Origin of the sequence: Nostoc sp. (assembly GCF_036919495.1) — a bacterium.
Lineage (GTDB): Bacteria > Cyanobacteriota > Cyanobacteriia > Cyanobacteriales > Nostocaceae > Nostoc.
Window position 1 is genome coordinate 57,672 of the sequence record NZ_JBALBZ010000029.1, and the last position, 44,702, is coordinate 102,373.

Below are 44,702 nucleotides of genomic sequence, written 5' to 3' on the forward strand. Positions count from 1 at the left end.
GAGTCAAAGCTCAACCAAGGTATATCAGTATTACACAAGCATAAAATACTCGATTTTGCTTTTTTTGTGTCTCTCGTTTCTTGGCTTTGCTAGAGGATATATTGGGTGGGACATTGCTTCACATTCAGCAGGCAGGCAGATTCTTTCAATAAGGTTATTATTAAGCAGCTACTAGTAGTCTGTATCAATTTCTATCAGCTTTTGCCGAGAGGATAAACCTGATTTTATTCTGATATCAGATTTGGCTACATCAAATTTCTTTGCTAATAGTTTAATTAATTCTTCATTAGCCTTACCATCGACTGGGGGCGATTTTAAATACACAGTCAAACTGCCATCAGGTTGTTCTTCAATTTTTTGCTGTTTTGAATTAGGTTTAACCTTGACTTTTTTTTGCATAACCTATTTTCTGTAATTGTTGCAGCCACAACCAACCTAAAACAGAACCCAATAGATAATGAGGAAAATCCCACCAAACAAAGGTAGTACCAAGTAACAATTTGCCTATCAAGGTGGCGCGAATCTCCTCTAATAGCGGCGGATGCCAAAGTTGCAAGAATTCTAGTATACAGGTGATGACAAAAACCCATATAGGAATTTGGATTATCGCCGTCCGACTTCTGAAAAACCAAAATGCAAACAGGCACCAAAATATTTCGTAAAATATCGCTGCTCCGTAGTCATTAAACCACTGATGGGTAGGGCCAGTGTAGTACTTAAACAAAAAGCCCATCGGTACAACGATGAGCAGAGAAAGAATAATAAATATTGTTTGTTTACGATGTTGGAGCATTTTCTCAAGGCTAAAGACTAACGAAAATTTTAGCCTCTGCATTACTCTTTCTTAATAATTCGTAATTTCGGATTTTAATTACGAATTACTTTATTATGGATATCTTCTGCTACCAGCGCCTACTACACCGATTTTGTGGCGATAGGAGAGTTCAGCACCGAACCAGCCAGAAGCGCTAGTCAGTGTACCAACAACGAGCGAGATTAACAGCCCCCAAGGTACTATTCGGGACTCAGCGTCGCCCCAACGCAGGAGAAAGTTGACGAGTGATAAAACCAGGATAGAAACGTTAAGTATCAAATGCACCCAACCGGCGGTGCGCTTGCGAACCCGTTCAATTTTCATAAAGTCGCTCAGACCGATGGCAGCAGCGAGTAAGCCTAGACCTAATCCGAGTCCGATTAACCATAATGAAGCCCTAGCCCAAAAGAAATCATGAGTTAACCAGTAGCCAACGTCACTTCCCAAGGCAGCGGCTAAAAAGGCGATGGGAAAGATTACACTTAGGGGGTGTAGGGGATGTCCTGCGATCGCAACTGTGCTAGGTACGCCGCTATCAACATACTCACTGTCGTTACTTTCAATAACTGGTGGAATATTTGGGAAAGGTGTTGAACTTGTTTGCGTTGTGTCTGTAGTTTCCATTTTTAGTATCCTGAATTTATTAACTTCCTATTTATTTTTAAGCTGAAGGAATTTTTTCAACATAAGCTTCAGCTTGTAGAGTTAGTTTGCCTACTTCTACTTTTAATTGGTTAACTTGCAGACTAATTCCATCTAAATCGAAGTTACTCAAATTTAGAATTTCGCTAGTTTGATCTATCAACGCTTTTGTCAACTCTGGCGAGATTTCCTCACTTTCGCCATACTCGACATTCTCCAGAGCCACAGTTTTCCCATTGCCACTGATCTTGGGGACTGCGGAAAAAGCAATTTGCTGATTTTCACCAGTTTCTACTAATTTCATGCTGGCATTTAAAGCCACTTTACCATCGCCAGGTAGTCGAAAGTCTACATTTTGAGGTTCAATAGTGGTGAGTTGCCCGTTAACGTGGATTTTTTGGTTTTGTAGTTGCGATCGCACATATTCTGAGTTGAAGGCGCGATTGATATCAGCTTCGGTTAATACAACCTGTGCCTTAGCTTCAGTAGGTTTAGTAAGTTCAATTTTGCCAAAAGCCACACTCAGGGGATTAATGGCAACATTATTCATTTGCATTTCCAATTCTTCCATGCGGAGGTCTTTCTGCATAACCAAACCTTCGCCTTCAATTGTGACTGCATCCACCTCACCCTGAACTAGTTTCAGAGGGTCTGTTTTGATGTCTACATCTAAATTTTCTACTTCATCTAATTGGCTAGATAATCCTATTTCTGCCGCTTTATTTAGCGCCTGCTCTCCCAATCCAGGACTGTCTGGCATTATTAAACTAACTCCTATAAATAGTATATACTTGAGTTAATCTAAATAAATCATCATCAAAATATTATCTATCTGGCGATGTAATTTAGAATTAAATATTGTCTATCTAAAAGTATAATTACATAATTTTATCTACTAAAAATTTTTGCTTTTCTACTCAGAACTTTTCAGGCGTAGACGTAGAGCAGCTTATCGTCAAATATCGCTCAAAAGAAAGATGATATATTAATAATTTAGTCGTTATAATTGTTTTGATTAATGCTACACCAAAATCTGTTTAAGGATAAAGCTTGTAGCGTAGTTTTAAACAAATTTTTGGGTTGGCGTATCCTTGTATCGAATTGATATAGAATCTAGTCAATATTATAATAATTTTCTTAAAGGCAAGGTAAAACCAGGCACAACATCTTCACCGCTTAATATTGCTGTAGCTGGATATTGAGTAATTGAACCATCCCGGCGATAAACTAAAGCTTGCTGATTTTTACTATCAATTAACCATCCTAATTGAACACCATTACTAATATATTCTTCCATCTTGGCTTTGAGTTTTGTCAAGCTATCGTTTTTAGAACGAATTTCAATCACAAAGTTGGGTGCTAAATTAATAAATTTGTCTTCTTCTTGATCCCAACCTTCTGGCAAACGTCCTTTAGCTACAAAAGCAACATCAGGCGATCTAACAGCTGTATTTGCTAATCTAAAACCTGTACTTGAACTAAAAACTTCACCTAAATCCTGACTTTCTACCCAATTCAACAAATAGGCTCCTGCTTTTATTTCTCGATTACCAGAAATTCCACCAGTTGGGGGCATAGTTTCTAAGGTTCCATTAGCATTGCGTTCAAACCGCAGTTCTCGGTTTTGCGAACTCATCAGCATTAATTCTTCATCAGTGACAGTATACAAAGACTGCACCGTTATTTTTTCGCTGGTCATGATAATGCCATAGCAAGCTTGATAGATATCTCAATTTTAAGTTGATATTCAATTATTTCTGTACCCCTTTCCCGCTCTACGTTCTCTGTGTTTGGAGTAGTTTGTTATAAAATTGACATTAACACCAGTGCAATATCTGACTACAAGCTGTTTTATTCTTTCAAAACAATGCTCTCAGAACGCTTTACCACAGCTCTTACCTACGCCACCCAACTGCACGCCAGCCAAGTTCGTAAAGGTTCAGGTGTTCCCTACGTTGCCCATTTATTAGGTGTCGCCAGCATTGCCTTAGAATATGGGGCAAATGAAGATGAAGCGATCGCAGCCCTTTTACACGATGCGATCGAAGATCAAGGTGGCGCTGCAACACGCGAAGAAATTCGCGATCGCTTTGGTGATAATGTAACAGCAATTGTAGATGGTTGTACTGACGCTGATACAACTCCAAAACCGCCTTGGCGAGAGCGCAAGGAGGCATATATTGCTCATATTCCTATCGCTTCCCCATCAGTACTGCTCGTGTCATTAGCAGATAAACTTTACAACGCTCAATCTATTCTCAAAGATTATCGCGTTTTGGGCGAATCACTTTGGGAACGTTTTCACGGGGGTAAAGAAGGAACTCTTTGGTATTATCGGGCGCTTGTAGATGCCTTCAGAAAGACTGGAACCATTGTAATCATTGACGAATTAGAACGAGTTGTTGCACAAATTGAGGTATTAACATCTAAATAAAAGATAAAGATATTTTTTCTAAAACGGATGCTCTCATTGAATCTAGCAGGTTCTACTTCGTAGTTCTAGTTTGATTATTTCAGAAATGGATAAAAGTTTCATAGAAACTAGACAAATAGCCTTTTTACAGACACGATATAATCATGTGTCTCACGAAAAAGTTTTGGCTTTTAGGTTCTTTCTCTAGATAAAAAATCTTTCTCTCGGTAGACAGGTGTACCTACATTATTATGACTGCTATGTTACTAACATGACAATAGTAAGACGAAACGCCCTAAATACAACCGTAAGTCCTTCAGTAAATTCTCCAGAAACCTTGACAGAAAAAGTTATTGAAGCAGAGCGTATGCACGATGTTCTGCTTTTACTACAAAACTTGATTAACAGTGAAGAAGCCACTGTTAAACTAATTCTGGATTGTCTATATGATGTTGGCTCAGTCAATCTGATCAACCAAAAGCTTCGCGTGAAACCCGTAAACAGGGTAATGAAATTAATTGCGCGAATGTCCAAACCAGTTTTTAGAACTTTGGCTTTAAGTTGGTTTAAGAAAAACTGTCCTCAACTAATTACTAATTGGCTACATACGCAGGTAACTTTTGAAAGTACTCAAAACAAACCCCAACAAGTAGCTGTTGAAGTTGCAGAACTTCAACCATATCCCATCCCACAGAGAGAAAATCTAAGCCAAGAGATTAAAAATCTCCGCTATCAGGTGAGATGGCTAGTTGGGATTTCAATAATAGCGATCGCTGCTTTAGGAATAACAGCCACTAGGTGAAAGTGAAAGTAGTAATGTTATTAAATTTAATAGACCCAGCAAGCTGTTTTTGGCGTAAGATTTAGTTGGGTTATCAAAATCCTACCACTATAAAATGTGAATAATTTTTTCTCCATCAGGTGTATTGGGAAACATTGGTTCGGCTAACTCCAAGCAGCTTAACTCGTTGTGTTGCCAGCACATTTAAAGAACTGAAACTGGCTCAACATATATGTTAATTCGTACTATGAATTTGCCCAAGCCAACCTTGGAGGATATAGAAATACATCTGCTTTTGGAAGGTGTATATCAATACTATGGTTATGACTTTCGCAATTATGCTCTTTCCTCACTCAAGCGCCGAATTCAGGGCTTTATGGAATTAGAGGGGTTAGCAAATGTTTCTGCATTGCAAGAAAGGTTACTCCACAACCGTGCCTATTTAGAAAGATTTTTGCTTGCTCTGACGGTGAATGTCACATCAATGTTTCGCGATCCTAGCTTTTATCACGCCTTCAGAAATCAAGTTATCCCCTTTTTGCAAACCTACCCGTTTATTCGCATCTGGCACGCCGGATGCTCCACTGGTGAAGAAGTCTACTCAATGGCAATATTACTACAAGAAGAAGGGCTTTACCATCGTTGCCGCATATATGCAACTGATACGAACGAGAAGGTATTACAAAATGCCAAAAGTGGGATTTTTTCCTTGAAACTGATGCAAGAATATACCCAACTTTATTTGAAAGCAGGCGGTAAAAAGTCTTTCTCTGAATATTATACAGCAGCTTATGATAACGCTATATTTAGAGCATCTTTAAGAGAAAACGTTGTTTTCGCCCAACATAATTTAGCAACTGATAGCTCTTTTAATGAGTTTAATGTTATTCTTTGTCGTAATGTCCTGATATATTTCAATCAGGTACTTCAAAAGCGGGTACACGAACTGTTTTATAATAGCCTTTGCACCTTTGGTATTTTGGGTTTAGGAAGGCAAGAATCTATCAGGTTCACCCCTTATGAACGGTACTATGAAGAAATAGTCAAAGGGGAAAAACTATATAAGAAAATAGCTGGTGGTTAAAATCTAGACCATTTGAACTACCAGATGAACGTGATTTAGGTGGATTTAACCGTAAAGATAGAGAGAATATAACTAAAAGTGTATTCTAATTAGCACTAAGTATTGACCAGAAAAAATATTATAAGTAAAGTTACGGTCGCTGTCAAAAGACAGTCTGTCAAACATTTTTAATTGTGTTCAGAAGATAGATACAGCGATCGCTTAAGGTAAATTACACATTAAAGTCTTAAAGGAGATTGTCGATGCAGCTTCTCGAATGTCCTCCTGTTGCAGTCATTGCTGGAGAAAATGCGGTTCACGTTTCTCAACTGCCTTCTATATGGCAAGACATTGCTAGAGGAACCACGAGTGTCGGACTTTCCCATCCCCAGAGCTATATTGAGATGGCACAGTTGTTCTTATATAAATTAGAGCATGGTGATGTTGACTTATTTAGCGATCGCCCCCAACTAGCTCACTTGATACCCTCATTCTCCCAGCTATTTACACAACTAGCATGGGAAACCCTAGAATTTTTTGGGCAAGACTTTCTCAAAGACAGCTATCCAAACTTTGCAGAAATTCTCCGTGATGTACAGTCAAAGGGGACAGAGTATGCTAATGAAGTAAAAGTCGCTCGCATTGGTATAGATTTATTCAACGAGTTTGGTTATAAACTACCAGCCAGCTTCTATCATGTGCATCTAGCACCAATTTACCGCGATCATGTTTTTGAAGAACGCGCCTTAAGATTTGATCAGCGCGATATTGAACACAAACGGGCTTGGGATGCCATACTCCATGCAGGTAAGGTGTTTGCGATTCAAATGAAGGTGCAAAGCATTGCTTCCAAATACGGTTTTACTTATCAACACGGTTGTGGTTGTAACTCTCACCTATCTTCCATTGATGTATCTAGTGGCGCGTTTGAATATGAATTGAGTCCCGAAAAGCGCCAGCGATGGATTCGCAGTTTCATTTGGACTGCTTGGTATGAGTATGCCTTATTTGCGATCGTGCCAAATACGAGTTATTTAGTTTAATACCAATTTGACAAAACAATGCGACAAATAGACCATTTTTTGTAGAGACGCGATTCATCGCGTCTTTACCCAAGGATGTGTTGCAATCATTAATTGAATTGGTATAAAGAGAAATAAGTAGAGGGAGTAATTTCTCCCTCATTCTCATTTACTGCCAAACGTAGATTAGGATAAACAAAATAATCCAGATAACATCGACGAAGTGCCAGAACAACGAAGTCGCGTTCACGCCGAAGTGGCCTGTGTCGTAGTTGCCAGGGATAAAAGAACGTACCAAAATAATCGACTGCAATAGAATGCCAGTAAAAACGTGCAAACCGTGGAAGCCTGTTAGCAGGTAAAACGTCCCGCCAAATACCCCTGTGGTGAAGCCAAAATCGAGGCCGTTCCATTCAATCGCTTGCCCAACCAAAAAGTAAGTTCCCATCGCCATTGTTGTCAAGAGAAATAGGCGAAATTTTACTAAGTCATGGCGTTGAAGGGCGCGTTCTGCTAAGTAAATTACAAAGCTACTGGCGACAAGAATTATTGTGTTGATTGTCGGTTCTTTTACTTCTAACCCAGAAACACCAGCTGGTAGCCAGTTAGGGGTTGTTGTTTTGTAGATGGCATATCCGGCGAAAAAACTCAAGAAAATAACGCTTTCAGACAGTAGGAAGACAATGAAGCCAAACATCTTGTTGCCTTCTTCGTCGTGGGTATGTTCTGTGGCTGTGTGATGTAATTCGTGGGGATTGATATAAGTGTCCATTTTGCTGTTAGTTTGAGGGGAATTTGAAACGCAGAGGAACACAAAGGGAAGCGCAGAGGGACGCGGAGGGTTTTTGCGTCTTCCCGATAGTTTGTGTTTATTCTGGGAGGTTGGATGTTAAGGGTTCAGATTTGCCGTAGCCATAGGGTTCGGAGATGATGATGGGGATTTCTTCAAAGTTTTCTACTGGGGGAGGTGAAGAAACTAACCACTCTAGTCCGATTGCCCGCCAAGGGTTAGCGGGTGCTTTCTCGCCTTGCATCCAAGAAATCACCATGTTGAATATGAAGGGCAAGGTGGACATTCCTAAGAGGAATCCGCCCAAGCTAGCGATGATATTCCAGAATTGATACTCTGGGGCGTAGGAAGCGACTCGGCGTAGCATTCCTTGCAATCCTAAGGGGTGCATGGGCAAAAAGTTGAGGTTGGTGCCGATGAAGGCTAACCAGAAGTGGATTTTACCCCAGCTTTCGGAGTACATCCGCCCAGTCATTTTGGGGAACCAGTGATAGATGGCTGCAAATAAGCCCATCGTCACGGTGCCGTAGAGGACGTAGTGGAAGTGTCCCACCACAAAGTAGGTATTGTTAACGTGGACATCAACCGGCACGGAGGAAAGCATGATGCCTGTGATGCCGGCGAAGACAAACATAATTAATCCACCCAAGGCAAACAGCATGGGGGTATTGAGCCGCAGTTTACCGCCCCAAATAGTCGCTACCCAGGCAAATACTTTAATTCCTGTGGGTACAGACACGCACATTGTCGTCAGCATGAAAATCAACCGCATCAAGCCTGATGTACCACTAACGTACATGTGGTGTACCCAAACAATGCCGCTCACACCTGCAATCAAGATGGATGAAATAGCGACTACTTTGTAACCAAATATGGGTTTACGTGAATAAACTGGAAAGATTTCTGAGAAAATCGCAAAGACAGGCAGAATGATCACGTAAACGGCGGGGTGGGAGTAGAACCAGAAGTAATGCTGGAACATGACTGGATTCCCACCCTTGGCTGGGTCAAAAAAGCTTGTGCCAACTGTGAGGTCGAGTAGCAACATTACCGCGCCTGCTGTTAGTGCAGGTAATCCGAATAGTTGGATAATCTGGGCGCTAAACACTCCCCAGACAAACAAGGGCATCCGAAAAAAGCCCATTCCTGGGGCCCGCATCTTCACGATTGTGGTGACAAAGTTGACCGCCCCCATAATTGAGGATACGCCGGATATTGCCACCGCTAAGAGCCAGAGAACTTGACCATTAATCAAGTTACCTGTGGGATTCTGGAGACTAACTGGCGGGTAAGACCACCAACCGGCTTGGGCTGGGCCACCAGGTACAAAGAAGCTACCCATCATGAGAATTCCGACTACTGGCACCATCCAAAAGGCGACGGCGTTGAGGCGGGGAAATGCCATATCTCGCGCCCCAATCATCAGTGGCACTAAATAGTTAGCAAAACCAACCAGTGAGGGAAATGTCCACAAAAACAGCATTATAGTGCCGTGCATGGTGAACATCCCGTTGTAGACGGTGCGATCTACTAAATCTGATTCGGGTGTCATCAGTTCTCCCCGCATCACCATCGCAAAGATACCGCCGACGAGAAAGAAGAAAAATGAGGTAACGAGATACTGGATACCAATTACCTTGTGGTCGGTACTAAAGCTGAAGTATTCTTTCCAACTACTTGGAGATTCGTGGTTATGCTTCTCATCAGGGAGAAGGATACCTTCAATAGGAACATTAGTCATGATTACTTTCCTTTCAACCAGGTGAATTGACTAGAGGAGGTGCAGCAGGTGGAACTGTAACCCAACCAGTTTGGACTGATTGATTGGATGTTTGGGCATACTCAGAAGCTGCCTGATTTTTTGCTACGGATGGCTTTTGGGTTGCAGCTTGTGCTAGCCACTGCTGATAATCTTCAGGAGATTCGACGACTACATTTGCCTGCATCGTCGCAAAGTATGTACCACTGTATTGAGAATCGGTCAATCGGTACTTGCCGGCGCGGATGGGAGTAAATTCAAAGTCGATCGCATGGTTGGGAATAATATCCTGCTTCAGGCGAAATGCAGGTATATAAAAGCCGTGGAGTACGTCTTGTGATTTCAGCGCTAAACGTATCCGGCGATCGCTAGGTAAATGCAATTCGGTACTGGTAATATCTTTTTCAGGATAATGAAAAACCCACGCCCACTGTTTAGCTAGTACGTCAATTTTTTCTACAGGTTCGGCTATTGCGTTTGCTGGTACATCATTTGGTTCTGCATGAGCCGATTGCATTACTAGCGGATTATGCAGGTGAACTAATTCCGATGGGCCTTGAATCCCCATTTGTTCGTAAACTTGGTAGCTGTAACCCGCAATCCAAAACACCAAAAGAATTGGGATTGCTGTCCAGACAACTTCTAAGGTGACATTGCCATGAATTGGGGGGCCATCAGTGAAGTCATCTTTGACTGCCCGATGGAAAATAACAGAATACATCAGAGTACTTGTTACTCCCAAGAAGATGAAAGCACCGAGGGTTACTAAGAAGCTAATCAAATCATCAATTAGTACGGATTCGGCTGCTGCTTGGGGGGGAAGCCAGGAGTAAGCCTGCTTCCCGATCCAGAGACTCGTAACAGTCACTGCGATCGCGCCTGTCAGCAGCGTCAAAATATTTAAAATCTTCTGGATTTTCATGGTCATTGGTCATTAATCATTGGTCATTGGTCATTAGTCATTGGTCATTGGTCATTAGTCGTTGGTCATTAGTAACTTTAAACAAATGACAAAGGACAATTGACAAATGACTATTTGAGTATTGTGTTGAGGTCTTGGTGCGATCGCAGCAAATTATCTGCTGTATTGTGTACGCCAAATTCAGCAGCCATTTGCGCCCCTAGTGTTCCGTGGACGTACAGAATGAACATGATTCCTATGCCTGCCAACAGATAGATCCATTGCACTTCTCTATCTGTCTGTTTATATTCTTGTTTGGCCCAAACGAAGCGCTGCCATGCTCTCCAGATGGTCAGGACAACAATCAGCGCTAATAAGAACACACCACCCACACCATGCCAAAGCATAGTTTCCATTGCCTGCAATCCCCAGGCACTTTTCATATCAGCTGGTGGTGTTGCCAACAGCATTTCATAAAAGCCTGCTGCTACTGTGAAAAATGTGATGATGCTGGCAGCTAGCATGTTGTACCAGCCAACATTAAATAAGTTGTCACGTTCCACAGTAATTGCTAAAAATTTGAAAACCCATTTTTCAAAGGGGAACAGAACACCAACAATATCAAAGGTCATCCCAATGATGAACAAACCTATTGTCAGATGGACTAAGTTGGGATGAATGGGAATTGTGTAAGGTAATCCGTTTGCGCCTAAAGAGCCGCTCAATTGGTCAATTAATTCTGAGTTCATCGCAACAGACCATCCTTTACTGCTTCCACAACTGGCACTGTATGCAATCCATACACCCAAACAAGTTCATCTCCGAGATATACCTGCAAGCCAACTATCAAAGTTAAAACTAGTCCGGCTCCCAAATAATAAATTGGTAATTTTTGCGGGTTGCGGGCACGAATTACATAGCGCCAAGCTGTAATTGCGGTGATGATTCCCGAAAGTGACCAACCAATCAGCGTATGCAAGTTCAGCACCGATTTAGCTAGGCTGTAAGGCTGTGCTAAACCCGCTTCAAACTGACCAAAAATAATCGCAACGAAGATAGCGATCGTGGCAACTAACATGTTCCACCAACTCACCTCAAAAAGACTGGATTTACCAGTAAAATAGCCAACTACGTCACAGAAAAAAGAAAACAACACCATCGCAATTACGAAGTGGACAACGATGGGATGAATCGTATCTGGATAGGGCAAATTGTGGTCATTCAATGATGTAAAATACTCAAGCATTGTATTCTCCTGGACATATCTACGGCACTTTGGTCAATCAATTTTGGATTGCCAATTTTGGATTTTAGATTTATTCCGTCCCTGACGAGATATAAACCAGAAGACCTGAATCCAAAATCGCTAGTTAAACTTCAATGATTGATGGATACTCACTAACACCACTACAAGTATCTATCCATAATTGACCGCAATCTGTTCAATATGTGCGCGGTGCAATACGCTTAATCATGTCTTAGCTTTTTGTAGACAAATTTAGTAAACTTGCCTTTATGGAACGACTTTTGTTCTGCTTAATTTTCTCATGCCAATAATCTGCAACAGCAATTTTTGATGTAGCTAAACCAAATCGCTGCCATTTGTTGAATTTGCTTAACCTATCTTTTAGCTTAAGTAAATTTTTATGAATTGTCAAAACAATAGTAATTAAACTTTTAAAAGTTAGTAATTTAGCAAAAATATATTTCTATAATGTATCGATTCTGGCATTAAATAAAATTCAAAAAAACCATAAAACCCATATTTTTTATGTAAAGTATTTCACAATGATAACATCCTTAATTGTAATGTAAATGACAAAAATATATAATTTTGGTTAGTGGGTATAAAACCAAGTCAAGGTAAGTTAGTAGCTGTGGTGGAACTGGAGAATGCTGAAAGGATTTGATGAGCCATCAAGTCACACTAACAGGTGTGAGGACAAAACAAGTGGCATTTGAAATTGTGGTCATTGGTACTTCTTTGGGTGGATTATCAGCCTTAAAAATTCTCCTGGGTAACTTACCAGCAGACTTTCTAGTGCCGATCGCGATCGTGCAACACCGTCACAAGGAATCTAATAATACACTCCAAGAGTTATTACAAGAATATACTTCGTTGCCGATTCGAGAAGTGGAAGACAAAGACGAAATACTACCAGGACATATCTACATAGCTCCAGCAGATTATCACTTATTGGTTGAATTAGGGCATTTTGCTCTTTCGACTGATGAGCCTGTTTCTTATGCCAGACCATCTATCGATGTGTTATTTGAGTCAGCAGCCGATGTCTATAATGAGCAAGTTATTGGTGTAATATTGACAGGAGCAAACCAAGATGGTATGCAAGGTCTTAAGAAAATAAAAGCGCGTGGAGGACTTACTATCGTACAAGAACCTGCCACAGCCCAGAGCGATGTTATGCCAGAAGCAGCAATTTCTGCTGTTGCAGTAGACTGGATTTTAACACTTTCAAACATTGCTTCCCAAATGGTTAAGCTTTGTCATTAATTACGGAAAAAAAACCCATGCAGATGGAACCCAAAGTAAACATCCTCCTAGTGGATGATAAACTAGAAAATTTGCTAGCACTAGAAGCAATCCTGGAAAAACTGGGAGAGAATTTGGTGAGAGCTACTTCTGGGGAAGAAGCTTTGAGGTGTCTGCTACATCAAGACTTTGCAGTGATTTTGCTAGATGTGCAAATGCCAGGGATGGATGGCTTTGAAACTGCAACCTTGATTCGCAATCGGGGGCGATCGCGTCACACTCCAATTATCTTTCTCACCGCCTTTAGCACCAGCGACCAAATGCTGTTTAAAGGCTATGCCTTGGGTGCGGTTGATTATTTGCTCAAACCATTAGATCCCAATATTTTGACTTCCAAAGTCACAGTATTCGTAGAACTATTTAAGAAAACAGAAGCCGTCAAGCAACAAGCAGCGCAGCTAGTAGCTGTCAATGCCGAACTCAGGCAAAGTGAAGAACGATTGCGATCGCTGAGTACTTGTTCACCCGTTGGCATTTTTGAAATTGATACTGAAGGAGGATGTAGATATACTAATCCTCGCTATCAAATAATTTGTGGCTTGAAAGCCGCAGAGAGTTTACAAAAAAAATGGCTAGAATCTGTTCACCCAGAAGATAGAGAAAGAGCAGTTGCCACTTGGTCTAACTACATTCGTGAAGGTCGTGATTACTCTGAAGAGTTTCGCTTTCAAACTGCTCATGGCATCGTCCGTTGGGTTCAAGTTCGCTCATCGCCTATGCTTTCTGGTCAAGGAGAATTGCTGGGATATGTAGGCACTCTCGAAGATATTACTGAACGCAAACAAGCAGAAGAAGTCCGCGCTCAAGTGATTCGAGAACAGACAGCAAGAGCCGAAGCAGAAGCAGCAAATCGGATGAAAGATGAGTTTCTCGCTGTTCTCTCCCACGAACTCCGCACACCCTTAACCTCAATGCTGGGCTGGTCAAAAATCCTCCGCTCTAAGAAACTTGACGAAAAAGCCACTTCCCGCGCCCTAGAGGCGATTGAACGCAACGCAATATCTCAGATGCAACTAATTGAGGATATTTTAGATGTATCCCGGATTATCCGTGGTCAGTTGCGGTTAAATGTATCTGCGGTGAATCTGCTCACGGTAACGGAGGCAGCCTTAGAGGCAGTGCGTCCCCTAGCAGAACCAAAAGAGATTAAGTTAAATACTGTTTTGGATACTTCGGTCGGGTCAGTTTATGGCGATCCAGCCCGGTTACAGCAAGTTGTTTGGAACTTACTAACTAATGCCATTAAGTTTACTCCTAAAGGTGGCAGGGTAGATGTGAATTTGTCAGTAGTCTATGGTGAAGAACAAGAAACAACTTACAAATACGCCCAAATTCAAGTTATTGATACGGGCATTGGTATCAGTTCCGAGTTTTTGCCCAAAGTATTTGAGCGTTTCCGGCAAGCAGACAGCACCACAACGCGATCGCACAATGGATTAGGACTAGGACTAGCGATCGTCCGTCATCTAGTAGAACTGCACAAAGGTAAAATCTTTGCCGAAAGTCCAGGCACAGGAGAAGGAGCAACCTTTACTGTGAAATTACCACTGCTACAAGACAATAGGGCTAGCAGGGTCAGTAGAGAAGCCACAGGAGAAATTTTTTCCTCTGTGGCATCAACGCCTCTTGCTGGATTAAGAGTTTTAGTTGTAGATGATGAAGCAGATACCCGTAACTTTCTCAGTTTTATGTTTGAGGAATATGGGGCATTTGCCACTGCGGTAGCATCAGTTGATGAAGCGTTGGCAGTACTTGAACAAGCAAAACCAGATATCCTGATTAGCGACATCGGCATGTCAGGGCAAGATGGTTACACGCTGATTCGCAAACTGCGCTCTTTGGAACCAGAAAAAGGCGGACGTATCCCAGCGATCGCTTTAACAGCATATACGCGAGAGGAAGACCGTCTAGAAGCGCTTTCAGCAGGGTTTCAGCAGCATTTATCTAAGCCAATAGACCCCACTAAATTGATTGCTATGGTTGCCGATGTATTAAAGCTATCTGTGGAAGTTCCAGTGGGTTGATTTGGAAGTGGGGAGCAGGGGAGAAGAATTTTCCCCTCTGCCCTCCGCCCCTCTGCCTCTTTTCAATGCCCAATTTCAAATCAAGACGAAGTTCGGGCATGTTTTTTCAATTCGTCTAAGGAAACCATTTCCAAAGCTCTAGCATGGGTTGCAGACAAGATAACGGGTGGAGCAACGCCAGCATCAAGAGCTTCTTGCCAGCGAGAAGCGCACAAACACCAGCGATCGCCAGGCTTCAGCCCAGGAAAATTAGAATCAGGAATAGGTGTACTTAAATCGTTCCCGTGGGATTTGGTGAACTCCAGGAATTCTGATGTCACTTCAGCGCATACGACATGCGATCCGAAATCCTGACCACCTGTGCGACAAAAACCGTCGCGGTAAAACCCAGTCATCGGAGAAGTGCAGCAGGCTTCTAGGTTTCCACCGATTACGTTTTTAGCTTCTGTCATTGTTAATTAGTTGCACTTGATTTTTTCACTTTGATATAAACCTATCTTGACACTTCCCTAGTTGAATTAAAATCACTATCTCTTATTAATTTGGAAAAGCAGTGAATTCTAGAATCACTACTCATATCAAATTGTTAACTTTACAGTTATTCAGAATGGTGCAATATCTCAGTAGAACTTCTAATAAAAACCCCTGGTAGTTAGCCAGGGGTAATGCAAGTCAGTACTTTTCGCATGGAATGTATCCTACTTAAACACCATAGCAATCGTCTAATTTAGAGATATGCCATTTTGCCAAACAAAAAAAGCCCCCAGTGGTAAGCCGAGGGTTAATTTTTTTGGAATAGCGGTAATCTACAAAGCTATTATTCCCAGTCCAGTAGGCAATATAACCAAAATAGAATAACAATTTTTACAGATGTATATACAGTTGTGATGTCATATAAAAGGTAGCTCCGGCGTATCCTAACCTCGTTGCTTACCTTTAAATAAGTAAAGCTAATAACGTATATCAGGTTTACTGAAGTAATAAAACTTGATTAAATTTTGTAAAGCATTGTAAAGTAGTTCCACAGGCAAAGACAAAACCGCCTGATTATAAAACAACTAACCGCACTTATAAAACCATGACAGCAACCTTACAACAGCGCTCAAGCGCCAACGTATGGGATAGATTCTGTGAGTGGATCACCAGCACCAACAACCGTATTTACATCGGTTGGTTCGGCGTAGTAATGATCCCCACCCTGCTAGCCGCAACCGCTTGCTTCGTAATCGCCTTCATCGCCGCACCTCCAGTAGACATCGATGGCATCCGTGAACCAGTCGCAGGTTCCTTAATCTACGGAAACAACATCATCTCTGGTGCAGTAGTACCTTCCTCCAACGCCATCGGCTTGCACTTCTACCCAATTTGGGAAGCAGCATCTCTTGATGAGTGGCTCTACAACGGTGGCCCTTACCAATTGGTAATATTCCACTTCTTGATCGGCGTATTCTGCTACCTGGGTCGGGAATGGGAACTATCTTACCGCTTAGGTATGCGTCCTTGGATTGCTATTGCGTACTCAGCTCCCGTTGCAGCAGCAACCGCAGTATTCTTGGTATACCCAATCGGACAAGGTTCATTCTCTGACGGTATGCCTTTAGGTATCTCTGGAACCTTCAACTTCATGATCGTGTTCCAAGCAGAACACAACATCTTGATGCACCCCTTCCACCAATTAGGTGTAGCAGGTGTATTCGGCGGAAGTTTGTTCTCTGCAATGCACGGTTCTCTTGTAACCAGTTCACTAGTTCGTGAAACCACCGAAACCGAGTCCCTTAACTACGGTTACAAATTCGGTCAAGAAGAAGAAACCTACAACATCGTTGCAGCCCACGGCTACTTCGGTCGTCTAATCTTCCAATACGCTTCTTTCAACAACAGCCGTTCACTGCACTTCTTCTTAGCAGCATGGCCTGTAATCGGCATCTGGTTCACCGCCTTGGGTGTAAGCACAATGGCGTTCAACTTGAACGGTTTCAACTTCAACCAATCAATCATTGATTCAAGCGGTCGCGTCATCAGCACTTGGGCGGATGTAATCAACCGGGCTAACCTGGGTATGGAAGTAATGCACGAGCGTAACGCTCACAACTTCCCCTTAGATTTGGCTGCTGGTGATGTTGCTCCTGTGGCAATGAGCGCTCCTGCTATCAACGGTTAATCTAATCTGAGATACGCTATTCAGGCTTATCTACTCTATAAGTAAAAGACGCTCTCCCGAAAGGGGGGGCGTTTTTGCATTGGGTTAATTGGTACATTTTTTTGAAATGCTATAGTTCAAAACTTAGGAAATAATTATCAAAAAGTAAATTTTACGGGTAATAATTGCTATCAGCGCAGATAATTGCCTCAAAGCTCAACTATAAGGAGAAGCCAGGAAATGATTTTACACCGTGGACGTAGGGTAGTAGCTGCTTTGTTGCTGTCAGTTTTATTACTGACAACAGCCTGTACTCCAAAAGCACCTGGACGTTTTGACCAGGCGCAAAAAGAAAGCACTCAACAAAAAAAGGGTCTTGCGGTTGCTAAAAACGCAACTCAGGGTAGCCAATTTAATAAACTTTTCCCTAATTCAGGCGATGGCTACCAGCGCGTCTATACCCAAGAGAAAAAAGGCTTTGCAGAAGCGAAGTTGAAAAAAGGCGGTAAAGATATAGCATTGCTGTCTATTTCTGATACCACCAGCACACCTAGCGCAGCAGCAAAATTCTCGAAAAGCACCAAAAAAATTGGCGGTTATCCCGCAATAGAAGTTGGTAAGACGCAAACTGCAATTTTGGTAGATAAATACCAAGTAAAAGCACTTTCTCGCGATCCGTCATTTACAGCTAGCGATCGCGCAGATTGGCTAGAGAAGTTTAATCTTAATGATCTGGCTAAACTGAAATGATTTGCACTACAAACATTCAGATAATAAAACCTAAATAAGGAGATTTTTGTGAGCAAATCGATTGTTGATTTAGTTGATCAATTGCCAACCGGTGGCTTGACCATTTCTATGTTGAATTCCCTCGATTTTGTGACTCCTGGCGAGTGGCACAATACCGTCGGCTTTGTCAATACCATTAAGACTGTTACTGGCGAAGACGACGATGATTTAATTCAACAAATTGGTGAGCGAGCAATTTATTTATTCAATGATAAATCCCAAGGATACCAAACAGCCTTGTGGTTATATCAAACCGTTGATGGTACAGATAAAGCACTTGGTGCAGCAGCTTTAGCTAACAAAGTTGGCGAGAAAATTCCATTATTGGGTTTTTTAAACTCTGTCACTCCCAAACCAGATAAAGCTCAAACCATCGATTTGACATTGAAATTAGTCGCTGAGTTAGTAGCCTTCTGTCAAATTAACGGCATTCCCGGAGATAGTATTGGGGATTTTGTCGCCTCTTTGGGTGAGTATAGTGGTGAGTCGCTTATCCGTATGGTGGCATTAGTTTGCGTTGATGGCTTGATACCTCTGGGCCCAGACTTTATCAGCAAAGCTATATCGGGGCTTAATCAAACAAATCCACAAGAATTAGAAAAAAACTCGACATTTCAAAACATCAAAGATGTGATTCCAGGCAACAATGCTGGTAGTAAACTCAACTTTATCGGCGAAAGCTTTGACTCAGTTAAAGGTTGGATGAGTGGTATTGTCAGCGCAAATAATTTAACACCACAAAAGGTTGTCCACAACTTGCAAAGTTTTACCGATATTGCCGATGACAAGTTAGACTACCTCGCGGCATTCCTAGATGTAGCAACTAATTATTATGAACACACCGGCACGCAAACTTTAGCACGTCGCTTGATTGAACGGGCGGTAGCTGAGATTTAGGTTGATTGAGAGTAGGCAGCGAGGGAGTGAGGGGACAAGGGAACAAGGAGAATAACCCATCCCCTATGCCCCATGCCCCATGCCCAATACCAATTAGGGTAAACGTAAATCTGCTGCGATCGCATACAAGTAAGGTTGAAAAATAGCCAAGTTTTCCAGTTTGTCAAACTTACCTGTTTGCGAACCTGGGTCAAAGGCAGTGGTAATTACGTAAAGTTTATTGCCATCAAAGGCAACATGACCAATATGTTGCTCTTGTACTCCACCTTTTTGCTTGAGTCCGGCGAAACCATAGCGGATTCCCTGAAGCTTACCAACGGGTACTGGTTGGGGTGGGTAGGTTAAGAAAGTAATCTCTTTTCCATATTCACCCTGACGGTCTTTGGCAAAAGCAGCGTAGTGGTCTACAACCCAAGCCTTGAGTGCTGATAATACCTGGGTTTGGTATTTGGAACTTTGGTAGTCCACTTGGGAACCAGGTGGAATACCAACAGCTACGAGTTTCTTTTGGAAATCCTCGTTGTTTGCTAATGGGTAAATGTTAATCTCAACTGTACCCAAAAGTTCCTCTTTGGATGAGACACACAATAAAGGCGCATTTCCCTTACAAGGAGCAACTTGCCAGTTAGTTGGAACAGCAGTATTTCCCAGGATTTTCTGCCAAATATTTCCCTCATTAGGGTTAGGAAGTTTCGCAACGGCGGGGGATTTTACTACTTTGGGTGCAGAAAATTGGGGGAGAACAAATTTTGCTCCCAGTGGTATTAACACTAGCAAAATACAACCTAGTAATAAATGATAAAGTCGTAACATTTTCTTGAAAATCCAGAGCCAAGGATTGCAAACTAACGATATCTACAATACTTTATGGATATACAGGAAGATACATTTATATTGCTGCAAGTTCCGCAAATAGAACTCAACAAACTATCGCTCTTTATTCCTCTGAAAAATAAAATACTTATAGGTTGGATTTAATATTGGTGTTACCCAACTAAAGCAATGATTCTTAGTATTAGGTTATCCTGCGGCAAGCCGCTTCTCTACGTGACCAGAAAGAAAAAGGTACAGAGCAAATAAATTTATTTATATAAAAATAAAAATGTATTTCTAGCACCGCGCATATTTACGGCGTCCTTATTACAGACCAATTAAATTTATTTATGGGCTTGGTAAATTATTGACTTTTGAATGGGTAACTTTTGACTTCCCCAAAGGGGCTGACACTCTTGCGTTTGCGTCTACTGTCAACTAGCGAGGGTAATACGGCATAGCTATAAAATATTCCAGCAGAGTGCAGCCTTTTGCTTTATCTGCTGGAGATTCTAAATGTGAAATTTTTAGGAATCGACTTAGTAGCGATTATTGTTGCGGCGAGGATTAGCGCCACCCCAGCTACCACGAGAAGAGTTACTTCTTTCCTCACGAGGTTTAGCTTTGTTCACTTTCAAATCACGTCCCATCCACTCAGCACCATCAAGTGCATCAATGGCAGCTTGTTCTTGCGTGTCTGATTCCATTTCCACAAAAGCGAACCCACGCGGCCGGCCTGTTTCCCGATCTGTGGGTAGTTGAACACGATTTACTGTTCCGTATTCTGCAAAAGCCTGCTTTAGGTCCTCTTCTGCAACCTGATAGGACAGGTTCCCGACATAAATTGACATAGAAATCTCCGAATTCAGAGAGTGTAGATAGTTAAATTCGGAGAGACACTTTTTAGAAATCAAAACGAGTTACTCAACCGAAAATAATCTTTATACCCATGAGTCTAGCACAGCCTTCAACCTTTGAATATCGTCTTATTGTGAATTTTATTCACAAATCAAACCTTAAGTTTAGGTTTGTAGACTTCTCCATTGATTGGCTTTTGTTGCTTGTATTATACAAGTTACACTTTTAACAGAAAATCGCAATCAACTAGCGATCGCCCTGGTATTTAGTGTTTTGAAAATTACGCTGTGGACTAAGGAGTAAAGATTATTATCAGTATTGGGCTTAATCATATCATCCGAAAAATGGGTAGAAACCCCGCCCTTGTAGGGCGGCTTTACATGGTAAAATGTGATGAGTTGTTACCCCATTCAAATGCAAACTATATCTGTAAAATGCAGGCTTCAAGTACCTGTAGAGTCGCGGACTGAGATAGACCGCACCTTGCAAGGATTTGCTGACGCTTGTAATCAGATATATGAGATTGCAAAACGCGAGAATTGTTGGAATACGACTAAGCTTCACCATAAGGTTTACAAGCCAATTCGTGAGGTTACTGGTTTGAAGGCAAACCATGTCTGCCAAGCAATTCGTCGTGTAGTTGGTAACGCTAAAGCAGTTAAGCAAGTCCACAAATTTAGACCGACATCCTTGAATTTGGATATTCGGACTTTTCAGTATATTGAGGATTTGCAAACCGTTGGCGTTACGTTGATGTGTGGTCGAGTTAAGTTCAAGTTGAGTATTGGTAACTATCAGTTGGCATTGCTCAAAGGACAATCCCCAACGGCTGCTACCCTCAATAAAACTAAGCACGGTGACTACTACATCAATATCTGTGTTGACCTGCCTACCAGCCCCACAGGTAAAACACCCAAGGTTATTGGGGTCGATTTGGGTAGGCGCGACATAGCTACCACCTCTAACGGCGACTCTTGGAGTGGCAAACAGATTCAATCCACTCGTGACCGATATAGTAAGGTCAGGTCTAATGTTCAATCCAAACGCACTCGCAGTTCTAGACGACTGTTGAGAAGGCTTTCTGGGAGAGAACAGAGGTTTCAAAAATGGTTGAATCACAATATTTCTAAGCAACTTGTTCAGAGCGCAAAACGAGCAAATGCTGTCTTGGCTTTTGAAGATTTGACCAATATTAGGCAGTCGCTCAATCAAAAACCAAGAAGCAAGACTGAACGCCGAAGAACTAATAATTGGGCGTTTTATCAGTTGCGTTCGTTTGTTGGGTACAAAGCAAATATCCCTGGTGTTCCAGTAATATTTGTGCCGCCTGCCTACACGAGTCAAACCTGTTCCCGTTGCGGACGTATTCACCCCATCAAGGGTAAATCGTATCGCAACGGAAAAGTTTTCAAGTGTGGGCATTGTGGATTTGAACATGATGCTGATATAAACGCGGCCAATAATATTACTGCTTTGGGGAAGTCTGTAAGCCTTCCTGAAAGTCCGGGGATGAGTTGTCAATTAGAGGGACAATTGTCTCTCTTTCCGATAATTCAAATCTGTGGCTAAAGCCTCGCACCAATAGGCGCGAGGTAAGCTTACGATTAACTGTTTTAAAAGCAAATTAAAAAATGTTCATCCTGAAATGCCCCATTTAGCTATGCTCAAACTGCGCTAAAATCCTTTCTGCTTCTTTACACAGCACTTCGTGATATTCGCCATTACTAGCCAGCAAACCTCCCCATTGATTGATATCACCGGTGTTATACTGCAACGGCGTGCCGTTAAAGTGAGTAAATTTCCCACCAGCTTCTGTTAGAATCAATTCTGGTGCTGCCATATCCCAATCTTTGGGCGCAGACTTGCCGGAAAGGGAAATGTAGATATCTGCCTGTTGCTCGACTATGGTGGCGATTTTGCAACCTACACTGCCTACAGCTTTCTGATTTTGACAGGGTAAGTTTTGTAGTAAACGATCTAAACGTTGGTTGCGGTGAGAGCGACTAACGACTAAAGTTAAATCCTCAATTCGTTTGCCTGACGACACTTGTAAAGGAACAGAACCATCACGAGTTTCTACAAATGTACCCCCGCCTTTGATAGCGTAATATAACTTTTTAGCCTCTGGGATTGCCACTACTGCCAAAACTGGGCGTGTTTCCTTAACTAAAGCAATATGAACTGCATAGTCTCCAGTTTTTTCGATAAAGTCTCGTGTGCCATCCAAAGGGTCAATTATCCATACCCAAGGTGGGGAGGGCTGTGCTACACCACTTGGAGATTGATAGGTTTCTTCGCTAATATAAGCAAAATCTTCATTACCCAAAGTTGCTTGTAGTGTCTGCAAAATGTATTGACTTACAGCTACATCGGCAACGGTAACAGGTTCATTTTCTTTATATTGTATATCTAAATTAGGATCTTTTGCAGTCCCATGATAATACGATCGCAGTATATCTGCTGCGCCCCAACCAACCTCACGAGCGATCGCTAATATTTCTTTTAAGTCTTTCATTTAATTTGGCCTTATTAACTTGACTACTCAGCACTTTAAATCCATCCAGCGCCGAGTGCCAAAAAATTTACAGGAATCAGCAGCAATATTAGCTGCCAGTGCCAGTGCATCAGTAAAACTTTCCTTTAAAATGTAATGACAAAAAGCACCGTGGAAAATATCTCCAGCCCCTAATGTATCAACTGCTTGAATCGGTGGCACATCTACGATACCAGTTTTGGTGCAACTCAAGTATTCAATTGGTTTTTGTCCGTGGGTAATGGCGATGTGAGGAATGTCAAATCTGCCCAGATAGGTAAAAACGTCTTCTCCAGTCTGGCAGTTAGGGGGATAAAAATTAGCCGAACAGATGGCGTAATTTACAAACGGCAGAATTTGCTCAAATCCAGGCTTCCAACTTCCACCATCAATTACTACTGGAATATTCTTGACTTTAGCCATTTGGGCAATGGCATAACTAACCGCCATTTGATGTCCATCAATCAGTACTATATCGACATTTTGCAAAATATCTGATGGGATAGATGCGCTGTTGGCTTGAGTTTTGACAGCATTGATGGAAACTACAGCTCGTTCACCCGTAGTTTGGGTGACAATGATTGAGGAGACAGGCGGTGCTAAATCAGTGGTAGGCTCAAGGTCTGCGATCGCAACTTTGTAATTTGCCAAATCACCTCGAATTAGGTGCGTTATGGGGTGAGAACCCACTACACCCAAGACTGTAGCCTGATTTCCTAAATGGCTGAAAGTCACAGCCGCGTTTGTAGCTGGCCCCCCTGCTGCCAAAGTATAGTCAGTAGCGACAATCTTCTGATTATTCTTAGGGGCAGAGTTAGCAAGGTAAATCAAATCTAAGGTTACTAAACCTACAAATAACCCACGATCCGATTTTGGATTTTGGATTTTGGATTTTAGATTATCCATTTCTCATATATGTTCGTATAGGTGCATAAATTATTATTTTTAACTCTTGTACAGACGCGATGAATCGCGTCTCTCCTGCACAGATGTGATGAATCGCGTCTCTACAAACTCCTAACTCTTACTTATGCAAACCGATCCAAAACCAAGAACACTTTACGTTGTCGGCACACCAATTGGCAATCTAGAAGATATAACCTTTCGGGCGGTGCGAATTTTACAGACTGTAGATATCATTGCTGCAGAAGATACCCGTCACACAGGGAAACTATTACAGCATTTTCAAGTTAAGACTCCCCAGGTGAGTTACCACGAACACAATCGTACCAGCCGCATCCCAGAATTATTAGAGCATTTAGTTAACGATAAAGCGATCGCTCTGGTGAGTGATGCTGGAATGCCAGGAATTTCCGATCCTGGATATGAACTGGTGAAAGCCTGTATTGAGGCGGGAATTACAGTAGTTTCCATTCCTGGCGCTAGTGCAGCAATTACGGCATTGAGTGCATCTGGATTACCAACGGATCGGTTTGTCTTTGAAGGCTTCCTTCCAGCTAAAAGTCAACAAAGACAAGAACATTTAGAATCTCTGCAAACAGAATCCCGCACATTGATTTTCTATGAATCGCCCCACCGTTTGCGAGATACTTTACAAGACTTAGCTCTTGTTTGGGGAAGCGATCGCCAAATTGTGCTAGGACGGGAGTTAACTAAATTGTATGAAGAATTTTGGCGGGGGACAATTGCCGAGGCGATCGCTCACTATAACCAACGAGAACCCCAAGGTGAATATACATTAGTAGTGGCAGGAATTCGGGCCAGTCAGCCCCAACTCACAGAAGAAGAATTGAAAGCCGAATTGAAACAGTTAATTAGTCAGGGGATATCGCGATCGCAAGCTAGCCGTCAGTTAGCAAAATTTACCTCCCTTCCCCGTCGCCAACTTTATCAACTAGCTCTTTCTATAGTCCTCACTCCTGAGTTGTGAGCAAGTAGTACTGCTTGTTACTAAATTGATATATTCATCCTCAAAGACAAAGGAGTGAATATTCAAATAATATCTAAAGATTTTTGATATTAGTTCTCTAGATAGATCAGTAATTTTGGAGGAAAACTTTAATATGAAATAGTCAAAAGCAAACAAATAAGATTCTCAAGGAAGGAGAAATTCAATGGGTAACATTATTGCTTGGCTAGTTTTGGGTTTAATTGCAGGTGCGTTAGCTAAGTTATTTTATCCAGGAACCCAAGGTGGCGGTATTGTCTCCACCATCATATTAGGAATACTTGGAGCAGTAGTCGGCGGTTATTTGGGTCAAACCTTGCTGGGAAGTGGTTCGGCAGCAGCCGCATCTGCTGGAGCGTTCTCCCTTGGAAGCATTTTATTTGCTGTTCTTGGTGCTATGCTACTAATTTTCCTTTGGGGTTTACTGACTCGCCGAGCTGTGTAATTACCTCATATCAGCTAACACTCTTGGGAATTGCTTAAAGCTGCAATAAACCGATAAAATGACATTAGAAAAAGAGCGAACAACTATAGGAGTTTTCGCTAGGTGTTCCGATATACAATTGGTAGTTCAGGAACTAACAGCTTCTAATTTTCCCATGCACAAAGTTTCGATAATTGCACGGAATGTAGAAGAAGAAAGCGATATTGCTAGTGTTGAAGTTAAAGATCGCACTGGCAATAATACATCCTCAGAAAATGCTAAAGCCTTTACAGGTGGTGCTTTAGGTGGTGTTACTGGCTTATTAGTGGGTTTAGTCCTTTGGGTAATTCCTGGTATAGGACGAGTCTTTCTAGCCGGAGCAGAAGCAACTGCGATCGCTGCCACTTTGACAGGTGGTGCGATCAATGCAACCACAGGTGATTTGCATGGTGTGCTGCTAGGTTTAGGGATTCCTAAAGAGCAAGGACAGGGTTACAGCGATCTAGTTTGCAAAGGTTACTATTTGGTAATAGTAAACGGCATAGATATAGAAATTCGTCTTGCTAAAAGGATTTTTAATCGCCGCGATATTCAACAGTGGAGCATTTATGATCCATACTTGACCCCAAATAGTCGCTATAAAAATGCAGTTGGTGTTTTTTCTACGCGCCAAGATACAGAAAAAGCACTTACTGAACTCAAAATAGCTGGTTTTCCTATGGCTCAGGTGTCGGTGATTGCTAAGGATACAAACACACTGAATGGTATTACTGAGGTAGATATCAGCAGTTCCAAAGATAATTATACTAATTTAGGAATTTCTGAGGATCTAGCCAGATATTATGAACATCAAGTGACCCTTGGCAATTATTTATTAATGATAAATAGTACTGATATCTATATGGCAGGTGCTAGAGCCATTTTAGAAAATCACAAAATTGAAAAATTTTGCATCTATAGCCCATTTGTAGTTAATGCGAATAGAAGCGATCGCCAGGTTATGAGTCAATAGGCTTGGCTTCATATCTGATAAATAAAAAAAGTTAAGTTTTAAGAGATTTTACACCATACCGCGTGCGATTGTAATTGTATATATTCCTAATAGTTTTAGGAAGGTATACTTTTTTTCTATAAATTACAAAATCATCTAAACACAATTTACCTTCTTAGATTTTAGGCTTTCACAATATACAAAATAAATACTGTTTTAAAGAAATAAAATTAAGTAGTTAGATGTAATTAAAAATGACATAATTAAAATTTGATTCCTTTCCTTAGTAAGTGACAAGTTAGATATAGATATAGGTTAAGTTTTATCTTTAATTAAACCATTAAACTATTATATATATATGCCACTGTTTTATGTGAACCGGAAGGGATTATTAATTAGAGATTTTGGATAGATTACAAGTGGATAAATTACAAGAATTTTTAATTTTTATCACCAATGAAAGCTGTTTAATAATTAAAAAAATAATTCAACGATTGTTAAATTACTTAATATCATCCAATCAGTTTTTTTCTCAAAGAGCATCTTAAGCTGAACTTTAAGCTGCAACAGGCTTGTCTTATACCGTTTCTTTGTGAAGCTGCGCCAAATCTTTTAATTTCTTATTTCTTCTTGGCGTACTTGGCGCTCTTTGCGGTTCGTTCTTTATTTCTTGCACCATAAGCGCATCTTCATACAGAATTGGGTATTAGGGTAATATAATATCTCTTTCAAATAGTAAAATTGAAGTTTCCCAATCCTACCCATTTCTGGCTCTGAACCCATTTCCATTTCTATGAGATATGACCAGTATCCAGAGTTAGAACAGTATTGTATTACGGTTCCCTATCCACCGGTAAATTCTCCCTTTTGTCCTTTGCAAAATTTTGATCTTGTTAGGTCAACTACTACGTTCATAAAAACCACCATTTTTTAGTGGAACTCTGTTATTTAATTTATAATATAATCTAAATAACAGTATTTAATGATCTATCACAGGATTCAATTAAAAAACGGGTGGCTGTTCCTTGGGAAATAAGTTATAGTATCTCAAAAGATAATATTAAGCTAAATATCAAAATATTATAAATTGATGATAATCTTATTATGATAACTTTTTACAAAATAACTTAACATCATATTTATATAATATTAAAATGTAGTATTACTTGCATTATAAAAATTAAATATATACAAAGTAAATTTCTTAAATTTGTATAGCTAAAACATAATCAGAATAGTCCCAAAAATATAAATCATTAGAATAGCTGCCTGGAATAATGTTGAAAAGTTTGAAGATTGGAGCCAAAATTGGAATTAGTTTTGCCCTGAGTTTAGCAACTCTGACCACTATTGGTTTAATCTCCTATCAAAGCACTAATGAGCTAATTGAAACTTCGGCAAAAGAAAGCCATACCTACCAGGTGTTAAGTCAGCTTGAAGACCTCAATTTGCAACTAACAAATGCTGAAACTGGGCAACGTGGTTACCTTATTACTGGAGAAGATCGCTATTTAGAACCTTATAACGCTGCTATTGAAGTACTGAATCAAAAAGTCGAGGAAATTCAAAGGTTAACGGCAGATAACCCCAAACAACAGAGTCGGCTTGATATTTTACAGCCACTAATTACTCAAAAGCTGGCTGAACTTAAAGAAACCATTGACTTGCGTCAGAACCAAAGTTTTGAAGCAGCCCAGAAGGTTGTTCTAACAGACCAAGGCAAGCAGCTGATGGCTGAGATCAGCAAAGTTATCCAGGCGATGAAAACTGAGGAGAATACACTGCTGAAACAGCGCTCTGAGAAGGCAAAAGTAGCTGCTCGGCAAACGATCGCCACTATTGTATATAGTATTCCCTTATTTTCTTTAATCTTAGCTTTGATCGGATTTATCCTGACTAGACATATCTCAGCACCGCTAAAGCAAGTTTCTGATTTAGCAGAAAAAATGGCGGATGGGGATTTATTGGTGAGTTTACCAGATAGCGATCGCCACGATGAAATTGGTGTATTGACACGCACCTTCAACCAGATGATCGTTAATCTGCGAAACACAAATCAAAAAAATGACGAGCAAAATTGGCTAAAGTCTAACTTAGCTGAATTTACCAAGATGCTCCAAGGGCATCGAAATCTAGAAACTGCCTCTCGCCTGATTTTGTCAAATTTAGCACCACTAGTTGGCGCATCGCAGGGCGTTTTTTATTTCATGGATTCAATAGACAACGAGCCTGTACTGAAACTATTAAGTAGTTATGCTTACAAAGAGCGAAAAAATCTGGCAAATCAGTTTCGTTTGGGTGAAGGATTAGTGGGACAATGCGCCTTAGAAAAACAAAGAATCTTGCTAACAGAAGTTCCTAGTGACTATATCCGGATCAATTCCGGCTTGGGAGAAGCTCCACCGCTAAATATTATTGTCTTGCCTATACTGTTTGAGACACAGGTCAATGCTGTAATTGAATTAGCATCATTTGGGCCTTTCAGCCATCTGCATCTGACATTTTTAGAGCAATTGAGTGAAATTCTGGGTGTATTTTTAAATAACATCGCCTCACAATTGCAAACTCAGCGACTACTTGAAAAGTCTGTTGCTTTAACAGAAGAACTGCAAAACCAGCAAGAAGAACTACAGCAGAGCAATCAACGCTTAGAAGAACAAGCGCAGGAGTTGGAGGAATCGCAATTTCTTGTCAAGCAGTCTAACGAGGAATTACAGCAACTAAATGAGGAGCTAGAAGAAAAGGCAGAATTGTTAGAAGTTCAAAATCGGGAAGTTGCCCGCAAGAACCAGGAAGTTGAGCAGGCGAGGCTGTCTTTGGAACAAAAAGCTGAACAACTGGAATTGTCTTCTAAATACAAGTCGGAATTTCTGGCGAATATGTCCCACGAGTTACGGACACCGCTAAATAGCCTGCTAATTTTAGCAAGGCTGCTAGCAGATAACTCCCTTAACAACTTGACCGACAAACAGGTAGAGTACAGCCGGACTATCTATTCGGCTGGGACTGATTTGCTGGAATTAATCAATGACATTCTAGATTTGGCAAAAATTGAGTCGGGTACTATGTCGCTTGATATTGAGCAAATTGCTCTTGCCGATTTGGAGACATCTTTAGAGCAGACTTTCCGGCAAGTTGCCCACAATAAGGAACTCAGCTTTACTATTGAACGAGATGAAAAATTACCACCGACAATTTATAACGACTCCAAACGTCTACAACAAGTGCTGAAAAATCTCCTAGCTAACGCCTTTAAGTTTACAGAACAAGGAGGCGTGAAGTTACAAATTGGCATAGCAACGAAGGCAGACGAAGTTGATAATCCCATGATTGCTTTTGCAGTTAGCGACACGGGTATAGGCATTCCAGAGGAGAAGCAAAAGATTATTTTTGAGGCATTTCAGCAGGCAGATGGCACAACCAGCCGCAAGTACGGGGGAACAGGCTTGGGCTTGTCCATTAGCCGCGAACTGTCTCAACTGTTGGGCGGGAGAATTGAAATAGTCAGCCAAGCAGGGCAGGGAAGCACCTTCACCCTCTACTTGCCGAGGCGACATGAAGTGAAGGGTAAAAATACTCTCACTCCATCACCTTCTGGCCCAATCAACTCTATGCGTGCGGCATCGCTCATAAAAGAAGTGCCAATAGTCGAAAACAGACCCACAACTGTAGACATCTCTTCATCGCCGAAACTCCTTCCCAGTTTACCCAACGATATCCCAGATGACCGAGAAATCATTCAACCGGGCGATCGCATTTTGCTAATTATCGAGGATGATGATAAATTTGCCCGCATTTTACTAGATATGGCCCGTGAGCAGGGCTTTAAAACCATTGTTGCTTTACAGAGCAAACAAGGTTTAGCACTAGCGCAACAGTTTAAGCCCGATGCAATTATGCTAGATATCCACATGCCAGAGATGGATGGGTGGACGGTGCTAGATCGTCTGAAACATAAGCCAGACACCAGACACATACCAGTACATATACTTTCTGTTGATGAAAGACAGCAACGGGGATTACAACTAGGAGCGATTACCTATCTCCAAAAACCCGTTTCTCCAGAAGCGCTAACTCAGGTATTAACAGAGATTAAAGGCTTTATTGAGCGTCAGGTAAAAAATCTTCTCATCGTAGAAGATGACCCCGTACAAGCCCAAAGTATTATCGAACTGATCGGTAATGGCGATGTTCATAGTACAGCAGTGGGTACAGGGGCAGAAGCCCTCTCGATTTTGCGATCGCATCACTTTGATTGTATGGTACTCGATCTTGGCCTGCCCGATATGAGCGGCTTTACACTAATTGAGCAAATAAAGCAAGAACCCAGGCTTTTAAAACTGCCGATCATTGTTTACACCGGCAAAGAACTCAGCCGCCAAGAAGAAACGCAACTACGGGGACTAGCAGAGACAATTATCATTAAAAATGTGCGATCGCCAGAGCGGTTATTAGATGAAACTGCCTTGTTTTTGCATCGAGTGCAAGCCAATTTGCCTCCACCAAAGCGGCAAATGCTAGAACAACTACACCAAAATGATCCGGTGCTGGCGAATCGGACAATTTTGATTGTAGATGATGACCTCCGAAATATTTTTGCCCTCACCAGCTTTTTAGAAAGCTATCAAATGCAAGTGCTATTTGCCGAAAATGGCAGAGATGGCATAGAGAGGCTGCAAACTAATCCTGAGATTAATATAGTTTTGATGGACATTATGATGCCGGAAATGGATGGTTACGAAACCACCCGCGCCATCCGTCAGCAACAACAGTTTCGCTCATTACCAATAATTGCTTTAACTGCTAAAGCCATGCCGGGCGATCGCGAAAAGTGCATCGAAGCTGGAGCGTCTGACTACATTACCAAGCCTGTAGATACAGAGCAGTTGCTTTCACTGCTCCGGGTTTGGCTGTATCGGTAAGGATAAATCAATTAAAAAATGGGGCGTTGCTGAATCATGGGATGATTTCACCTAATTTGGAACGAATTTTCAATGATTTCAACCGCCAATTCATCCCGCATTTATGCAACGCCAAAAATGGTATTACCATTAATTGGTATATCAGTTGATGTAATTAGGAATGCACAACATCATAATCTAGGGACTTCCAAATAAAAAAATATCCCAAAACTGACGCAAAAATCTTCTCTATTTCTCCTATCTCTGTGTTCTCTGCGTCTCTGTGGTTCGTTCATTTGGATAATTTATTTCTTGGAAGTCCCCTATAGTAGATAGGTTGTAGCTTCCTTCAGCCTGTCCTTTTTCCTTTTGTGGCAAGCTTTTCGGTTCTGTAATCGCCGTCGAACTCACGTTGCTAAAAGCCCACACTGTACAAGTTCAAGAGTACAGTGTGGGCAATTTACGCTAATAAAACTAATGACAGTCTAGCGGAACATACTACTGACTGAAGTATCTTCATGAATCCGCCAGATAGTTTCTCCTAAAAGATTAGCTACTGACAGCACCACTAGTTGGGGAAAACGATTGTTTTCTGGTATGGGAATTGTATTGGTGACAATCACTTCCTCAAATAAGCCACTGGACAAACGCTCCATCGCTGGTGGAGAGAACACTGCATGAGTTGCACAGGCGTATACTTGACGCGCTCCTTCTTCACGCAGTAATCGCGCTCCTTCTGCTATCGTGCCTCCAGTGTCGATCATGTCATCCACTAAAACTGCCGTTTTGCCTTTAACATCGCCGATGATATTTAACACTTCGGCAACATTATGTGCCTGACGACGTTTGTCAATAATCGCAAGTGGGGCATCATTCAGTTTTTTGGCAAATGCTCTGGCTCGCGCTACACCGCCAACATCAGGGGAAACAACCACAAGGTCGGGCAGTTCTTTGCTTGCTAGATAATCCAGCAATACTGGCGAACCGTAAACATGGTCAAAGGGGATATCGAAATAGCCTTGAATTTGAGCCGAGTGCAAATCCATTGCTAGAACGCGGTTGGCACCTGCTTCGGTAATCAGGTTAGCAACTAGCTTGGCGGTTATTGACTCTCTTCCTGCGGTTTTGCGATCGGCACGGGCATAGCCATAGTAGGGAATTACTGCCGTTACCTGTCGCGCAGAAGCTCGACGACAGGCATCAACCATAATCAATAATTCCATTAAATGATCGTTCACGGGTTGACAACATGGCTGGATTAAATAGACATCACAACCCCGAATCGATTCTTGGATTTGGACGTAAAGTTCTCCATCGGCAAATCTTTTGCGAATCATTGGCCCCAAGTCCATGCCCACATAACGAGCAACCTCTTGAGACAGTTGTATATTGGCAGAGCCAGAAAACAGCCGCAGGCGATGATTATCACTCAGTCCTGTTGCAGATGGTTGCACTTTGAAAGTTGCAGAACTGAGCACAGCAGATCCTCTATGTGCATTCATAGCAATATTATCATTAAAGATTTAATAGGTTTAACCGAGAAATCGCCTAAAAAAACATTTGTGAGTTTTATTGAATATTCCATACAAAATTTAAACATTTTTTCATAAAATTATCATTCGCTAACTGTCTAATTTTTTTTGCAAGCAAACTATTGATAGCTTAACGGACATTTAGTCCATCCACTAGGTCTATAGTTCAAATTTTTGGATTGAGGTAAACATTGGTGTGGTAGGTTTTTCTAACTACCTCATTCATAGCTAACACTAAAGCATTACAACTTAAGTGATAGTGAAGCTTGTTCTCATACAGTATAGCACCTTCGACTAAGTACTACAATAGTAGCTTATTATTCCATGCCTTACGCATTGACAAAAACAGCACTTACATAAGTTAGAACATGATAACAGTGGACACAAGGTATTGACGCACAATGAGATTTTTAGATAAAGATTGGATAAATTTTAAATAAAAACTTAATAAAAACATTCTTTATAATAAAAAAACATTACTCAACAAGAGTAATACCATCTAGGCAAAGATTTGTAAGTATTTTTACTAAAATAAATTTTAATTAAATGCTAGAAAAATTGTTCAATCTAAATTCTTCTGAGGTATAAAAGTGGGAAAGACTAATGGACTCTCGACGTAATTCAGTAGCAGAAAAATCTTTAACTGCATAGGCCGTGTTGCAGATCGCCTATAATCTGCGACTGAAACGGATGGTGATTTTGGATATTGGAGCGATCGCTAGTCTACCGCACCCGCCCCAATGGTGGAAAAAAGTTGCTGGTATAGCAAGGGACTAGAGACTGGGTGAAAAGTCTTTTTGTGTCTAAGTTTTATCATCTGTTGATGTCCTAATCACCAAGGCTGTTGCTATACTTCAATGATTTCTATCAGAAAGATGACTACCGCTCTGTAATCCAGTACATTATAAAAAATCGTCCCTCTTCTACAAAATCAGTAATTTTATTTGGCCATCCCAGATTATTTAGATACTACGGTGACTTTCTAAGCCTGAATGGATGCAATTTTGGGAATGAGTTAAGGAAGGGGATTAATGATAAAAATTTTGCAGGAAAAATTGAAACTTTAACAAATCGTGCGGATACGGTTTTGATAATAGTTAATCGTGAACATTTATTTCCCAAAGGATTGATTCAAAAAGAGATGAGCAATTTGTATAATCTGGATTCTCAAGTTAATTTTGCATATTTTAAAATCTCTCGTTTTATCAAGAAGTAAATTGAATTGAGGATTGGGGGCTGTTAAATAAACTACAAAATAATCTAGCTCTGGTGAGGTTTCCCCATTCGGTATAGTAGAATATTGCCGCAGGTAACTGTCTGTCGCCTCTTGGACTTAAATCTTTGTGGGTGACTTCCTCCTCAGTTGCTACTACACTCAATCATTGGATCATGCAACCACCCCTTACAGTTGGCACTGTCTTGCAAAACCGTTATCGCATAATCCAAATTCTCGGACAAGGAGGATTTGGTAGAACCTATCTGGCAGAAGACCAGAGGCGCTTTAACGAACTTTGTGCGATCAAGGAATTGATTTCAACAGCAACGGAGCCTTTGGCTTGGGAGAAGGCACAAGAGCTTTTTCACCGAGAAGCTGCCATTTTATATCAAATTGAATACCCACAAGTCCCGAAATTTCGGGAAAGGTTTGAGCAAGACCAACGTTTATTTTTGGTGGAGGACTACGTTGCAGGTCAAACTTACCAAGCTCTGCTGGCTGAACGTCAAGCTATGGGTCAAACCTTCACAGAGGCTGAAGTATTGCAGTTGATAAAGTTGTTGCTGCCTGTTTTAGAGCATATTCACAGTCGAGGGATTATTCACCGAGATATCTCGCCAGAAAATATTATTTTGCGAGATAGTGACGCTAAACCTGTGTTAATTGACTTTGGAGTGGTAAAAGAACTGGCAACTCGTTTACGATCGCCAGAGAGCGCAATGCCAGAAACCACTGTCGGAAAATTAGGCTACTCTCCTAGTGAACAAATGCAAACAGGGGGAGCTTATCCTAGTAGTGATTTGTATGCATTAGCAGTAACAGCGATTGTTTTGCTGACTGGTAAAGAACCAAGGGATCTATTTGACGAAAACCAACTAACTTGGAATTGGCAACGGTGGGTAACAGTTAATCCGCGATTTGCTATGGTGTTGAATCGAATGTTGAATCATATACCGAGCGATCGCTATCAAAGTGCTGCTAGCGTATCTCAAGCACTACAATCTTTAGAGCAGCAAGTTAGTCTTCCGGCCTTGAATACGTCTAACTTGCAAACAATCGCTGTTGGCCGCCGTCCTGACTCAGTACCACCAGCAGCTTTGCCCAAGAAACAACCCGATCCTGTGATTCCACCAAGTTCCACTAGCTCAGTCTTGGATAATCCGTTAGCGATCGCAGCAATTGGCACTGCTGTAGTAATCGTAGCCGGATTTGGTTCTTGGGCACTGGTAAGTTCTATCCGCAGTCAATCAAAACCATCACCAACACAGACGCTTCCACAAAATTTTCCTTCACCAGTTATTTCTGGTGGTACTACATTCACATCCACACCCACCCCCGAACAACCTATTGTATCTAGTAGGCGGCTCAATCTTAAAGCATCTAACCCAACCACGGTTACAGATACTCTCAAAACAAATCAAATCATCCGATATACTTTTTTTGGGCAGAAAGGTGACAATTTAACTGCGTTTATTGACCCAGGAAGCAGCGTTTTGTTAACAGTCTTCAGTCCCAATCAACAACCAATTGATCAAAATGTTGAACAAGTAGCATCATATAAAGGCACATTGCTGGTTACTGGTAGATATACTATTGAGTTAACACTGGTTCCAGGAGTTGCCGAAAGCAATTACAGCCTGACTGTTGCATTAGAAACACTAGCAAAACCAATACCTACACAAACATCTACCCCAATTCCAACAGAAATACCTGCCCCAGTTTATACACAAACACCTACCCCAATTCCGACAGAAAGACCCTTCCCAATACCTACACAAATACCTAACCCAGTTCCAACAGAGATACCCACCCCAGCTTTTACACAAACACCTTTCCCAATTCCGACAGAGACACCTACGCCAATTCCGACCACTGGTGAAACGCCAAGTTTTCCGCCAGTTGATGGAACACAACCATTTTCTGGCCAAAGAAATTAATGTTAAACACACTACTGATTACTGGAACTGATACCGAAGCTGGTAAAACTGTTTTAACAACAGCCTTAGCAGCCTATTGGCAAAAATATTATCCGCAGCGTAGCTTGGGAATCATGAAACCGATTCAATCGGGGATTGGCGATCGCGAATGGTATCAAAAGCTATTTACACTAGAACAATCTTTAGAAGAAATTACACCTTTGTACTTTCGAGCGCCTCTTGCCCCTCCCATCGCAGCAGCACGAGAAAATCGCCAAGTAGATTTAGCAGTAGTTTGGCAAGCTTTATCTAAATTGCGATCGCAACGTGATTTTGTGCTTATAGAAGCCTTGGGTGGGTTAGGTTCGCCTATAACTGAGGAATTAACCGTAGCCGATTTAGCCGGAGAATGGCGTTTACCAACGGTATTGGTAGTGCCAGTGAGATTAGGTGCAATTGCTCAAGCAGTGGCGAACGTAGCATTAGCTAGACAAGCACGGATCAATCTTAAAGGCATTGTACTGAACTGTGTACAAAGACGAACTGATGCAGAAATAGCCGATTGGACACCACCCCAATTGATTCAATCACTCACGAACATACCAGTTTTAGGCTGCTTACCAAATTTAGATAGCCTGACTGATTTAGATAAACTTGCTCAAGTAGCATCAGATTTAGATTTGGAAATGCTGACATTTTAAATGTCATTCAAGTGGCATATCTTAGTCATAGAAACGTCATTGGCATAAGTTAATTTATCGGTGTTTGATTAAAAGTAAATTATTTACGCCTGACATCATGATGCTTTCTTTTGCGGTGGCAAGTGCAATCTGTGGCAAAGGTAGTGAAGTGAATCTAGACTTTGCTAACCTTAGCTGGATTGACGTGATTATTTTAGGCATCGTTCAGGGAATTACAGAACTATTACCAATTAGCAGTACTGCTCATTTGCGGATAGTGCCAACTCTACTGGGACTCAAAGATCCGGGGTCTGCTTTTTCAGCAGCCATGCAATTAGCTAGTTTGACTGCTGTTTTAGTCTATTTTTGGCAAGACTTAAAAAAATTAACAGGAGAGACAGTTAGAGCAATTAGCGGACAAGATTATCAATCTAGTTCTTTGCAACTGATGTTAGGTTTATTGGTAGGAACCTTGCCCATTGCTGTGGCTGGTGTCCTACTCAAACCAATTCTTAACGCCTGCAACTCACCGATGCGAGGGTTAGTAGTTATTGGTGTAGCTTCAATTATTATGTCAGGATTGTTGGCGATCGCAGAAAAACGGGGAGGACGCGATCGCACTTTCGACAAACTCACCCTCTGGGATGGCATTTGGGTAGGAGTTGCTCAAGCTTTTGCCCTCATACCTGGCGTTTCTCGCTCTGGTTCCACCCTCACTGCTGGGTTATTTTTGGGCATGGAACGGGAGACATCAGCCCGATTTTCTTTTTTGTTGGGCTTACCAGCCGTGATTTTGGCGGGTGCTGTAGAACTCCATACTCTTAGCAAAGCAGGACTGAGTGCAGCTGGTTGGTTGACTTTATTGGTAGGCTTAATCTCTGCCAGCATTTCCGCTTTTCTAGCAATTTGGGGACTCCTAAGCTACCTAGAAAAACACAGTACCTTGATTTTTATTTTCTACCGCTTGGCGATGGGTGTATTTTTGATAGTTGCGGTGATGGCTGGTTGGTTGCAGAATTGATTTTAACTAATACTATGGTTAAAACTCTATCCTTTTATGGATAGAGTTTTCTGAATTCTGTATTCTGACTCCTGTTTTATCTTTAAGTGAAATTGGTATAACGATATGGACATAAACCCCATCGACCTGGTTGAAGATGAAAACGATGAACCCGAAACCCCAGCTAACCGCGAAAAACGCAAAAGTCGTCTAAATAGTGCTGTTGCAATTGCAGTTGCATTGCTCGCAACCTTTATAGGCATCTGCAAAGTTAAAGACGATAATCTGGTTCAGGCAATGCAGCAAGCTCAAGCAAATAAAATTGACGATTGGGCGTTATACCAGGCTCGTAATATTCGTGAAGAAATAGCCAAATCAAATGTGGTGCAACTGAAATTGCAATCTGTTTCTCAACCTTCTGCTGTGAGGGCTGACTATGAAAAACAGATTGCCGCTTATCAACTAATTGCTGATAAAGAAGACCAGAAAAAGCAGGAACAGAAGCTAGCCGCCGAAAAAGATCAAACAACCTATGACCAGCTTAATTACCATGATGACCAGTTTGATTTAGCTGATGCCTCCTTATCGATCTCAGTTTCGCTATTTGCCATTACATCTTTATCTCAGAAAAAATGGTTGTTCTACGCCGCCTTAGTTCCAACTATATTTGGCTTGGTTATGGGGTTATCAGGATTATTGAACTGGCAACTACACCCCGATGCTTTGACCAAATTACTATCCGAAAATTTCTTAGAAAAACCATCCGAAAACAAAATAGTGCTTTCCACTCGGACTTTTTCAAATTCCAAAGTGTTTTAACTTGTGGTCTACGTAACTGATTATTAGTATAGGCGTAGCCCAACCTAAGCATTGCTTTTCAAAGAAAAACTTTTTGGTTTACTGATTAAGAAGATTCTATGCTGATTAGACATCTAGTAGAAATTAAATAGGCGTTACCCAAAATCCTTGTAGAGACGTAGCACTGCTACGTCTCTACATTCTTTTTTGGAGATGTCTATTCTTCCCATTCCCTACGATAAACTGGGAAAATAAGCTTGCCTTAGCTGTACTTAAACTAGTTTGTCATAATGGTTTCTACCTTTCCCAATTCCTCTTCTGTTGATTTATCTCGCATCCGACTTTCGATTCGTTCATTGCAACCACAATTGGTAGAGTGGCGGCGGCGATTGCATCAACAACCAGAGTTGGGTTTTCAAGAAAAACTGACGGCTGAGTTTGTCTCACAAAAACTCCAAGAATGGGGAATTGACCACCAAACTGGCATTGCCCAAACTGGCATTGTTGCCACCATCAAAGGTAACCAACCCCCCACTCCCCAAGTTTTAGCGATTCGGGCAGATATGGATGCATTGCCAATCCAAGAACTCAACGAAGTGCCCTATAAATCGCAGCATGATGGAGTGATGCACGCTTGTGGACATGATGGACATACTGCGATCGCATTAGGTACAGCTTACTATCTCCAGCAACATCGCCAAGACTTTTCCGGTACAGTAAAAATTATCTTTCAGCCAGCCGAAGAATCACCAGGAGGCGCAAAGCCGATGATTGAAGCTGGAGTGCTGAAAAATCCTGATGTTGACGCGATTATTGGTTTGCATTTGTGGAATAATTTGCCCTTGGGAACAGTGGGTGTCCGTGCTGGGGCATTGATGGCAGCTGTGGAGTCTTTTAATTGCACAATTTTAGGCAAAGGTGGACACGGCGCACTACCCCATCAAACAGTGGATTCTGTTGTAGTTGCTGCCCAAATTGTAAATGCCTTGCAGACCATTGTCGCCCGGAATGTTAATCCCCTTGATTCAGCAGTGGTGACAGTGGGCGAACTTCATGCTGGAACTAAGGGAAATGTGATTGCTGATACAGCGAGAATGAGCGCCACTGTTAGGTATTTTAATCCTAGTTTGAAAGGCTTTTTCAACCAGCGTGTCGAGCAGATTATTGCTGGAATTTGTCAAAGTCATGGTGCGAGTTATGACTTAGAATACTGGTCACTTTATCCACCAGTGATTAATGATATGAAGATGGCAGAATTGGTGCGAACTGTAGCAGAACAAGTGGTAGAAACCCCGTTGGGTATTGTGCCAGAATGTCAAACTATGGCTGCTGAAGATATGTCATTCTTCTTGCAAGAGGTTCCAGGTTGCTATTTCTTTTTAGGTTCTGCGAATCCAGAGAAAGATTTGGCGTATCCACATCATCATCCTCGGTTTGATTTTGACGAAACGGCGTTGGGAATGGGTGTGGAAATATTTGTTAGATGCGTGGAGAAGTTTTTTAGTTGAGTGGGTGTAAATTAGATGTTTTTAATCAAGTTAAATTTACTTGAATTTTTATGAATGCAAAATCAACCAATTGAAAAAACAGCAGATATAACGTTTTTTGTGAGTTATGGTGGTTGGCGTTGCAAAATAAGCTCATGCAGAGGCGCAGAGAGAAAGATTGAGGCCTTCTGGCTACTGCTGAACTAGCTATTGGAGTCGCAAAAGCAACTAATGCGACTTGAAAACCAACTTTTGGTGTCGCAAAAGCAACTAATGCGACTTGAAAACCAACTTTTGGTGTCGCAAAAGCAACTAATGTGACTTGAAAACCAACTTTTGGTGTCGCAAAAGCAACTAATGCGACTTGAAAACTAACTTTTGGTGTCGCAAAAGCAACTAATGCGACTTGAAAACTAACTTTTGGTGTCGCAAAAGCAACTAATGCGACTCTAAAACTAACTTTTGGTGTCGCAAAAGCAACTAATGCGACTCTAAAACTAACTTTTGCGTAAGTCTAGCCTATTACCTATTTTGTGGTTTAGCTGAAGATGATAGCGTTTTATGACGCGATCGCAGAAGTTGTGTTATAAAAACGGGCAAAGTCTTACAAAATACGAAAATCTTTACTATGAAGCTTTTTCGGTAAATGCGTAATTTCTACACCAATGGCATCAAATGCTACTGTAAGCAATCAAGCTTTAGCGTTTAATCATCGGTAATCTTAAAAAATTAAAAAAATTATGTTAAGTATCCCTATTAACCTAAATTTACCTCGTACACCTCGTATAGTAACTTCTTTACCTGGGCCTCGCGCTCAAGCAATTGTACAACGCGATCGCGCCGTAACTTCTCCTTCTTACACCCGTGATTACCCATTAGTTGTATCTCGCGGTCAAGGGTGCATGATAGAAGATGTGGATGGCAATGTATTTCTGGATATGACCGCAGGTATTGCCGTTACCGCTACCGGACACGCCCACCCGGAAGTCGTTAAAGCAATTCAAGAACAATCCGAATGTCTGCTGCACATGTCAGGGACAGATTTTTATTATGAGCCAATGGTGGAACTAGCGGAACAATTGGCGATTCGCGCCCCTTTTCCCCAGCCACAGAGTAATACTGGGTTTCCCGCAAAGGTATTTTTCACCAATTCCGGGGCAGAATCCAATGAAGGAGCCATCAAACTAGCTCGATATTACACCAAGCGATCGCTAATTGTAGCCTTCTTAGGCGCATTTCACGGACGCACTTATGGGGCAATGTCTCTAACTGGTTCTAAAGCAGTGCAGCGAGCTAATTTTGGGCCTTTAGTTCCTGGGGTGACTCATATCCCTTATGGCACTCACGCTAGCTTAGATTATTTAGAACAACAGTTATTTTGCACAATTTTACCACCGCAAGAAGTAGCCGCGATCGTAGTCGAAGCGATTCAGGGAGAAGGTGGGTATATTGTCCCCGAAGATGGTTTTTTAGAGCGGATTCGGGATATTTGCGATCGCCACGGTATTCTGATGGTAGTGGATGAAGTGCAAGCGGGAATGGGGCGGACTGGTCGCTTATTTGCGATCGAGCATTGGGGTGTGATGCCTGATATAATCACCACTGCTAAAGGTATTGCCAGTGGTTTGCCATTAGGAGCGATACTTGCCAGACCAGAGTTAATGACTTGGCCTCCTGGTTCTCACGCTACCACATTTGGCGGTAATCCCGTAGCTTGTGCTGCTGGTATTGCCACACTGCGACTGCTGGAAAGTGGTTTGATGAACAACGCCATTCAGATGGGTGAATTATTACAAGCTAGTCTTACCGAGTTGCATCAAAGATTCCCTAGTGTATCGCCGCCACGAGGTAAGGGATTGATGGTTGCGGTAGATTTATTGGATGAACAGGGTAATCTCGATCATAAACTGCGCGATCGCATTATCCAAGAAGCTTTTTTACGCGGTTTATTATTGCTAGGTTGCGGTAAAGCAGCAATTCGTTTCTGTCCGCCTCTAGTTATCGACAGCGACCAAATTCAAATAGCCCTTCAGATTATCAGCGAGATTTTAACTTCTTAAAAGATGACAAATGACAAATAAAATTGCCCTTAATTTATGGAAATTACTTTGGCAAGAATATAGTGCCAGAGTAAATCATGCCCGTACCTACGAGCAAATGATTACTGCTGCGGGTGGGACTGTTGCCAACGACCACATCGCCTTTCGGTCTTTGCGTTTATTAGTAGATAGTCCACAGGGTAAAATTAATCTGGGAATTGACTATCTTGGGCAGCTTGTAGAAGCTTTAGGTTACGTGGCAACTGGAGAGTATAATTTTGCTCAAACCCATTTGTACGCCCGTTATTATCGTCATCCACAGCAAGAGGAATTTAACTTACCCAAACTGTTTATTAGCGAGTTGATTGTCGATGAATTGCCTGTTAACATTGCCCAACTCATCTCTAAAACAGTATCTTTAATTCCATACGAACTAACTTCACCCCTTACTCTTCTACAAAAAGAGGAGAACATTGAAACCATCACCAAACAACTCCAGCAAGTTTTTACTCGCCCTTGGCTACCTCCTGTGCGTTCTGTTGTCGAGGAGGTGAATCAGATTACTCAGTATGGGGCTTGGGTATTGCTGCACGGTTATGCAGTCAACCACTTTACAGGCTACGTCAACGCCCAGAATACTCTAGAATATCCAGATATTGATATTACTGCTAGTGGATTGGCTAACCTGGGTGTACCGATGAAAGCAGAGATAGAGGGAAATGTTAATTGTGGTTTGCGGCAAACTGCAACTCAAGCAGTAACAGAAATGTTAACAGTGTTAGATGATAACAGTGGTGCAGAAATTCAAATCCCTTGGACTTACGCCTATTATGAAATTGCCCAGCGCTATCTAATAGAAGTGGAATCTGGAAAGCAGGTACTTTTCGATGCTTTTTTAGGAAGTAATGCCCAGCAATTATTTGAAATGACTCGTCTATCTAAATAGCTAAATAGCCTAGAGTTGTTCTGTAAAGGATTCAGTTTCAAGGTTCTAAGCTTGAAACATGAAACTTCAAACTTGGAACTCCATGTTTTGGGAAAACTATGCTTGCAAGATAAAATCTGATGCTGTAAGAGTTGGCGCACCAGTTAGAGTTGCAAATAAACCACCACTGCCAAAACCAGCCGCGCTGCCATTTTGATTGTAGAATAACTGTCCACTCACAGAATCGTAGACAATTTTCGCCGTGCTTGTGGCGGCTGAAGAAGTTATTTTAAAATCATTGGCGTTGCTAAAACCTGTTCCTGTAGTAGAAGCGATTGCATTAAAGGTAGTCTTATCTAAAATAATCTTGTCACCTTGGGAGTGGTTAAAGTCACTAATGGTATCTACACCAACAGCAGAAGAGGCAAAGGGAGCATTGGTATTGTAAAGGAAATTGTCAGCACCCGCACCACCGACAAGAGTATCATTACCAGCACCGCCGATGAGAATATCATTGCCAGCGTCACCTCGTAGCAAGTCATTGCCACTCAAGCCATTAATTTTATCGTTACCCCCTTGACCATTAATCACATCATTGGAGTTGTCAAAACCTGTGATGTTATTGTTTAAGTCATTGAAAAAGGTGACAGTGTCTTTGTTGAAAATGCTAGTTTGAGTGGAGTTGGCATCAATAACATCAAAGCTATCAGCAGTGCTAGTTTGTCCATCAAACAAAATATTGCCGAGTGCAGGTCTTAAAGAATTTGTTGCTGGCAGGTTATCCAGGTTTTCTAATTTAAAGTTTTGCAGAGTGACTTTGGTGGATGCCACATTTTCAAAAGTGACTTCTAAGTTGTTGCCTTTTTGAGTTAGTTGCAGATTTCGAGCAGTTAAGCCCGAACCGATAAATTGCAGTGTATCAACATTGGCAATTACAGCCGATGATGGGTTTGTGCCTTTACCCACGCCACTAAAATCGGTGATAATGTCATTGCGATCGCCAACGCGAAATACAAACTTATCTTCACCACCGTTGCCTGTCAGGGTTTCGTTAACAGTTATGTTGTTGCTAGGTATGCCAAAGAGGGTATCTGCACCAGGAGTTCCAGTCAGCTTACCAGGGGTGCCGCCACTGCCGATGTTCTTCCCCCCAAATATTACATCGCTTTGCCCAGCACCAGAGATGTCGTTGCGGGAGGCAAAAGGTGCCCCAATAATCACGTCGTCAATACCATCAGCGTTGATGTCCCCTGCATTGCTGACTGAGGTGCTTGTAGAGTTACCGGATCCAATGCCGTTAATTAAAAGGCCATTAGTGCCATTCAAATCAGAGAGGTTGAGGCTGCCGCTACTGCCGATGTTCTTCCCCCCAAATATTACATAGCTTTGCCCAGGAAAATCTTCGTAGTTGCGGTAGTCACCAGATGCCCCAATAATCAGGTCGTCAATGCCATCAGCGTTGATGTCCCCTGCATTGCTGACTGAGATGCCTGAATTGTCACCTGCTGCAATGCCGTTAATTATAAAGCCATTAGTGCCATTCAAATCAGAGAGGTTAAAGGTGCCGCCACTGCCGATGTTCTTCCCCCCAAACACTACATAGCTTTGCCCAGCAAGAGAGTTGCCGTTGGGGGAGGCATTTTCTGCCCCAATAATCAGGTCGTCAATGCCATCAGCGTTGATGTCCCCTGCATTGCTGACTGAGATGCCTGAATTGTCATTTGCTGCAATGCCGTTAATTAAAAAGCCATTAGTGCCATTCAAATCAGAGAGGTTGAGGCTGCCGCTACTGCCGATGTTCTTCCCCCCAAACACTACATAGCTTTGCCCAGCACGAAAGTTGCCGTTGGGGGAGGCATTTTCTGCCCCAATAATCAGGTCGTCAATGCCATCAGCGTTGATGTCCCCTGCATTGCTGACTGAGTAGCCTGAGAAGTCACGTTCTGCAATGCCGTTAATTAAAAAGCCATTAGTGCCATTCAAATCAGAGGCGTTGAGGCTGCCGCTACTGCCCAGATTCCTCCCCCCAAATACTACATAGCTTTGCCCAGCAAATTTTTTGCCGTTGGGGGAGGCACCAGATGCCCCAATAAT

General features: G+C 41.7%; 39 protein-coding genes (1 of these 39 only partly in view). 22 read left to right on the forward strand and 17 right to left on the reverse strand.

Going from position 1 to position 44,702, the window contains the following annotated elements; translation table 11 throughout:
- A protein-coding gene (locus tag V7K25_RS03930) for a glutathione S-transferase family protein (protein WP_335155254.1) crosses the window boundary here: on the forward strand, positions 1–44 show its end. It extends 568 nt beyond the left edge of the window; the window shows 44 of its 612 coding nt (coding positions 569–612); the start codon falls outside the window, past its left edge; its stop codon occupies positions 42–44.
- 127 nt (positions 45–171) lie between these two features.
- On the opposite strand, the gene V7K25_RS03935 is transcribed toward V7K25_RS03930, so the two are convergent.
- From V7K25_RS03935 to V7K25_RS03955, 5 genes are all read right to left on the reverse strand, one after another.
- A complete protein-coding gene (locus tag V7K25_RS03935; protein ID WP_109010689.1) occupies positions 172–399 on the reverse strand; it encodes a DUF167 domain-containing protein in 228 nt (75 codons plus the stop codon).
- Entirely contained in the window at positions 377–793 is a 417-nt protein-coding gene (locus V7K25_RS03940; protein WP_335155256.1) for a ribosomal maturation YjgA family protein, read from the reverse strand. The genes V7K25_RS03935 and V7K25_RS03940 overlap by 23 nt, the downstream gene beginning before the upstream one ends.
- 93 nt (positions 794–886) lie before the next feature.
- Positions 887–1,438: a DUF2231 domain-containing protein gene (locus V7K25_RS03945; RefSeq protein ID WP_335155258.1), complete on the reverse strand. Its 552-nt coding sequence runs from the start codon at positions 1,436–1,438 to the stop codon at positions 887–889.
- Positions 1,439–1,475: 37 nt separating this feature from the next.
- Positions 1,476–2,216, reverse strand: a complete 741-nt coding sequence (locus V7K25_RS03950) for an LmeA family phospholipid-binding protein (RefSeq protein ID WP_335155260.1) — start codon at positions 2,214–2,216, stop codon at positions 1,476–1,478.
- A 363-nt stretch (positions 2,217–2,579) separates the two neighbouring features.
- Positions 2,580–3,155: a Uma2 family endonuclease gene (locus V7K25_RS03955; protein ID WP_335155262.1), complete on the reverse strand. Its 576-nt coding sequence runs from the start codon at positions 3,153–3,155 to the stop codon at positions 2,580–2,582.
- A gap of 168 nt (positions 3,156–3,323) precedes the next feature.
- Here V7K25_RS03955 and V7K25_RS03960 point away from each other — a divergent pair, with 168 nt between their 5' ends.
- From V7K25_RS03960 to V7K25_RS03975, 4 genes are all read left to right on the forward strand, one after another.
- Entirely contained in the window at positions 3,324–3,890 is a 567-nt protein-coding gene (locus V7K25_RS03960; RefSeq protein ID WP_335155264.1) for an HD domain-containing protein, read from the forward strand.
- A 250-nt stretch (positions 3,891–4,140) separates the two neighbouring features.
- Complete coding sequence (locus V7K25_RS03965; protein WP_335155266.1) at positions 4,141–4,671, forward strand: hypothetical protein; 531 nt, start codon at positions 4,141–4,143, stop codon at positions 4,669–4,671.
- 226 nt (positions 4,672–4,897) lie between these two features.
- Entirely contained in the window at positions 4,898–5,734 is an 837-nt protein-coding gene (locus V7K25_RS03970) for a CheR family methyltransferase (RefSeq protein ID WP_335155324.1), read from the forward strand.
- Between the two features lie 242 nt (positions 5,735–5,976).
- Positions 5,977–6,756, forward strand: a complete 780-nt coding sequence (locus V7K25_RS03975) for a hypothetical protein (protein WP_335155268.1) — start codon at positions 5,977–5,979, stop codon at positions 6,754–6,756.
- A 148-nt stretch (positions 6,757–6,904) separates the two neighbouring features.
- On the opposite strand, the gene V7K25_RS03980 is transcribed toward V7K25_RS03975, so the two are convergent.
- From V7K25_RS03980 to V7K25_RS04000, 5 genes are all read right to left on the reverse strand, one after another.
- A complete protein-coding gene (locus V7K25_RS03980) occupies positions 6,905–7,507 on the reverse strand; it encodes a cytochrome c oxidase subunit 3 (protein ID WP_335155270.1) in 603 nt (200 codons plus the stop codon).
- Between the two features lie 97 nt (positions 7,508–7,604).
- On the reverse strand, positions 7,605–9,266 hold the full coding sequence (gene ctaD, locus V7K25_RS03985; protein ID WP_335155272.1) for a cytochrome c oxidase subunit I: 1,662 nt from the start codon (positions 9,264–9,266) through the stop codon (positions 7,605–7,607).
- A gap of 13 nt (positions 9,267–9,279) precedes the next feature.
- Positions 9,280–10,206: a cytochrome c oxidase subunit II gene (locus tag V7K25_RS03990; protein ID WP_335155326.1), complete on the reverse strand. Its 927-nt coding sequence runs from the start codon at positions 10,204–10,206 to the stop codon at positions 9,280–9,282.
- A 110-nt stretch (positions 10,207–10,316) separates the two neighbouring features.
- Positions 10,317–10,934: a DUF2231 domain-containing protein gene (locus V7K25_RS03995; RefSeq protein WP_335155274.1), complete on the reverse strand. Its 618-nt coding sequence runs from the start codon at positions 10,932–10,934 to the stop codon at positions 10,317–10,319.
- Entirely contained in the window at positions 10,931–11,431 is a 501-nt protein-coding gene (locus V7K25_RS04000; RefSeq protein WP_190935465.1) for a DUF2231 domain-containing protein, read from the reverse strand. The genes V7K25_RS03995 and V7K25_RS04000 overlap by 4 nt, the downstream gene beginning before the upstream one ends.
- Before the next feature lie 705 nt (positions 11,432–12,136).
- On the opposite strand from V7K25_RS04000, the gene V7K25_RS04005 reads away from it, so the two are divergent.
- On the forward strand, positions 12,137–12,697 hold the full coding sequence (locus V7K25_RS04005) for a chemotaxis protein CheB (protein WP_335155328.1): 561 nt from the start codon (positions 12,137–12,139) through the stop codon (positions 12,695–12,697).
- 17 nt (positions 12,698–12,714) lie between these two features.
- Positions 12,715–14,760 (forward strand): hybrid sensor histidine kinase/response regulator, encoded by a 2,046-nt coding sequence (locus V7K25_RS04010; protein WP_335155276.1) that lies wholly within the window; start codon positions 12,715–12,717, stop codon positions 14,758–14,760.
- 80 nt (positions 14,761–14,840) lie between these two features.
- On the opposite strand, the gene V7K25_RS04015 is transcribed toward V7K25_RS04010, so the two are convergent.
- Positions 14,841–15,212 carry a DUF2237 family protein gene (locus V7K25_RS04015; RefSeq protein ID WP_335155278.1) on the reverse strand — a complete coding sequence of 124 codons (372 nt, stop codon included), beginning with the start codon at positions 15,210–15,212 and terminating at the stop codon, positions 14,841–14,843.
- A 626-nt stretch (positions 15,213–15,838) separates the two neighbouring features.
- On the opposite strand from V7K25_RS04015, the gene psbA reads away from it, so the two are divergent.
- The 3 genes from psbA (at position 15,839) to V7K25_RS04030 (ending at position 18,586) form a co-directional block, all read left to right on the forward strand.
- Positions 15,839–16,921 (forward strand): photosystem II q(b) protein, encoded by a 1,083-nt coding sequence (psbA, locus tag V7K25_RS04020; protein ID WP_335155280.1) that lies wholly within the window; start codon positions 15,839–15,841, stop codon positions 16,919–16,921.
- A gap of 219 nt (positions 16,922–17,140) precedes the next feature.
- Positions 17,141–17,650, forward strand: a complete 510-nt coding sequence (locus tag V7K25_RS04025; RefSeq protein ID WP_335155282.1) for a hypothetical protein — start codon at positions 17,141–17,143, stop codon at positions 17,648–17,650.
- A gap of 48 nt (positions 17,651–17,698) precedes the next feature.
- Positions 17,699–18,586: a hypothetical protein gene (locus tag V7K25_RS04030; protein ID WP_335155284.1), complete on the forward strand. Its 888-nt coding sequence runs from the start codon at positions 17,699–17,701 to the stop codon at positions 18,584–18,586.
- A gap of 93 nt (positions 18,587–18,679) precedes the next feature.
- On the opposite strand, the gene V7K25_RS04035 is transcribed toward V7K25_RS04030, so the two are convergent.
- Positions 18,680–19,399, reverse strand: a complete 720-nt coding sequence (locus V7K25_RS04035; protein WP_335155286.1) for a hypothetical protein — start codon at positions 19,397–19,399, stop codon at positions 18,680–18,682.
- Between the two features lie 539 nt (positions 19,400–19,938).
- Positions 19,939–20,250, reverse strand: coding sequence for an RNA recognition motif domain-containing protein (locus V7K25_RS04040; RefSeq protein WP_335155288.1), 312 nt, complete (start codon positions 20,248–20,250; stop codon positions 19,939–19,941).
- Positions 20,251–20,671: 421 nt separating this feature from the next.
- On the opposite strand from V7K25_RS04040, the gene V7K25_RS04045 reads away from it, so the two are divergent.
- The gene (locus V7K25_RS04045) at positions 20,672–21,826 is read left to right on the forward strand and encodes an RNA-guided endonuclease InsQ/TnpB family protein (protein ID WP_335155290.1); all 1,155 of its coding nucleotides are present in this window, start codon (positions 20,672–20,674) and stop codon (positions 21,824–21,826) included.
- Between the two features lie 85 nt (positions 21,827–21,911).
- Here the strand turns inward: V7K25_RS04045 and V7K25_RS04050 are convergent, their stop codons facing one another.
- Positions 21,912–22,772 carry a 3'(2'),5'-bisphosphate nucleotidase CysQ family protein gene (locus V7K25_RS04050; RefSeq protein ID WP_335155292.1) on the reverse strand — a complete coding sequence of 287 codons (861 nt, stop codon included), beginning with the start codon at positions 22,770–22,772 and terminating at the stop codon, positions 21,912–21,914.
- Between the two features lie 27 nt (positions 22,773–22,799).
- Positions 22,800–23,696, reverse strand: coding sequence for a sugar kinase (locus V7K25_RS04055; RefSeq protein ID WP_335155294.1), 897 nt, complete (start codon positions 23,694–23,696; stop codon positions 22,800–22,802).
- Positions 23,697–23,820: 124 nt separating this feature from the next.
- Here V7K25_RS04055 and rsmI point away from each other — a divergent pair, with 124 nt between their 5' ends.
- The 4 genes from rsmI (at position 23,821) to V7K25_RS04075 (ending at position 31,036) form a co-directional block, all read left to right on the forward strand.
- Positions 23,821–24,681: a 16S rRNA (cytidine(1402)-2'-O)-methyltransferase gene (gene rsmI / locus V7K25_RS04060; protein ID WP_335155296.1), complete on the forward strand. Its 861-nt coding sequence runs from the start codon at positions 23,821–23,823 to the stop codon at positions 24,679–24,681.
- Positions 24,682–24,865: 184 nt separating this feature from the next.
- On the forward strand, positions 24,866–25,144 hold the full coding sequence (locus V7K25_RS04065) for a GlsB/YeaQ/YmgE family stress response membrane protein (protein ID WP_335155298.1): 279 nt from the start codon (positions 24,866–24,868) through the stop codon (positions 25,142–25,144).
- Positions 25,145–25,202: 58 nt separating this feature from the next.
- Complete coding sequence (locus V7K25_RS04070) at positions 25,203–26,135, forward strand: hypothetical protein (protein ID WP_335155300.1); 933 nt, start codon at positions 25,203–25,205, stop codon at positions 26,133–26,135.
- A gap of 1,256 nt (positions 26,136–27,391) precedes the next feature.
- Positions 27,392–31,036, forward strand: a complete 3,645-nt coding sequence (locus tag V7K25_RS04075; RefSeq protein ID WP_335155302.1) for a response regulator — start codon at positions 27,392–27,394, stop codon at positions 31,034–31,036.
- Positions 31,037–31,500: 464 nt separating this feature from the next.
- On the opposite strand, the gene V7K25_RS04080 is transcribed toward V7K25_RS04075, so the two are convergent.
- Positions 31,501–32,517, reverse strand: coding sequence for a ribose-phosphate pyrophosphokinase (locus V7K25_RS04080; RefSeq protein ID WP_335155304.1), 1,017 nt, complete (start codon positions 32,515–32,517; stop codon positions 31,501–31,503).
- 1,419 nt (positions 32,518–33,936) lie between these two features.
- Between V7K25_RS04080 and V7K25_RS04085 the strand changes: the two genes are divergently transcribed.
- From V7K25_RS04085 to V7K25_RS04115, 7 genes are all read left to right on the forward strand, one after another.
- Positions 33,937–35,700 carry a protein kinase domain-containing protein gene (locus V7K25_RS04085; RefSeq protein ID WP_335155306.1) on the forward strand — a complete coding sequence of 588 codons (1,764 nt, stop codon included), beginning with the start codon at positions 33,937–33,939 and terminating at the stop codon, positions 35,698–35,700.
- Entirely contained in the window at positions 35,700–36,380 is a 681-nt protein-coding gene (gene bioD / locus V7K25_RS04090) for a dethiobiotin synthase (RefSeq protein WP_335155308.1), read from the forward strand. Before V7K25_RS04085 ends, bioD begins: the two co-directional genes overlap by 1 nt.
- Before the next feature lie 97 nt (positions 36,381–36,477).
- Positions 36,478–37,380 (forward strand): undecaprenyl-diphosphate phosphatase, encoded by a 903-nt coding sequence (locus V7K25_RS04095; protein WP_335155310.1) that lies wholly within the window; start codon positions 36,478–36,480, stop codon positions 37,378–37,380.
- Positions 37,381–37,485: 105 nt separating this feature from the next.
- Positions 37,486–38,178, forward strand: a complete 693-nt coding sequence (locus V7K25_RS04100; protein ID WP_335155312.1) for a DUF4337 domain-containing protein — start codon at positions 37,486–37,488, stop codon at positions 38,176–38,178.
- Between the two features lie 269 nt (positions 38,179–38,447).
- Positions 38,448–39,665 (forward strand): M20 family metallopeptidase, encoded by a 1,218-nt coding sequence (locus V7K25_RS04105; RefSeq protein WP_335155314.1) that lies wholly within the window; start codon positions 38,448–38,450, stop codon positions 39,663–39,665.
- Positions 39,666–40,384: 719 nt separating this feature from the next.
- Positions 40,385–41,704: an acetyl ornithine aminotransferase family protein gene (locus V7K25_RS04110; protein ID WP_335155316.1), complete on the forward strand. Its 1,320-nt coding sequence runs from the start codon at positions 40,385–40,387 to the stop codon at positions 41,702–41,704.
- A gap of 10 nt (positions 41,705–41,714) precedes the next feature.
- Complete coding sequence (locus tag V7K25_RS04115) at positions 41,715–42,629, forward strand: DUF1338 domain-containing protein (protein WP_335155318.1); 915 nt, start codon at positions 41,715–41,717, stop codon at positions 42,627–42,629.
- A gap of 96 nt (positions 42,630–42,725) precedes the next feature.
- On the opposite strand, the gene V7K25_RS04120 is transcribed toward V7K25_RS04115, so the two are convergent.
- A partial coding sequence (locus V7K25_RS04120) for a beta strand repeat-containing protein (protein WP_335155320.1) occupies positions 42,726–44,702 on the reverse strand: 1,977 nt, incomplete at its 5' end.

Coding starts and splice junctions, on each gene's coding strand:
- V7K25_RS03935 (WP_109010689.1), bottom strand. CDS start 399: ATGCAAAAAAAAGTCAAGGTTAAACCTAATTCAAAACAGCAAAAAATT.
- V7K25_RS03940 (WP_335155256.1), bottom strand. CDS start 793: ATGCTCCAACATCGTAAACAAACAATATTTATTATTCTTTCTCTGCTC.
- V7K25_RS03945 (WP_335155258.1), bottom strand. CDS start 1,438: ATGGAAACTACAGACACAACGCAAACAAGTTCAACACCTTTCCCAAAT.
- V7K25_RS03950 (WP_335155260.1), bottom strand. CDS start 2,216: ATGCCAGACAGTCCTGGATTGGGAGAGCAGGCGCTAAATAAAGCGGCA.
- V7K25_RS03955 (WP_335155262.1), bottom strand. CDS start 3,155: ATGACCAGCGAAAAAATAACGGTGCAGTCTTTGTATACTGTCACTGAT.
- V7K25_RS03960 (WP_335155264.1), top strand. CDS start 3,324: ATGCTCTCAGAACGCTTTACCACAGCTCTTACCTACGCCACCCAACTG.
- V7K25_RS03965 (WP_335155266.1), top strand. CDS start 4,141: ATGACAATAGTAAGACGAAACGCCCTAAATACAACCGTAAGTCCTTCA.
- V7K25_RS03970 (WP_335155324.1), top strand. CDS start 4,898: ATGAATTTGCCCAAGCCAACCTTGGAGGATATAGAAATACATCTGCTT.
- V7K25_RS03975 (WP_335155268.1), top strand. CDS start 5,977: ATGCAGCTTCTCGAATGTCCTCCTGTTGCAGTCATTGCTGGAGAAAAT.
- V7K25_RS03980 (WP_335155270.1), bottom strand. CDS start 7,507: ATGGACACTTATATCAATCCCCACGAATTACATCACACAGCCACAGAA.
- ctaD (WP_335155272.1), bottom strand. CDS start 9,266: ATGACTAATGTTCCTATTGAAGGTATCCTTCTCCCTGATGAGAAGCAT.
- V7K25_RS03990 (WP_335155326.1), bottom strand. CDS start 10,206: ATGAAAATCCAGAAGATTTTAAATATTTTGACGCTGCTGACAGGCGCG.
- V7K25_RS03995 (WP_335155274.1), bottom strand. CDS start 10,934: ATGAACTCAGAATTAATTGACCAATTGAGCGGCTCTTTAGGCGCAAAC.
- V7K25_RS04000 (WP_190935465.1), bottom strand. CDS start 11,431: ATGCTTGAGTATTTTACATCATTGAATGACCACAATTTGCCCTATCCA.
- V7K25_RS04010 (WP_335155276.1), top strand. CDS start 12,715: ATGCAGATGGAACCCAAAGTAAACATCCTCCTAGTGGATGATAAACTA.
- V7K25_RS04015 (WP_335155278.1), bottom strand. CDS start 15,212: ATGACAGAAGCTAAAAACGTAATCGGTGGAAACCTAGAAGCCTGCTGC.
- psbA (WP_335155280.1), top strand. CDS start 15,839: ATGACAGCAACCTTACAACAGCGCTCAAGCGCCAACGTATGGGATAGA.
- V7K25_RS04025 (WP_335155282.1), top strand. CDS start 17,141: ATGATTTTACACCGTGGACGTAGGGTAGTAGCTGCTTTGTTGCTGTCA.
- V7K25_RS04035 (WP_335155286.1), bottom strand. CDS start 19,399: ATGTTACGACTTTATCATTTATTACTAGGTTGTATTTTGCTAGTGTTA.
- V7K25_RS04040 (WP_335155288.1), bottom strand. CDS start 20,250: ATGTCAATTTATGTCGGGAACCTGTCCTATCAGGTTGCAGAAGAGGAC.
- V7K25_RS04045 (WP_335155290.1), top strand. CDS start 20,672: ATGCAAACTATATCTGTAAAATGCAGGCTTCAAGTACCTGTAGAGTCG.
- V7K25_RS04050 (WP_335155292.1), bottom strand. CDS start 22,772: ATGAAAGACTTAAAAGAAATATTAGCGATCGCTCGTGAGGTTGGTTGG.
- V7K25_RS04055 (WP_335155294.1), bottom strand. CDS start 23,696: ATGGATAATCTAAAATCCAAAATCCAAAATCCAAAATCGGATCGTGGG.
- rsmI (WP_335155296.1), top strand. CDS start 23,821: ATGCAAACCGATCCAAAACCAAGAACACTTTACGTTGTCGGCACACCA.
- V7K25_RS04065 (WP_335155298.1), top strand. CDS start 24,866: ATGGGTAACATTATTGCTTGGCTAGTTTTGGGTTTAATTGCAGGTGCG.
- V7K25_RS04070 (WP_335155300.1), top strand. CDS start 25,203: ATGACATTAGAAAAAGAGCGAACAACTATAGGAGTTTTCGCTAGGTGT.
- V7K25_RS04075 (WP_335155302.1), top strand. CDS start 27,392: ATGTTGAAAAGTTTGAAGATTGGAGCCAAAATTGGAATTAGTTTTGCC.
- V7K25_RS04080 (WP_335155304.1), bottom strand. CDS start 32,517: ATGAATGCACATAGAGGATCTGCTGTGCTCAGTTCTGCAACTTTCAAA.
- V7K25_RS04085 (WP_335155306.1), top strand. CDS start 33,937: ATGCAACCACCCCTTACAGTTGGCACTGTCTTGCAAAACCGTTATCGC.
- bioD (WP_335155308.1), top strand. CDS start 35,700: ATGTTAAACACACTACTGATTACTGGAACTGATACCGAAGCTGGTAAA.
- V7K25_RS04095 (WP_335155310.1), top strand. CDS start 36,478: ATGATGCTTTCTTTTGCGGTGGCAAGTGCAATCTGTGGCAAAGGTAGT.
- V7K25_RS04100 (WP_335155312.1), top strand. CDS start 37,486: ATGGACATAAACCCCATCGACCTGGTTGAAGATGAAAACGATGAACCC.
- V7K25_RS04105 (WP_335155314.1), top strand. CDS start 38,448: ATGGTTTCTACCTTTCCCAATTCCTCTTCTGTTGATTTATCTCGCATC.
- V7K25_RS04110 (WP_335155316.1), top strand. CDS start 40,385: ATGTTAAGTATCCCTATTAACCTAAATTTACCTCGTACACCTCGTATA.
- V7K25_RS04115 (WP_335155318.1), top strand. CDS start 41,715: ATGACAAATAAAATTGCCCTTAATTTATGGAAATTACTTTGGCAAGAA.